Raw genomic sequence first — 55,161 nt, 5'->3', positions numbered from 1 at the left:
CCTTCGACGTGTCCCGGCCCGCCTGTCTCGTGCTTGACGTACGCATGCCCGAAATCAGCGGCTTCGACGTGCAAGCCGAACTCAATCGTCGTGGCGCGACCTTGCCGATCATCTTCGTAAGCGGTCACGGTGACATTCCAATGTCCGTGCGCGCGCTTCAGAGTGGCGCGATCGATTTCGTCGAGAAACCCTATAACTCGCAGCAAATGCTCGATCGCGTGCAGCGCGCGATGAAGCTCGCCACGCAACGCCACGCAAAAGATCAGCGGCAACGCGAACTGCGCGAGCGCGTCGAATCGCTGACCGCGCGCGAGAAGGAAGTCTTGCGCGGCGTGATCGAAGGCAAGGCGAGCAAGCGCATCGCCTCCGATCTGTCGATCAGCGTGAAGACCGTCGACGTGCATCGCGCGAGCATCAAGGACAAGCTCGGCGCGGCATCCATCGCCGCGCTGGTGCGCGACGTGCTCGAAGTATGGAGCCCGCCGGACGACGGGCGCGCATGACTCACGCTTCAGCGCATGTAGAGACCGCCGTTCACGTCCCAGCATGCGCCATTGGCGAAGTACGCATCGGGCGATGCGAGCAGCACGGCGACATCGGCGATGTATTCGGCCGAACCCAGACGCCCGACGGGAATGCCCGCTATCACTTTGTCCAGTTTGTCGGCGGGCACGCTCTCATGCACCACGGGCAAGTCGAGCGGCCCGGGCGAGATCGCATTGACGGTCACGCCGTGCGCCGCCAGATCGCGCGCGAATACCTTGGTCAACGTGATCGCGCCACCTTTCGCAGCCGCATAATGCGCGCCGGTCGCCGAGCCGCCGTTCTGTCCCGCGAGCGATGCGATATTGACGATGCGGCCCGCGCCGTGATCCGCGAAATAGCGGCCGAATACCTGACAGCCGAACAGCACGCTGCGCAGATTGACGTCGATGACCTGATCGAACTGTTCGGCGGTGATCTCCATCACGGGCACGACCTTCGATGCGCCCGCATTGTTGACGAGTACATCGATACGGCCCCAGCGTTCGTGCACTGCATCGCGCGCGTGTTCGAAATCCGCTTTCGACGTGACGTCGAGCTTCAGCGCAAACGCGCTGGACCGATCTTCGCTCAGCTCTTGCGCGAGTGCCTGCGTGGCTTCGATTGCGATATCGGCCAATGCGACTTTGTAACCAGCGGCATGGAAACGGCGGGCAACGACTGCGCCCAGGCCGCGCGCGGCGCCGGTGACGAGCGCGATTCTATTCGACATGTTCGAATTCCTTTATTGAGCAAACGCGGTTTCGAAATGCGCGGCCACTGCGCAAATCTTTTCATCTGCGCCTTTGCGTCCGACGATCTGCAAACCGGCTTTGAGCGATGAATCTGCAAGCGCAAGAGGAAGACTCAGCGCGGGATGGCCGCTGAGATTGAATGGCCTGATCAGCGACGACATCGCGATCACCGATGTGCCCGCGCGCGCCGCTTCGAGCGTGATCGGAAGCGCGGGCAACGTGGGAAGCACGAGCACGTCGACATCATCGAGCGCGCGATCCACTGCGGCCGTGAAGATGCGCCGCACGTGCTCCGCTGCATCGAGATCGGCTGCGGTCGTGTTCGATGCCGCGCGCAGTCGTGCTTCGAGATCCGCGCCGAGCTTGCCTGTTTCGACGAGATGACCGAACGCACGCCAAGTTTCTGCGTTGATGACCGCAAGACCGGCAGTGAATGCATCGCCGATCGATTCGAGCGTGACGCCGCGTGACGCGAATCCCGCGCGGCGCACGGCGTCGTCGACGGCCTTGCGGATGCTCGCATCTGCATCGACGGCAACGATGCCGACCCGCATCTTCGATGCATCCCGACGCGCACTGTTCACATCGAACGATGGATCGATCGCACCCATCGCATCGATGAGCACGCGCATCTCGCGCGCGAACGGGCCGACGCAATCGAGCGTAGTTTCGACGGGCGCCACGCCGCGACGCGACACGCGGCCAAACGTCGGCTTCAATCCGATCACGCCACAACATGCCGCGGGGCCGCGCACCGAGCCGCCGGTGTCGGTGCCGAGCGCGGCATCGACGAGCCCCAGTCCGACAGCGCATGCCGACCCGCTCGACGATCCACCGGGAATGCGCGTGGCGTCTTGTGGATTACGCGGCGTGCCAGTGAATTCGTTGATGCCAGTCATGCCGAAGGCGAGTTCGTGCATGTTCGCCTTGCCCTTGATACGCCAGCCCGCATCGAGCAGACGTTGAACCACGTCGGCATGTTCGGCGGCGGCGGGGCTATCGGCGAGTGCGCGGCTCGCGGCAGTGGTCGGATAGCCCGCGATATCGATGCTGTCCTTGATCGCAATCGTCGGGCCATCGACACGATCGCGCGCACGCAGATCGAATTTGTTGATGAATACGCTCATGCGTTCAACTCCTTGCGAGGGTTCACGCGCCACGGCGCGTCGAAAAGACGCTCGGTGCGGAAGTGTCGAATCAGCCATTGATCCTGCGCGTCGCGCGGCGATGGAACGAAATCGATCTCGAGCCGCGCGGCGATGAGTTCGGCCTTTTCATCCGCATAGCCCGACGCTTGCAACATGATCCATCGGCCTTTGGCGAACTCGCTTCGAACCTCGATATGCTCCGACGTCAGGAAATGCACATTGGTCGCGAAATGCGGCGCAGGCGGCAGATAGGCTTGCAGCATCTCGACGATCGCCGCGCGCCCTTGCATACGCCCGAACTTCTGCGCATATTGCGGGCCGATGCCTTCCCACACGGCGTCATCGGTGAAAAGCGCGGCAAGCGATTCTCCTTCGAGTGGTGCACAAGGCACATCGCATAACGCCATATAACGCGCGATGGTCTGGCGCACTGCATTGTGCGCTTCGAGCACGGCGACGCGTTCGAGCAGCGCTTCGATGGTCGTGTTCGTCATGGCGTCATGCGTGATTGGCCGTGGCGGGCGGAACGGTCAACGCACGTCCGACGCGCGCTTCGATCTTTCCATAGCGCCACAGGTTGTACGGGCCAACCGGCGTCGTGCGATAAAGATTGCACACGGCGGTGGCGGTATCGAAGTCCGCGACATCGGCCATGATGTAGAAGGTCCACGGCGCGCCATCGGACTGGCCGACGACGAGTCGATCATCGTCCATCACGCCCAGCACGCGCACGTTCTCCATGGCTTCGACGGCGGCAAGCATCTTGCCGTAGGCTTGCCATACTTCGCCGATCTGTTCGCGCGGCAAGTCGAAGAAGTTCTGGGTCACGCCGCAGCAGAACAGCACGCGCAGGGGCAGGTTTCGGTTATCGGTCATGAAGCGTTAGTCCTCTTGTGATTCGATGAAAGTGGATCAGAGATAGCCGGGAATCGGCGGCACGCCGACGAACACCGCGCCCGCGCCGTCGTAGTTGCCTTCGCCGAGGAAGGCGTGCTGCGTGACGACCATCGCATCGCGCATCAGGCGTTGCAGCGGATGCGTGCGATAGATCGCCATGGTGCCACCCAGCCGATAGGCGCGATTCACGACGTCCGCGCCTTCACGTGCGATCTGCGTCGCGGAAAGACGCAACAGACTGACCTGATCGGGCGTGACTTCATTGCCCGCGAGAATCGACTGCCAGACGCTATCGGTCGACTCATAAAAGAACGCACGCGCCGAGCGTAACTGCGCCTCCGCTTTGGCAAGCTCGATGCGGTAGTAGGCGCGATCGGCGAGTTGCGGCGCGCCGGTCGTCGTCTTGCGGCCGCCTGCCATGTGATTCGCAACGTCGAGCGCGGCGCGCGCCAGTCCCAGATTCACGACGGCGAGCACTTGCGCGGCATAAGCGATCGTCGGATAGCGATAGAGCGGTTCATCGACAGTCGATGCGCCGCCGCGCACGAAGGTCCAGTCTTCCGCCACGAACTGATCGGTAACGCGCAGGTCGTGACTGCCCGTGCCCTGCATGCCGACCACGTTCCAGTTCTCGACGATCTCAACCTGCGCGGGACGAAACACCGCGGTGCGCGGCTTGCCCGGTGCTTCGCCCGGCTTGCCCGTGCCGATGCCGACACCGAGCCAGTCCGCGCCCTTGCAGCCACTCGCGAACTTCCAGGTGCCGTTCACGCGATACCCGCCATTGGCAGGTTGCGCGGTCTGCACGGGGAACAGTCCGCCCGCGAAGACCTGATCGGGGCCGTCCGCATAGATCGCGGCCTGCGTCGCGAGGGGCAAAGCGGCGAGATAGAGATTGGCCGAACCGAAGCTCGCGACCCACGCGGCGGAGCCGTCGGCGACCGCGATGCGCTCGATCATCGCGAGAAATTCGCCGGGCGCGCGCGCGTCGCCGCCGAAGCGCTTCGGCGTCGCCGCGCGATAGATGCCGGCGCGCTTGAGCTTGGCGATGACATCGCGCGGTACGTGCGAGAGCCGGTCGAATTCTTCGCGACGCTGAACGATTTCGGCGATCACGTCGTCGAGCGTCAGGGCATCGTCCTGATTGCAAAGATCGTCGCGAATAGCGACGGCAGCCGCGGAAGCTGACATGGGGACGTCTCCTTGTTCGGTCGTATGACTCATAGGGATGGGCGAGCGCGCTTTCGAACTGCTCACATTGATGCCAGTCTAGAAACGCAAAAAAGCCAGGACAATTGGGATGACGTGCGCGTGATTCAGTGAAGCACCCTGGTTCTCTAAAGAAATCTTTAGGGGCGCGTGGCGCGCGCCGATGCTATGGTTAGCGTTGCAATCATGTTTTCCTCGCACCGCGACATGAACTTTCCCGTCGAAGACGATTTCCGCCGCCTGCTCGACGCATTGACGCAAAGCGTGCTTCTGCACGATGCGCAGACGAAGGCCATCGTGTGGGCGAATCGCGCCGCGTGCGCCGCGCTCGGCTTTTCGGTGGAAGAAATGCTGCCGCTCAAGGCGCACGACATGACGCGCGACGACATCAGATATCGCCGCGAAATCGCCGTGAACGCGATGGACCGCTCGATCACCGAAGGCCCGCAAAGCTATGAATGGTGTTATCGCTCGCGCGCGGGCGCCGACATGCTGTCCGAGGCAATCGCGACCTACGTGCCGCTCTCCGGGCGCGCAGTGGTCATGGTGCAGTTCCGCGATATCAGCGCGGAAGATGCGATGCGCCAGAAATTGCGGCGCTATGAAGCGCGCCTGCGCGAATACATGCAGGATCTGGGCGAAGGTGTTGCGGTGCTGACGCCGCGCGGCAAGGTGAGTTTCATCAGCGAATCGGGACGGCGCGTGCTGGGTGTCGCAAGCGATGCACCGCTCGGCGTCGCGCTGGACTATTGCACGAGAGCGGACCGAGACCGGCTGATCACGCAGTTGCGCAGCGCGACGCGCCAGCATTCGGCGCCCGCGCAACGCTATGCGATCACGCGCCGCGACGGCATGAAGCGCTGGTTGCGCATCACGTGCAGGCGCATCGATATCGAGGATGGCACGCTGGTGCATTTCCGCGATATCAGCGATGAAGTCGCGATCGAAGATGCGCGCCGCAACGAAGCGCGCATGCTGGAATATGCGGGCCGCAATAACGCGATGGGCGAAATGGCGATGGCGATCGCGCATGAGTTGAGCCAGCCGCTTGCGGCCGTGCGCAATTTCATCGAAGGCGCGATTCAGCGGCTCGCGCAGCCCGATTCGACCGAGAGCGCGATCTGGGGACTGCGCGCGGCCGATCGTCAGGCCGAGCATGCGGCGCATATCATCAAGAGCGTGCGCGAGTTCATCGTGAAGCGTGAACCCGTCGAAGCACAGGCCGATCTTCGCGACATACTCGCGGACGTTGCGTACTTCATTCAACTGCGCGCACGGGACGAGGGCGTGACGGTCAGGATCGAGCAATGGCCCGAGGCGTTGCCGATACGGTGTGAGCGCGTGCTTATCGGTCAGGTCATGCTCAATCTGGCGTTCAACGCGGTCGAGGCGTTGAGCGGGGCGAAGCCATCGACAGGCATCGTCACGCTTGCCACGGCGATGAACGGCGAGGCGGCCGAACTGCATGTGACCGACAACGGACCGGGCGTGCCCGACCATGCGCTCGAACGCCTCTTCGACGGTTTTTCTTCGTCGAAGGCGGGCGGCAATGGCATAGGCTTGTCGTTGTGCAAGAACATCGTGTCGCGTCACGAAGGGCGCATCTGGGCGCAACGCGCCACGAGCGGCGGTCTCGAATGTTGCTTCGCTTTGCCCTTGTCGCATGGCGCGTGATCGACGGGTAAGCACGCATCGGCGCGCATGCACCGATGCGTACGCGCTCATCAAAGCAGGAAGCCGATCGCGCTCAGCGCTTCGGTCGAATCGATCAGGCGAATGACCTTTTCGACGAGCTTCGGTTCGCCGCCCGCCATACTGATCTTGTGCGTGAGATCGGCGGCGAAGATCGTCGACACGCCGCGCTTGTACGCGACGATGACCTGCGCCGACTTCACTTCCACCACATCGGCGCTGTCGCTCGACAGCGTAAAGCGCGACACGGTGCGTACCGTGCGCGCCGCATCCGATGCGGACGCGGAATAGCCGGACGTCATGCGCTGCACGCGCAGTTCGCGCATGTGCTGATCGTCATAGGCGTAGTTCAGCGTGGCGGCGAAGTCGGTCGCTGCGGGATCGATCGGCACGACATAGAAGCCGGACGGCTCCCATAAGTCGAGCCATGCGCGATAGTCGCGGCGGTCCAGCAATTCGGCTTCGCGCCAGATGAATTCGATCGCCCGCGCGAACGTTTGTTGCGAGAAGAGTGCGTTGCGATCGTCCATCATGCTTTCTCCATCATTGCGGCCCATTGCCTGTAGGCTTCACGCATGCCGGTTTCATCCGTGGCGTGCGCGGTCTTTTCTCCGTTCGGTGCGGTCGTTTCACGGTTCAGGCCGCGGTTCACGAGAATCGGCACATCGGGACCGGCGTGCGAGCCGCGCTGCACGCGTTCCCACGCTTCGGCGTCGTCGGGGCTGCCGAAACCGAATGGACCCTGGAAATGCTCGTGAATGCGCAGGCGCACGCGATTCGCTTCTTCCGGTCCGCCGTCCATCGCGAGCGCGACGTGGCGAATCTCCGTTTCCTCGGCCGAGATCGGACGCAGCACGCGGAAGAACGCCATCGAGAGCGCGAGGTTCGGAAAGAGGTTCAGATTGAAGCCCACGCCCATCAGCGAGCGCACGATACGGCGTACTTCATCGGGCGTATGTTTCTCGGCGAGCGTGGCGGCCAGCTCGTTGAAACGTTCGGGCAAGGGCGCGCCGTCGTCCTTGTCGAGATCGACGATCTCGGGCACCAGCACCGCCAGGCTATGACCGTTGCCGAGCGAGCGGCAGAAGGCTTGGTCGCTCGTCATGAAGCTCGTGATGACCGCAGCGGTTTCATCGTCGATCGACTTCATCCACGACTTGTGCACGACGGGGAAGTGATAGAGATCGGTGGTGTTCTCGAGCTGGATTTTCCAGTTGCCCTTGAACTTGAACTTGTGCTCGCCGTTCGCCTTGATCGGATAACCCGCGCCCTGTTTCATGAACAGATCGATCCAAGGCTTCGCGCCGCCGAGAAAGTCTTCGAGCGGTTCGATCGTTTCGTCGAAGCTCGCAAAGATCAAACCCTGATAGATCCCGACGCGCAGTTTCTTCAGCGGCAAATCGCCTTTCTCGCAGACGCCTTCGTAACCGTCGCCGTAAGGCAATGCGCGCAGCGTGCCGTCGAGCGCATAAGACCAGCTGTGATAGGGGCACGTAAAGCCCTTCGCATTGCCCTTGTGTTCCTCGCACACGGTGGCGCCGCGATGGCGGCAGCGGTTCTGCAGCACGTGCACCGCGCCGGTCTTGTCGCGCACGACGATCACCGGCTGGCGGCCAATGGTCGTCGTGATGAAATCGCCGGGCTTCGGCAATTCGCTTTCATGCGCGACCCAGATCCACGTCTTATAGAAAATGCGTTCGAGCTCGGCTTCGAAGAGATCGGCATCGTAGTAGAGAGACGGCGCGATGCGGTCGGCCTGCGCGCGCTTGCCGAGCGCGCTGGTATCGATGATTTGGGTAGTCGGCGTACTCATCGTTCGGTGTGGGGTGAGGTTGATCGGCCAAGAGGACGGCAATGAAAATCGGCGCATCCTCTCGTTGACATCAGTCTCGCTTTGCGAGGATCATGCGTCAAATCGATTAAAAAACGGTTGGTCGATAAATGCCGCCGATATCTTGAGAGTGCCCCGATGACATCCCTCGACCATGTCGATCTCAATCTGCTGCGCGTGTTTCAGGCGATCGTGGAAGAACGCAGCCTCACCAAGGCCGGCGAACGGCTCGCGCTCTCGCAGCCCGCTGTGAGCTATTCGCTCGGCCGTCTGCGCACGCTTTTCGATGACACGCTCTTCATTCGCACGCGCGCGGGCATGCAGCCGACGCCGGTCGCGCTGGAACTCGCCGAGATCGTCGGACGCGCGCTCGATACGGTGCGTGAAGCATTGCGCTTCGCCGAGCGCTTCGATGCATCCACGAGCAATCGCACGTTTCGTCTTTCTCTTTCGGATGCGGGGGAAATGGCGTATCTGCCCGCGATCTGCCAGGCGCTGCATGAAACCGCGCCGCGCGTGAAGCTGCTGGTGGAGCCGCTGCCCGTGGAGGAGATGGAAGAGGCGTTGCGTTCGAGCCGGCTGGATTTTGCAATCGGCAATTTGCCGTCGCTTTTGCCGCGCACGCGGCACGCGCTGCTTTTCGAGGAAGCGTATGTGTGCATGACGAGAAAGCGCGATGGCTTGCCCGCCGGTGAAACCTTGAAACTCGATGAATTCCTTGCGGCGTCGCATGTGCAGGTGCGCTCACTCGAACATAGTCACCATGCGCTCGATGACGCCTTGCGCGCGCAAGGCGTCGGCCGCAATATCGCGCTCGCGTTGCCGCACTTCGTGGCGGTGCCCGGCGTGCTCGCGGTGACGGATCTGTTCGCGACATTGCCGGAGCGGCTCGCGCATATCCTCAATCGCAACGACGCGTTTCGCATCTATGCGTTGCCGGTTCAATTGCCCAAAGCCGCCGTGACGATGCACTGGCACGAGCACTTTCACGAAGACGAAGGCATCGCGTGGATGCGCGGCCTCATGACCGACATCCTCGCGGGTTTCGACAAGCTGTGAGTTCAGAGGTCGAGCACGAGCACCGGCGAGCGCGAACGGGACACGCAGCAGCAGATCACGCTGTTGCTTGCGCGTTCGGCCTTGCTCAGACAATGGTCGCGATGCTCGGGCTCGCCGCTCACGACATCGACCATGCAGGTGCCGCACACGCCTTCGCCGCATGACGTATCCACTTCGATGCCGATCGATGCGAGCGCGTCGACGATCGACGTCGAAGCATCGACGCGCACGGTCTGCCCGCTGCTGGCGAGCCGTACGTCGAACGTTTCGAGCGACGTTTCCGTCTGCGCCTGCGGTTCGGCCTTGAAGCGTTCGAGATGTATGGAGTCGGCAGGCAGGCGCTTCTTTGCCGTGTCCACCACGACATCCATGAAGGGCGCAGGACCACACGTGTAGACGTGCGCGTCCTTGCTCGCTTCGCGCAGACAGACTTCGAGTTCATCGGTAAGCCCTTCGCGTTCGATACCGAAATGCAGCTTGACGTGCTTGTCGAATGGCGCGCGCGCGAGGAGCGGGAGAAACGCCGCATGCGTATCGCTGCGCGCGAAATAATGCAGTGTGAAGGGCGCACCGATCGCGACCAGACGATAGGCCATCGAAAGCAGAGGCGTGATGCCGATGCCCGCGCCGACAAGAATATGCTCGCTCGCGCCTTCTTCGAGCTGGAACAGATTGCGCGGCGCGCCTATCGACAATTCGCAGCCGACGCTGACTTCGTCATGCAGCGAGCGTGAACCGCCGCGCGACTGTTCTTCTTTCTTGACCGCGAAGACATGCGAGTCGCGGCGCGCCGGATCACCGCACAGCGAGTATTGGCGCGTGATGCCCGAGGGGCTCGTTACGTCGATATGCGCGCCGGGCGTGTAAGCGTCGAACGGCCGGCCATCGAGACGCGAGATGCTGAATGACCGGACGCCGTGTGCTTCCTCGCGCAACGCGTCGACGCGAACTTTGAAGATTTGAGCTTGCATGATGCCTTTCCAGTGTTTTCGAAGGGACGATGCAATGAGCGTATCGTCCCTTGTCGGATAAGCAAAATAGATTAAAAAATGCGAGTCACATCAATTGGATGGATATCTTCATGCTGTCGTCGCTGTCGTCGCTGTCGTCGCTGTCGTCGCTGTCGTCGCTGTCGCGCCTGAGGGCAGGCTCGCGCGCGTGTCTGCCGCATCGAGCGTGAGGCGTGCTTCACGCGCTTCGCGTTCGAGACTCGACCGATACTGTTTGCAGCCGACGAAGAGCAGCACTGCCGCAAGCACGATCGCCACAGCATTGATGATCGCCATGGAATGGCCGACTGCGAGCGGCGAGCCGAATACTTTGTCCGTGATGACCGCGACGAGTGTCGTGCCCAGCCCGAGCCCGATCAGATTCGACACGAGCAGGAACATCGCGGAGACTTGCGCGCGCATCTGATTGGGCGCGAGCGCCTGCATGGCGGCGGCGGAAGTCGGAAGCGGGAACGATGCGAAGAACATCGCGGCGACGAGCCACGCCAGGGATGCGTTAAGGCTCGTCGTCTGCGTGAACGCGATCCCCGGCACGAGCATGCACGCAGCGCCGATCCAGGCCGCGCGCATGGGTGCATCGCCGCGGCCACGGCGCAGCAGCCAGTCGTTGAGCCAGCCGCCGCAGAAGACGCCTGTCGTATTGGCGACGAGCATCACGATGCCGAGCATATAGCCCGTTTCCACCGGCGTGAGGCCGAAGCGGCGCATATAGAACGCGGGTGTCCAGCTCATCAGGCAATAGAGGCCCATCGCATAGAAGGAAAAGCCGATGTAATGACAGAAGAACGTCTTCCGGTGGCTGGCGATGAAACGCAGCGCATCGCCCATTGCAACGCGTTTGACCTGGCCCGTGCCGTCTTGCGCGAGTCCTTTGCGCGCGGGATCGCGCACGGTGAGCATGAAGAGGAATGCGACCAGCAGACCCGGCAAGCCGACGATGAAGAACGTGACTTGCCACGCACGCAACTCGCCGATGATCGGCAAAGTGAAGACGCTCGCGTGCTTGAGCAGCGCGATCACATAACCGCCGACGAGAAACGCAATGCCGCCGCCGATGAACGAGCCGAGCGAATAAATGCCGATCGCGCGGCCCATTTTTTCCTTCGGAAAGAAATCCGCGAGCATCGAATAGGTTCCGGGCGAGAGCGCGGCCTCACCCACGCCGACGCTCATGCGTGAAACGAACATATGCACGAAGCTCTGGCTCAGCCCGCACGCCGCCGTCGCGATGCTCCACAGTGCGATGCCCGTCGCGATGATGCGCGGGCGCGCGAAACGGTCGGCGAGATAGGCGATCGGCATACCCATTACCGCATAGAACAGCGAGAACGCGAATCCATGCAGAAGACTGAATTGCGTATCGGTGAGCTGCAGGTCGCGCTTGATCGGCTCGATCATGAGTGCGAGCACCTGGCGGTCGATGAACGAGAAAACATAGGCCAGCATGCAGATCACGACGACATACCATTCATACGTATAGCGTTTGTTTCTGGGTTTCATGGTGCTTGGTGACTCCCTGGTTTCTGGACGTGCGCAGGCATCCGCGCGGCCCGGTGCCGCGCGAATGCGAGTCGAATACGGGATAGAAAAGGGGCGCGCGTTACTTGCCGCGCGTTTCGTGCGTGTACTTCAGCGTGACGACCGTGACGAGGGCGAGTCCGATCAGGAATACCGATACCGGCCAGTATGTGTGATAGTGCACGAGCAACGCCGTGGCGATCAGCGGAGACAATCCGCCCGCGAAGATCGACGCGACTTCATGGCCCAGCGCGACCCCCGAATAACGCACTTCGGTGCTGAACAGCTCGCCGACGAGCGAGGGCAGCGTGCCGATCATCGCGCCATGACACACGGCCGTGCCGAGCACGAGCGCGAGCCAGATGAGCGGGGTGGAATGCGTATTGAGCAGCCAGAAGAACGGAAACGCCATGAACGCGAGCGACACCGCGCCGATCATATATACCGGCTTGCGTCCGATGCGATCGGATAACTTGCCCCAGAGAAGCATCGCCGCCATTTCGACGACCATCGCGATCATCACGCCGGTGAGCATGGTCGAGTTGGCGATGCCCGCGAACTTGCCATAGACGAGCGAGAACGCGAGAAAGATATATGCACCGCCGTTTTCGGCGACACGCAATCCCATCGCCATGAGGATTTCTTTCGGATGACGCTTGATGACTTCGATCACCGGCATATGCGAAGTCTTGCCCGCTCGCTCCGCATTCGCGAAGTCACGGCTCTCCGGCAGGTTATGGCGGATATACACGCCGAGCGCGAAGATCAGGATGCTCGCGAGAAACGGCAGTCGCCAGCCCCATGAAATGAACTGATCGTGCGGTAATGCCTGCACGGCGAGAAATGCGCCCGAAGACAGCACGAAGCCGCCGCCCACGCCGAGCTGGCTCCATGCCGCGTAATAGCCGCGTTTCTCGGGCGGCGCGCTTTCGCTGATCATCAGAACGCCGCCGCCCCATTCGCCGCCCGAGGCTACGCCTTGCAGAAGGCGCAATCCGACGAGCGCGGCCGGCGCCCACAGTCCAACGTGATCGTAAGTCGGCAACAGGCCGATGCCGAAGGTCGCGAAGCCCATGATGAGCAGCGTCCATACGAGCGATGCGCGCCGTCCATAGCGATCGCCGATATGCCCGAACACGACGCCGCCGAGCGGACGCGCGACGAAGCCCATTGCGAACGCCGCAAATGCGCCGAGCGTGCCGACGAGCGGGTCCGCATTGGCCGGAAAGAAGAGCTGGCCGAACACGAGCGCGGCCGCCGTGCCGTAGACAAAGAAGTCGTACCACTCCATCGCGTTGCCCGCGACGGAGGCGACCACGATCCGGTTCAGCGCGCGGTCCTGGGTGACGGCCGCGCGGTCCGCGGAGGTCGAGGAGTGAACGGAAGACATGTGGGCTCGCTAGGAAGGAGTGGGGTGTCTGTCGATGCTTTCGAAAGGCTTCGCTTGGGAGGCAGTGTCGATGCGACAGATCACTGCGTCAAATTCGCCGAAAAGGGATGCGCCTATCAGTGCGGCAAATTTGAAATCGCATCAGCGCGCTTTATCGACGTTTCGACTTTTGACTGATTTGCCGTGCGGGATGGATGAACGCAGACTGTGTCGGAGGCCGGCGCGAGCGGGCGTTTGCGGCGAGATCTAATGTAATGTCTGAAGTTGATGCAGGCATTTTCACGCACAACGCATGCCCGCGCGTATTTTTCAATCGTGCATTCCTAGCATTGCGCGACAAACAACAAGCGAGAACAATCACAAAGCTTGACGCCAAAAAAGCGAATATTTATAAGCGATCGCATCAATGGCGACGCAAGTAGCAGGAGGAGGGCATGTACGCCAATTATCAAACCTTTGAGGATGCCGACCGCCACGCGCACGCGCTGACGGGCTGGGATCAACGCTATGACCAGGTTGGCGAAGGCGCTTTTCGCAGCACGGTGAAGCAGGTTTCGGTAGCGGGCGTACAGGTCTTTCAGGAATCGGCGAACGTTCGCATCGTTCAGCGCGGACAACTTCCCGCGGGTTTCGTCACGTTCGGGCTCGTGCTCGGCGGTGGCGCGCCATTCTCGTTTCAGGGCGTGAGAGTCGACGAGAACGCACTCGTCGTCGCGCCTGGTTCCAGAGAATTCCTTTTGCATTCGCCGCCCGATATGTCGATGCTGGGCGTCGCCGTCGAATCGAGTCTGCTGGCAGCGGCGGCGGATGCGGCGGGCGTCGATATCCAGGACGAACTCTTCAACCGCCATGTACTGAGCATCCCGGGCGCCGCTGGCGCACGCGCGGGAAAGCGCATCATCGCGGCGGTCGAAACGGTGCTGTCCGACTCCAATCCGTTTATTGGCGACGATGGCGCGCATCGTTTCACGCAGACGGTGACGGAAAGCCTTCTGGATCTGCTGACGTTTCATGTCCCCACACGTGAGGATCGCCTCACGTACGCATGCCGGGCCGACGTCGTGCGACGCGCGCATGATCTCGTGCTGGCAAGTCCTGAGCAGCCGATTTCGGTTCTGGATTTGTGTGAAAAGCTGCGCGTCAGCCGCCGTACCATTCAAAACAGCTTTCAATCCGTCGCGCAGATGAATCCGGTCAGTTATCTGCGGGCCGTGCGTCTTGCGCAAGTAAGGCGGCTTTTGACGACGACATCGCAAGGCGAAGTCCCGGTGCGTGAAGCCGCGATGCGTTGGGGATTTGCCAATCTCGGTCACTTCGCCAGCGATTACAAAAGCCTGTTCGGCGAGCTTCCCTCTCAAACGCAGCGCGCGCGATAGCGCGAGGCGCATTCCCTTTCCCTGAATACTTTCAAGCCGCATTGACGCGGCTGAACCGTCATATCGGCTCGATATGCGGGTTTGTACGCGTATCGGGCGCGTCTCTGTCGGCTCCCTTTCGAATGCTCCATTTCGGCACGTACGCGCTGCCGGTTACGAAGTGCTCTTTTTTATTGTCATCTTTAGAGTCCACTCGACGATAACTAAGGAGGAGCAGAGATGAAGCTGAGACGGCTGGCCGCCGCTATGGGGGCTGTATTGTATGGACTGCTTGCGTGTCAGTCGCACGCAGGCGCGGCCGAAAAGCCGGAAGAACTGACGGTGGCGAAGGTGCCGCCGTTCAACCCGCATCGCGTGTTCGTGGCCGACGTGGCGTTCTCGAGCATGACCGATGCGCGCGTGCACGTCTTCGATGGCGACACGAAGCGCTTCGTCGGCCAGATCGACGCCGGCTTCGCTCCGGGCTTCACGATCTCGCCCGATCACAAGACGGGCTATGTCGCGACGACGTATTTCGCCCGCGGCGGCCATGGCACGCGTACCGACGTGGTCGAGATCATCGACAACACCACGCTCGACGTAACCGGCGAAATCGTGATTCCGGCCAAGCACGCTCAGACCGTGCCGACGCCTTACCTCACGGTTCTTTCGGAAGATGGCAGCCGGCTTTATGTGTCCAACATCACGCCGTCGACTTCAGTCACGGTGATCGATACGGCCGCGAAGAAGGTCGTCGGCGAAATCGATATGGACGGCTGCGTGCTCGCCTATCCGAGCGGCAATGACCGCTTCTCCTCGCTGTGCGAAAGCGGCAAGGCGCTCACCGTCAAGCTCGATGCGACAGGCAAGGAAGCGAGCCGCAAGCTCTCGGACGCGTTCATCGACGTCGACAAGGATCCCGCGTTCATCAATGCCGTGCGCGACGGCAACACGTATCTGTTCACGACCTTCAACGGCAACGTCCGCACAGCCGATTTCTCGGGCGACGCGCCAGTATTCGGCACATCCTGGTCGCTGCTCAGCGATCAGGAGCGCAAGGCCGGCTGGCGTCCGGGCGGCCTGCAACAGACCGCGCTGCATGTGAAGAGCCATCGTCTGTACGTCGCGATGCACAAGGGCGCGGACGGCTCGCACAAGGATCCGGGCACGGAAATCTGGGTCTATGACACGCAGAGCAAAAAGCGCGTCGCTCGCTGGGATCTCGCCAAGCAGAAGATCGATCCGCTGCTCTCGATTCAGGTCAGCACCGACGACAAGCCGCTCTTCTACGGCCTCACGCCGACCTCCGATCTCGTCGTGCTGGATGCGGCGACCGGCAAGCGTCAGCATGTCGAAAAGCAACTCGGCTCGACGTCGACGCTGCTGCTCAATCCCTGAGGTGACGCGATGATCGATCCCGTCATTCTCATGGTGTGCATCGCGTCCGCGACGATCATCGCGCTCGCGAGCGCGTTGCCCAAGTGGCGCGAGCCGGCGCGCTTTCGCGCATCGCTCGAAGCGTTCGCGCTGCTGCCGTCGTTCGCGGTGAAGCCGTTGTCCCTCGTGTTTCCGGCACTGGAAACCGTGGGTGCGATCGGCTTGCTGTTCGCCGAAACGCGCATGGCCGCCGCAATCGTGCTGATCGCGTTGTTCACGCTGTTCGGCGCGGCGCTCGCATTCAACGTGCTGCGCGGCCATACCGATATCGATTGCGGCTGCTCGGGCTTCATCGCTGCCGCGCGGGCATCGGACCGCACGCCGAAGTCGATCGGCTGGTGGCACGTCGCGCGCGCCGCCATGCTCGCCGCGCTCGCCGCCGCCGCGCTCGTTCCCGCGACCGGCCGCGAGCTCATCGGCTTCGACTATCTGAGCGCAGGCGCCTGCACGCTCTTCGCCGTCGCCGCGTGGTTCACGCTCGACGTGCTGCTTGTCAATCTTCCCAAGCTCGATTCTCTGAGGAATTCATGATGCAAACCGCTTTGATGATTTCGGCCGCGCTTTCGTGGGCCGCTCTGCTCGCGCTCGGCGCGATCTGTCTCGCACTCGTTCGCCAAGTCGGCATTCTGTATGAACGCATGATGCCCGCGGGCGCACTTATGATCGACAAGGGCCCGGCAGTCGGCGCCATTGCACCGGTCTTCGAACTCGGCGATATCGCTGGCCGCGCCGTGAAGGTCGGCGGCCTGTCGAATTCGAAGCGCAACACGCTGGTCTTCTTCCTTTCGCCGTCGTGCCCCGTGTGCAAGAAGCTGCTGCCCTTGCTGCCGTCGATCCAGGCGCGCGAAGGCGCAACCGACATCGTGCTGGCAAGCGATGGCGATTTCGAAGAACACGCCGCCTTCTATCGCAAGGCCGGTCTTTCGCAATACCCGTATGTGCTGTCGCAAGAGCTCGGGCTCTCCTATCAGATTGGCAAGCTGCCTTATGCGGTCCTGCTCGACGAAGAGGGCAAGGTGCGCGCGAAGGGTCTCGTGAATACGCGTGAACATCTGGAAAGCCTGTTCGAAGCCAAGGAGCGCGGTGTCGCTTCGCTGCAGGAGTTTGTCCACGGCAAGCACGACGATCACGCGCATCACGACCATGAAGGCCAAGTCGGGCAGCACGCCTGAAGACGCCGATAAATCATTCATTCCTACAGGTGAGCGTCCATGAAATGGCTGGATTCATTCTTCGAACATAAGGCGCGCGGCGTTGCACAGCGCAGCTCGCGGCGCAGCGCAATGGCGAAGCTCGGCAAGGTATTGGTCGGGTCGGCGATGGTGCCGCTGCTGCCGGTGGACCGCACCGCGTATGCGACGGAACCGAAGAAGCCCGGTTCATCGGCAAGCGACGATCCGACGAGCTGCGACTACTGGAAGTATTGCGCGATCGACGGCTGGCTTTGCAGCTGCTGCGGCGGCACGTCGAGCAGCTGCCCACCGGGCACGACGCCTTCGCCGATCACGTGGATCGGCACCTGCCGCAATCCGCACGACGGGTCGGACTACATCGTGTCGTACAACGACTGCTGTGGCAAGACGACTTGCGGCCGCTGCTTCTGCAATCGCAACGAACGCGAGAAGCCGCTCTACAAGCTGTCGCTCAATAACGACATCAACTGGTGCATGGCGAACAGCAATTCGAATTACCACTGCTCGGTATCGGTTCTGTTGGGAGCGGCAACGCAATGAAGACGGCACGTGTATTGATGGCGGCAATCGCGGCCGGCGCGATGAGTCTCGGGACTCAGGCGTTCGCGCAAACGGTGCATTATCCCGGCGGCAAGTCGACCTTCGACGGCAAGTGCGCCGTGTGCCATCAGGCGGGCGGCAAGGGCATGGACGGCCTTGCGCCGCCGCTCGTCGAGTATCCGGGCAAGTACGCAGGTTCGCCCGATGGCCGCGCGCAACTCGGGCATACCGTGATGTACGGCATGTTCGGTCCGATCAAGGTCAAGGAGAAGAACTACAACTTCAAGATGCCGAGCTTCGCATCGCTCTCCGATGAAGAGATCGCCGACGTGCTGAACTATGTCGTGTTCGATCTGAACGCGCAGCATGGTTCGGCCAAGCCCTTCGACGTGGCCGAGGTCAAGGCCTGGCGCGCTGGGCCGCTCGACCAGACCACCGTGCATCAGCGGCGCGACGCGGTCGTGAAGGGTCTCGGGCTATGAAGCCGCGCGCGGTCATCGCCGCCGCGATGCTCGCCGCGCTGTGCACGGCGGGGGCATCGCAGGCGCAGGAATACGACGCGGCGCGCGCGCGTCAGGATTGGGTGCTCAACTGCATGGGATGCCATACCGCCAATGGTTCGGGCATACCCGGCAAGGTGCCGGCCTTGCGCGAATCGCTCGGTCATTTCGTCTCGTTGCCGGAGGGGCGTCAGTTCGTGATGCGCGTGCCCGGCGCGGCCAATTCCGCATTGAGCGATGCCGAACTCGCGAACGTCCTGAACTGGCTGCTCGCCACGATGAACGAGCGCTCCCGGCCTGCATCGTTCAAGCCGTATACAGCCGATGAAATCGCGGCGCATCGCCGTCCCGCGCTGACCGATGTCGCGCGCACCCGCACGAAGCTCGTGAAGGAATTGCAGGAGAACGGCGTGAACGCCGTCCCGGAACACTACTAGGAGACACAAGATGAATAACAACCAGCATCTTTCGATGCTCGATTCGACGCGCGCCTTTCTTGCGTCGGCGCAGAAGATGTTGATCGACGGCGCATGGGTGCAAAGCACCAGCGGCGCGACGCTCGACGTCATCAATCCCGCCGATGGCGAACTGCTCGCACGCGTGCCGAGCGCCGATGAAACCGATGTGGATCGCGCCGTGCTCGCCGCGCGCCGCGCCTTCGACGACTCCGCATGGTCGCGCATGAAGCCGACCGATCGCGAGCGCCTCTTGTTGCGCGTCGCCGATCTGATCGAAGCGAATGCGCGCGAGCTCGCGGAAATCGAATCACTCGACAACGGCAAGCCGGTCACGGTCGCGCAAGGGCTGGATGTGTCGATGGCCGCGCAATGCTTCCGCTATATGGCGGGCTGGGCGACGAAGATCGAAGGCAGCACGCTCGACGCATCGATCCCGTATAGCCCGTCGAATGCTTTCTTCGGCTATACGCGCAAGGAAGCGGTGGGTGTCGTCGGCGCAATCATTCCGTGGAATTTCCCGCTGCTGATGGCGTCGTGGAAACTCGCGCCCGCGCTCGCCACGGGTTGCACCGTCGTGCTCAAGCCGGCCGAAGACACGCCGCTCTCCGCATTGCGGCTTGCGATGCTGATCGAAGAGGCGGGCATCGAGAAGGGTGTCGTGAATGTCGTGACGGGCCTCGGCCGCACGGCGGGCGCGGCGCTCGCGCGCCATCCCGGCATCGACAAGATCGCCTTTACCGGTTCGACGCCGACAGGCAAGGCGATCGGCCATGCGGCGCTCGACAACATGACGCGCATGTCGCTCGAACTGGGCGGCAAGTCGCCGGTGATCGTGCTGCCCGATGTCGATATCGACAAGGCTGCGGAAGGCGTCGCCAATGCAATCTTCTTCAATTCGGGACAGGTGTGCACGGCGGGCTCGCGCGTCTATGTTCACGACAAGGTATTCGATCGCGTGATGGAACGCGTCGCCGCCATCGCGCAATCGCTGCCGATGGGACCGGGCCTCGATGCATCGACGCAGATCGGGCCGCTCATCTCGGCAAGGCAGATGGATCGCGTGCTCGGTTATATCGAGGCGGGACGCGACGAAGGCGCGCGCGCGATCGCGGGCGGTGCGCGCAAGGAAGGCGCGGGATTCTTCGTGAAGCCCACCGTGCTGGTCGATACCGATCATTCGATGAAGGTCGTGCGCGAGGAAATCTTCGGGCCGGTGCTCGTCGCGATGCCGTTCAACGATATCGACAACGTGGTCGCGAAGGCGAACGATACGCCGTACGGACTCGGCGCAAGCATCTGGTCGAACGATCTTTCGGCGATTCACAAGCTCGTGCCGCGCATCAAGGCGGGCACGGTCTGGGTCAACTGCCATTCGCTGCTCGACAACGCGATGCCTTTTGGCGGCTTCAAGCAATCGGGTTTCGGGCGCGAACTCGGACGCGCGGTGATCGACATGTACACCGAAACCAAGTCGGTGCTGATCAACTACGCGTGAGGACGCTCGCATGACAACCAAAACGATCGCGCGGCAGCTGGTGTCGACGGCGGCACTTGCGGTGTGCGCGAGCGCATCGGCGCAAAGCACGGTGACGCTGTACGGAACCGTCGATGCGGGGCTGACCTACACGACGAATCAGCAATTCACCAATGCCGACGGCAGCGTCGGCTCGGGGCATAACTTCGCGTTCTCGGGCGGCAATCTCGTGCCCTCGCGTTTCGGCTTGCTCGGCGTCGAAGATCTCGGCGGCGGACTGCAGGCGAAGTTCAATCTGGAAAACAGCTTCTATACGGGCACCGGCGGCTTTGTTCAGGGCGGAGCGCAATTCAACCGTCAGGCCTGGGTTGGGCTGGGTCACGAGCAATACGGCACCTTGTCGTTCGGGCGTCAGTACGATTCGTATTCGGATTTCCTCGGACTTTACGTGTCGAGCAACTCGTGGGCGACGCTGTACGGCTCGCACATCGGCGACGTCGACAACCTGAACGAAGCGTTCAACTTCAACAACTCGATCAAATACACGAGCCCGGACTGGAATGGTTTCTCGCTAGGCGGCACGTACAGTCTCGGCGGCGTGGCCGGTGATTTCAGTCAACGGCGCGGCTATTCGATCGCCGCGGCCTATACGCGATTGCCCGTTTCCATCAGTGCGGGTTATCTGAACCTGCACAATCCGCTCGATGCGGCTTTGGGCGGAACGAACGGCTATATCGGCGATTTCGCGTGCTCCAATCCGACTGCGCTCTACTGTCAGTTGCAGAACGCGGAGGCGTTGAAAGCATATGGCGCGGGTGCGTCGTATGCGATCGGACCGGCGACCATCGCGCTGACTTACACGCATAGTCGCCTGGAGCATAGCCTGTTCTTCGCGGACAGCGCCAATCCGCAAGGCCGCGATATCGCGTTCGATATCGGTGAAGTGAATCTGACCTACGCGGCCACGCCGTTCCTGCAACTCGGGCTCGCCTATATCTATAACAATGCGAAGCCGGATGGCTCTTCATCGACGCGCTTTCATCAGGTGAACCTCGGTGCGAACTACGCGCTGTCCAAGCGTACGGCGCTGTATGGCGTCGCGATCATGCAGAAGGCGGTAGGCGCGGGCCTCGGCATCGATCCGGCGACCGGTGGGCCGGCGAATTACGCGCAGATTCCCAATCTGCCGAATTCGAACAGCGATCGACAATTGTCTGTGACGCTCGGCATACGGCATAACTTCTAAAAAATAATTCCGAGGGCGTGTTTTGACCCGGCTGGGAGCTTTCCCCGCCGGGCTTTTTCGCTTGTTACATTGCTTCGTCGAATCAATCTTATGGATGCACTTCGCCATATATGATTGATTTGACCGATATAAGCGCGTCGTTTAATTTCGTTGCAGACACAACGAAACGGAGACGCAAGCCGTGCCATTCCCCTTCATCGGCATCGAAAAGATAGAAACGATGCTCGTCGACGTGCCGACGATTCGCCCGCACCGCCTGTCGGTCGCCACCATGAACTGCCAGACGCTCGTGATCGTGCGCGTGACCTGCACGGACGGCATCGTCGGATGCGGCGAAGGCACGACCATCGGCGGACTCGCTTATGGCGAGGAAAGCCCCGAGAGCATCAAGACCAACATCGATACGTATTTCGCGCCCTTGCTCAAGGGCATGGACGCGAGCCGCCCGGGCGCGGCGATGGCCAAAATGCGCGATTGCTTTCAAGGCAATCGCTTCGCGAAATGCGCGCTCGAAACCGCGCTCTTCGATGCACAGGCGCAGCGACTGAACGTGCCGCTGTCGGAGCTGTTCGGCGGACGCGTGATGGATCGCGTCGATGTCGCATGGACGCTTGCGAGCGGCGACACAGGCCGCGATATCGACGAGGCGGAGCAGATGCTCGACCGGCGCAGGCATCGCGTGTTCAAGCTGAAGATCGGCGCGCGCGCGTTGGCGGACGACGTCGCGCATGTGGTCGCGATCAAGCGGGCACTCGGCGATCGCGGCGAAGTCCGCGTGGACGTCAATCAGGCATGGAGCGAAAGCGACGCCGTATGGGCCGCCAGGCGTTTCGCGGATGCGGGCGTTGGCCTGATCGAACAGCCTGTCGCAGCCAACGATCACGCGGGACTCGCGCGCCTCACGAAGCTCGCGCACGTGCCCATCATGGCCGATGAAGCGCTGCACGGCCCAGGCGATGCCTTCGCGCTCGCCAGCACGCGTGCGGCGCATGTTTTCGCCGTGAAGATCGCGCAATCGGGCGGCTTGATGGGCGCGGCGAGCGTCGCAGCGATCGCGCGGGCCGCGCACATCGGTCTCTACGGCGGCACGATGCTCGAAGGCGCGATCGGCACGATGGCATCCGCGCAGTTATTCAGCACCTTCGGCGAGATGCGTTGGGGCACGGAGCTTTTCGGGCCGCTGCTGCTGACCGAAGACATTCTCATCGAACCGTTGCGCTATGAAAACTTCTCGCTTCATCTGCCACAAGGGCCGGGGCTTGGCATCGCGCTCGACTGGGAACGCATCGAACGTCTGCGTCGCGATTCGAAGCGCGGCGCGTTCGTCGCAATGCACTGATTACTGCAGCACCCCACACATACCGATTCACGGAGACATCGAAATGAACAGAGAAAGCATCGACGCCCTGCTGCAAAAGATCAACGACAGCGCCACGAACGACGGCAACGCGCGCACGCAAGCGATCGTGAACCGCATTGTGCGCGATCTTTTCTACACGATCGAAGACCTCGACGTGACACCGGGCGAGTTCTGGGCCGCGCTGAACTATCTCGGCGAAACGGGGCAGAGCGGCGAGTTCGGCTTGCTTGCAGCGGGCCTCGGTTTCGAGCATTTCCTCGATGCCCGTCTCGATGAAAAGGAAGCACAAGCCGGTCTCGAAGGCGGCACGCCGCGCACCATCGAAGGACCGCTCTATGTGGCAGGCGCGCCCGAGTCGGTCGGACACGCGCGTCTCGACGACGGCACGAGCCCCGGCGAAACGCTCGTGATGCGCGGGCGCGTGCTGACGAAAGACGGCAAGCCGCTTGCGAATGCGCTCGTCGAAGTGTGGCATGCCAATCATCTCGGCAATTACTCGTTCTTCGACAAGTCGCAGTCCGCATTCAATCTGCGCCGCTCGATCCGCACCGATAGCGAAGGCAATTACGCGTTCACCAGCGTCGTGCCGGTGGGCTATAGCGTGCCGCCCGGCGGCAAGACGCAGCAATTGCTCGATCAACTCGGACGGCATGGCCATCGGCCCGCGCATATTCACTTCTTCGTGTCGGCGCCCGGGTATCGCAAGCTGACGACGCAGATCAATATCGACGGCGATCCGTATCTGTGGGACGACTTCGCTTTCGCCACGCGCGATGGTCTCGTTCCCGAAGTGCAGAAAGCCGAAGGCGCGCAAGGCAAGCCGTATGGCGTGGAAGGGCGCTTCGCGCTGATCGATTTCGACTTCACGCTGTGCAGCGAACGCGACGATGTGCCGGGCACCGAAGTGCCGCGTATGCGCGCAGCGGTTTGATTAACTGATCGGAGCGAACATGCTGTTTCACGTCGAAATGACGGTCAATCTGCCGCACGATTTATCGTCCGTGCGCGCGGAAGAACTCAAGGCGCAGGAAAAGGAAATGGCGCAGCAATTGCAGCGCGAAGGCATATGGCGGCATCTGTGGCGCGTAGCGGGACGTTATGCGAACGTGAGCATCTTCGATGTCGAAAGTCCCGCGCATTTGCATGACGTGTTGAGTCGTTTGCCCTTGTTTCCGTATATGTCGATGGAAGTGACGGCGCTGTGCAGACATGCGTCGTCGGTGCGGGAAGGGGACGCATAGCCGCATTCGATCGCCTCGGGAGAAGCGATCGAATGCGCGATCTTCCGCTAAGCGCTCGCTTTGCGATAGTGCGCCACATGTAGCGCTTTCACACGCTCCGCAAATTCCTCGACGGGACCATCGACCACCGTATCCGCGATCACGTCCTGAATCGCCAACGCACGCACGCGGCCCGGTTGCGCGCCGAGTTCGGCGCGCCATCGCGTGAACTGTTGCGTCGATGCCGCATAGACGATGCGCCCGAGTCCGACCCACGCATGGGCCGCCGAACACATCGGGCAATGTTCGCCGGACGTGTACACGACCGCGTCCGCGCGCTCGGCCTCGGGCACGTTCTCCGCCGCCCATTTCGCAATTGCGAACTCCGGATGCCGCGTGTGATCGCCGCCGCTCACGCGATTGCGGTCTTCGAACAGCACGCGCCCATCTTTCGCGACTAGCATCGAGCCGAATGGTTCGTCGCCGTCATCGAGCGCTTCCTGCGCCAGTTCGATGCAACGGATCAGGTGCCGCTTGTCGGTATCGTCGATCATGCCGTGTCCTCCTTGTTTGACAGCCGGACCATGATGTTAGCGGACATCCGGTTTAACGGAAGGCCCGCATCTGCGCGGTCATGAACTGCAGCATCTTATTCGTCGCGACTGACAGCCTGCGCCCCGCGCGCGTCACGAGATGCGCTTCGGCATCGGCGAGAATCGGATGATTGATGTCGATCGCGAAGAGCTCGCCCGCTTCCATCTCGCTCGTCACCGCGAACGCGGGCAACACCGTGATGCCGAGCCCCGACTTCACGAACTGCTTGAGTATGGCGATGGAATTCGTCGTGACGACCGGATCGAGCCGCAGCTTCTCCGCGTATTCGACGGCCTGCAACATCTGCCGCGTGCCGTATGAAGCATGCGTCACCGCAAGCGGATAGTGCGCGAGTTCCTGCACGCTCATCGACTTGCGGTCCTTGCGCGGAAAGCTCGCGCCGACGATCGCCATCATCGGCTGACGCTTGATCGCGCGCGATACGAGCTTCGGTTCCTGGGGCGGGTTGTAGACGAGGCCGATTTCGCCTTCGTCCTCGGAAATCTTGCGGATCACGTCGTTGGTGCCGCCGAGATCGAGATTCACCTTGATGCCTGTGTATTGCTTGCAGAATTGCTGCATCGGCCCCGACAGAAGATCCGACACGAAGCCTTCGCCGAGCACGATGTTGACCTGACCCGTGCGCAGGCCGCGCAATTCCTCCAGACGCGAAAGCAGGTCGTCGCGATGCGCGAGCTGCTCGCGAAAGTATTCGATCACGCATTGTCCGGCCTCGGTCGTCTTGACGCCGCGCGCGTGCCGTTCAACGAGCGCCGCATCGAGTTCCTTTTCCAGCAGACCGATCTGCCGACTCACCGCCGACGGCGCGACGTTGAGGTAATCGGCCGCCGCGCGGATCGTGCCGCAGCGCACGGCCTCGAAAAAATAGACGATGCGGCTGTCGGTCAGATTGTCTGTCATGGCGTCGCAGTGTTCTAAAAATTAGAACACTTTCAATATTGGCGTTGATTGATTGTACGGCTTCGCCAGCGGAATATGACAGCCATGCAAAAACGCGCGACGCGTCCGGCAGACGGGCTGACCGAACCGCCTCGCGCACGAGAAGGAGAGTTCGCTGATGAAGACGGTGGGTGTGATCGGTCTCGGAAACATGGGGCGCGGCATGGCGCGCTCTGCGCAGCGCGGCGGCTATCGCGTGCTCGGCTTCGATGCCGCGCCGGGCGTCGCGGAAGGGTTGCAGGCGGATGGCATCGAGCCACGCGCGTCGATCGCGGCGATCGCGGGCGAAGCCGACGTGCTGATCCTGTCGCTGCCGACTTCCGCGATCGTCGAGGAAGTGGTGCTCGGGCAGGGTGGCGTGGCGTCGAGCGGCAGGCCCGGTCTGATCGTCGTCGATACGACTACCGCCGATCCGGCCAGCACGAAGAAGGTCGCCGCCGCCTTGGCGGAATGCAATATCGGCTTCGTGGACGGCCCCGTGAGCGGCGGCCCAAAAGGCGCCGCGACCGCCACCATGACCATGGTCCTCGGCGGCTCGGAAGCCGATGTCGCAGCGGTCGAGCCGATTCTCGCGGTGATCAGCGCGAAGCGCGTGCACGTCGGGCCGGTCGGCGCGGGGCACGTGACGAAGATCATCAACAACATGCTGACGGGCGTGCATCTGCTCGCGGCGAGCGAGGCCGTGCGCGCGGCGCAGGCATCGGGCGTCGATCCGGAAAAGCTCGTCGAGGCGCTCAACGGCGGCTCCGGGCGCAACAGCGCGACGCTCACCAACTACCCGACGTGGATCTTCAACGACAAGTTCGACTCCGGCTTCACGATGAAGCTCATGCGCAAGGACGTGCGCCTCGCGATGGCATTGCTCGACGGCGTGCACGCGAACGCGCCGATCGCGCAGGAAGCGGGGCGCTTGTGGGCGGCGAGCGAGGCGAGCATCGGCGATGCGGAGGATTTCAACCGCATCGTGCAGTTCATCGAATCGAAGTAAGGGGAACATCCGGACATGGAACACAACGCAGCAGAACAGCTTCTCGCGGCCTTCGCGCACTTCTTCCCGAGTGCGAAGACCATCGGCTCGTATGTCGGCGGTGAATTGATCGAAGGCGCGGGCGACGCCATCCAGCTTTACGACGCCGCCACGGGCAAGCCGAGCCTCGTTTACAGAGACGGCGGCGCTGCGGTCGTCGAACAGGCTGCGGGCGCGGCCACGCGCGCGCAGAAGCAATGGTGGGCGCTTACGCACGCGGCGCGCGGCCGGGTGATGTTCGAGATCGCGCGGGAAATCCGCAAGGAAGCGGAACAGATCGCGCGGCTGGAATCGCTCGGCTCGGGCAAGCCGATCCGCGATTGCCGCGGCGAAGTGGCGAAAGTCGCCGAGATGTTCGAGTACTACGGCGGCTGGGCCGACAAGTTTTATGGCGATGTCATTCCCGTGCCGACCTCGCATCTGAACTACACGCGCCGCGAACCAGCGGGCACCGTGCTGCAGATCACGCCGTGGAACGCGCCCGTGTTCACCTGCGGCTGGCAGGTCGCGCCCGCCATCTCGATGGGCAACGCGGTGCTGCTGAAGCCGTCGGAGCTGACGCCGTTCACGTCGCTCGTAGTCGGCTTGCTGGCCGAGCGCGGCGGTGCGCCGAAGGGTCTCATCAACGTGCTCGCGGGGCTCGGGCAGACGGTCGCGCAGTCGGCGATCGCACACAAGGCGGTGAAGAAGGTCGTGTTCGTCGGCTCGCCGGCGACGGGCGCGCGCATCGCCGAGGCCGCGGCCAAACGCGTGCTGCCGTGCGTGCTCGAACTCGGCGGCAAATCGGCCAACATCATCTTCGCCGATGCCGATCTCAAACGCGCTGCGCTGACCGCCCAGGCGGCGATTTTCGCGGGCGCGGGGCAAAGCTGCGTCGCGGGTTCGCGCCTGCTCGTGCAGCGTTCCGTTTATGACGAATTCGTCGCGATGGTCGCGGCGGGCGCGAAGAAGATCAAGGTAGGCGCGCCCCTCGACGACACGACCGAAGTCGGCCCGATCAATAATCGCAGGCAATATGATCACGTGATGTCGATGATCGAAAAGGGCGTCGCCGAGGGAGCGACATTGGCGGCAGGCACGGCCGCGCGTTCCGATGCAGGCTATTTCGTCGCGCCGACGGTGCTCGCGGGCGTTAGCAACGACATGGACGTGGCGCGCACGGAAATCTTCGGGCCGGTGGTCGCGGCGATTCCGTTCGACACTGAAGAGGAAGCCGTCGCGATTGCCAACGATACCGAGTTCGGTCTCGCAGGCGCGGTATGGACCAACGACGTCGCGCGCTCGCATCGCGTCGCGGGTCAGGTCGATGCGGGCACGTTCTGGGTGAACGGCTACAAGACGATCAACGTCGCGTCGCCGTTCGGCGGCTATGGGCTGTCCGGCTATGGACGATCCAGCGGCGTCGAGGCGCTTTACGAGTACACGCAGACCAAGAGCGTGTGGATCGAAACGGCGAAGGAGCCGGCAACCACGTTCGGCTATCTATGACCAAGGCGCCCGCGCGTTGCCGATGACGGCATCGCGCGGGCCATCGAGGGGAGCAGAGAATGCAAAGCACGTTGAGCGCGGATCGCGCGCAAGGAAGCGGCTTGAGAACCGCGAAGCTCTTTTTCTATGCGGCGATCATTCTGTTGATCGCGGAGTTCATCGGATCGTTCACGTTCAAGATCGGTCCGGGCAAGGTCGTCCTGCTGCCGATGATCTGGGCGCTCCTGCTCGGCGCCGCGCTCGGACTCATCTCCGAGCGCTGGCAAAGCCCGGCGCGGCTCGACGTGCGCAGCCAGTTCCACGCGGCGGCGATTCTCCAGCCCGCGCTGCTGCTGTTCGTCGCGAAGCTCGGGCTGATGGTCGGCAGTGCGCTGCCGAAGCTCGCAGCGGCCGGTTGGGCGCTCGCGTTTCAGGAACTGGGCCACTTCGTCGGCACGATCCTGCTCGGTCTGCCGCTCGCGCTGCTTCTCGGCATCAAGCGAGAGGCGATCGGCGCGACGTTTTCGGTCGGGCGTGAGCCGAGTCTTGCGATCATCGGCGAAAAATACGGCATGGATTCCGCCGAAGGGCGGGGCGTGCTCGCCGAATACCTGACGGGCACGGTGTTCGGCGCGGTGTTCATCGCGATCTTCGCGGGATTCGTCGCGAGCTTGCATATCTTTCATCCGCTCGCGCTCGCGATGGGTTCGGGCGTCGGCTCCGGCAGCATGATGGCGGCGGCGTCGGGCGCGATTGCCGCACAGCAGGACCCGGAGACGGCGAAATCCGTGCTGACGTTCGCGGCGGCGAGCAATCTGATCACGACCACCATCGGCACGTACTTCACGCTCTTCATCTCGCTGCCGATGGCGGTGTGGGGCTATCGGCTGCTGGAGCCGCTGATCGGCCGTACCAGCAAGGCATCGGACACGCGCGAGGCGGCGTCGTCGGCGCCGAAACTGGGCGACGTGAAGACCGAGGCGCCGCATCTCGGCTATGGCGGCAAGCTGCTCGCGTGGGGCGTGACGGCGCTCATGGCGCTCGTCGCCGACTGGATCACGCACGGCACGACGCCGCTGCAAGGTCTGCCGGGCATGGCGGTGATGGTGCTCGCGACGATCGTCGGCGATGCGATTGCGCGGGTGAGCGGCCGCAAGATTCCGGCGGTGTGCTGGGTGTCGATCGTGGCGATGTTCCTGACCTCGCCGTGGTGCCCGTGGGGCGCGCAGATCGCGACGGCGAGCGCGCAGAACGACTTCCTCGGAGTCACGACGCCGATGCTGACCTTCGCGGGACTCTCGATCGCCAAGGACATTCCGGCTTTCCGCAGGCTCGGCTGGCGCATCGTGCTGGTGTCGTTCGTGGCGAATGCGGGAACGTTCCTCGGCGCGGCGCTGGTGGCGCAGCTGTTTCACATCTGAGGACGGTTCGGGCGCGTCGAAACGCGCTACGGCGGCGGGCGGGGCGGTATAAAATCAAGAGGTATTCGTATCGCGCTTGCATGCGCCCGCCGCCATGGAAAGTCCTTCGGGCAAAGAAACCTCTCGCAAGCGGATGTCGCCCCGCATGCTCAACGTGCTGACGGCGCTCATCGGCATTGCCACGCTCGCGCTGGGCGTCGCCTGGCTGATCTATACGTGGATCGTCCATCTGGAGATCCCGTATTTCGCCATTCCGCTGGTGCTCACGGTGCCGGTGATCGTCGCGGTGGCGTTCCGTAATTGCTGGGACTGATGCGCAAAATGAAAAACGCACCGGGCGATGAAAATCGCTACGGTGCGTTTGAATGTCGCTGGTAGGCTCGATTGGACTCGAACCAACGACCCCCACCATGTCAAGGTGGTGCTCTAACCAGCTGAGCTACGAGCCTACGGAAGCCGCGGATTATAGAGGATGGTTTTGAATTGTGGGAGGTATTGGGTGGAATTTTTTTGGTTCGGAGATTGTGCGGGTGCGGGTGGTTGGGCGTGTGATGTTTGGCTCGTGTTTTTTCGGAGTTAACTATTTTACATAACATAAATTATCGATGTTTTTTGGCTGTTGTAGTGGCTCTATCCAAATGTCGCGTCTGCGTCAGAGAAAATGTCGCATTCATTCGGCACCCGCTGCCCGCGTCCGCTGCCACAGCCTCATCAGGATCACGTAGACCGCGATCGTCACGGCGAGATCCAAAGCAATCATTGAGTAGATATAAAGACCGTCGTAGTCGCGAATGCCCAGCCTATCCGCGATGTCGACCAGCGTGCCTTGTTGCTTCACGGTCAACGGGATCGGGTACGTGTGAACATACCGAAGCGCCAGCCAAAACAGCCCGGTGAAAAGCAGTATTTTCAACAAAACCTTTAGAAAATTACGGACAAGTGTCACCAATCGTCACCACTTCGATCCAGCCATAAGCCTGCAACTCGGGAACGCTTGTCCACACTTTCGGTGTGTGAAGGAGCGTTTGCCGAAGTCTTTGAAAGTCTTCGTTACGTTCCAACGTAATACAACCAAAAGAGACGCCAGAGCCTCCGACCGGATGCAGGCGGAAGTTACCGCGCTGCACGCCATTGACCCATGTCCAGTCATCGATTTGACCGTCGTCCCGATAAAGAGCGAACCATTGATCATGGTGCGTGGGATGCGCGTTCGCGCTGTTCCACATGTCTTTGCCCCAAGCATATAGCTGAGAGCCGATACCGCCCGCTGGCCGATCGACGATCCTGTACCGGCCGGAGGGAATCGGACCCTTGTCCGCTATTGCGGTGCAGCCTCCACGGTTGCGATAGAGTTTGTCTCCCGAGAAAGCCGGGAACGTCCCGACTCCAAACATTTCCAAGGTCAGCATTGGAGCGTTGTTGACCACGAACCTTCCCTGCACCGACATTGCGCTCCTCCGATTCTTCAATCGAAGAATGCAGCACGCACGGCCGCAGCGACAACACGGTTTATCTGAAAACGTCCGCGACCCACCCTCTCACACCCCCCACCTCAACCCCGCCGTGTGCACCGGACAATCCCAATACCGCATCATCTCGTCATCGAGCGCGCAAAGCGTGATCGACGCGCCCGCCATCTCCAGCGACGTCGTCAGCGCGCCCACCTGCGAACGCGCGACGCTCAACCCGCGCCCGTCGAGCCACGTGCGCGCAGCGTTATAGAGCAGATAAAGCTCCGACAACGGCGTGCCGCCCAGCCCATTGACGAGCAAAAGTAATCGCGCATCGGCGGCCGGCTTCAGATCGCCGACGATCGCCGCAAGCAGTTCATCCGCGATCGCGTTCGCGGTTTCGAACTTCGCGCGCCTGCGTCCCGGCTCGCCGTGAATGCCCACGCCGATTTCGATCTCATCGTCGCCGAGTGTGAAGGTCGGCTTGCCCGCGGCCGGCACCGTGCAACTCGAAAACGCCACGCCCATCGACGCAATCCGTTTCACCACACGTTCGCCGAACGCCCTGCACGCGTGCAGATCGGCGCCGGATTCCGCGAAGCCGCCCACGAGCTTCTCGACGATGACCGTGCCCGCGACGCCGCGCCGTCCCGTCGTGAAGCTGGAGTTCTCGACGGCGACATCGTCGTTGACGAGCACCGTCGCGTTCGGCATCTCGCACAGTTCCGACGCCATCTCGAAGTTCATCAGATCGCCCGAGTAATTCTTCACGATGAACAGGACGCCCGCGCCCGTGTCGGCGGCCTGTGCGGCGGCCAACATCTGATCGGGCGTCGGCGACGTGAAGACCTGCCCCGGACACGCGGCATCGAGCATGCCGTGCCCGACGAAGCCGCCGTGCAGCGGCTCGTGACCCGAACCGCCGCCCGAGATGATCGCGACCTTGCCCGGCTTGAGCGTCTTGCGCACGATGTAGAGCGGATCGAAGCTGACCGTGACGAGATCCGCATGCGCGGCGGCAAAACCCGCAAGGCTCTCGGTCAGGTAGCCATCGACGCGATTGATGAACTTCTTCATGTCCCCTGCTCCTTTTTTGTGTTCAGGCATCGTCCTGTGCGAGCCGCGCGCAGACCGCCGCGATCATGAGCTGGCTCGACCGCGCGCCCGGATCGATATGACCGCGCGAGCGCTCGCCGAGAAACGACGCGCGCCCTTTCGTCGCGAGCATGTCGCGCGTGGCGAGCATGCTGGCTTCGGCGACGCGCGGCAGTTCCTCGATAACATCCTTTCTGGATGCGTCCGCGGCGGCCATCGCGGTGAAGCGTTCGGCGACGGGAATCAGCACGTCCATCATCGTCTTGCTGCCGGTGCCGGTCTTGCCGCGCTGTCCCACGGCCTCGACGCCCGCCGCGAACGCGCGCGCGAACGGCGCCACGCCGGCTTCGTCGGACGAGGCTTTCGCCATGCCCGTGAGCATCGAAAAGAACAGCGGGCCGGACGAGCCGCCGACCGTCGACAGCACCTTGGTCGCCGCGAGCTTGAGCGCGGGCGCAAAGGCTTCGGCTTCGATGGCCGCGCGCATGGCGGTGAGCGCGTCCACGCCGCGCAGCAGATTGATGATGTGATCGCCATCGCCGATAGCCTGATCGAGCGATGCAATTTCGTCGGCATGCGCCTTGAGCGACGCGTGCGCCGCGTCGATGCACGCCATGACCGTCTTGCCGTCCATGCGCCGATTCTCCTTTCACGGGCCACCTGATCTGAAAGGATACAACGTCGCGGCGGGCCACGCAGACCGATCAGGTCCAGGGTACGTGCACGCGGTCCAGGTTTCGGTCGAGCTGATAGGCGGCGCTGATGAGCGCGAGATGCGTGAGCGCCTGCGGAAAATTGCCGAGCGCCTCGCCGCTGGTTGCGACTTCCTCGGAGAACAACCCGACATGATTCGCGTAGGCGAGCATTTTCTCGAACACGAGCCGCCCTTCGTCCACCCGCCCCGCCCGCGCGAGCGCCTCCGCATACCAGAACGAGCACGCGGAAAAACCGCCTTCCGAACCGGGCAAGCCGTCGAGCGTGGAGCCGCGCGTATAGCGGAAGATCAGCGGATCGACCCGCAAGTCGCGGCCGATCGCGTCGAGCGTGCCGATCCAGCGCGGATCCTTCGGGCCGATGAAGCGCACGAGCGGCATCATCAGCGTTGAAGCGTCGAGCGTAGCCGAGCCCGGCGTCTGCACGAAGCTCCTGATGTCGTCGTTCCAGAACTGCTCGTGGATATCGCGATGGATCTCGTCGCGCGTCGCGAACCATTTCGCGAGCGGCGCGGGCAGCGAGCGCTTTTCCGCAAGCCGCAGCGCGCGGTCCAGCGTCACCCAGCACATCAGGCGCGAGTGCAGGAGCGCGCGCGTGCCGTTGCGAAACTCCCAGATGCCGTGATCGGCCTCGCGCCAGTGCTCGACGACATAATCGACGGTGCGTGTCACGTGCCGCCAGCCATCGTAGGAAATGGCCGCGCCGTATTTGTTGTAGAGATAGACCGAATCTAGCAGCGCGCCGTAGACGTCGAGCTGGATCTGGTCGCGCGCCTCGTTGCCGACGACGACCTGCCCCGGCATATCGCCCACGAAGCTCTTCACGGCGGTTTCGGCGAGCGCATCGGTGCCGTCGACGGAATACATCACGCGCAACTGGCCGTGCGAGGCGCAATCGCGGCTGCGTTCGGCGATCCATTTCATGAAGCGTTCCGCCTCGCCGGTGTAGCCGAGGCGCAGGAGCGCGTACACGGAAAACGCGGCGTCGCGTATCCATGTAAAGCGATAATCCCAGCGACGCGAGCCATCCTGCGTTTCGGGCAGGCCGAAGGTCGGCGCCGCGACGATCGCGCCGAATTCCTCCGAGCTCAGGAGCTTCAATGTCAGCGCCGAGCGCAGCACGACTTCGCGATAACGTCCGCGATACGTCGAGCGCGACGACCATTCCTTCCAGTAATCGATGGTTTCGGCAAGGATCGCGTCGTGGTTCGTGGCGATGTCGTCGAGGCCGTTCGCGTCGCCGAGCACGAAGCAGGCGCAATCGCCTTCCGCGAAATCGAGCGTGGCGCGCGCGCCTTCTGCGTCGATCGCGAGCGGCACGCTTGCAAGCAGGCGCACGTGCGGAAAATCTCCCGCAGCGGTGAATTCAACGCCCTTTTCCACAGCACGTGCCGTGTGTTTCGCGCGCGCATAGTCGAAGCGCGGATCGCAGCGCACGTCGAGCGTCATGCGCCCGTACACGAGTCGCACGATGCGCAACACGCAATTCGGAACAGGCGACGGATTCGACGTGACCGGCATCAGATCGAGCAGTTCGCAGACGCCCTCGCCCGTCATGAAGCGCGTGAGCAGCACATTCGTTTCAGGCAGATACATCTGCTTGACGTTGGCGCCGGTCTCGCGCGGCGTGATCGAGAAAGCGCCGCCATGCTCGCGATCGAGCAGCCCGGCGAACAGCGTGGGCGAGTCGATGCGCGGAAAGCACATGAAGTCGATCGACCCGCAAAGCGACACGAGCGCGGCCGTGTTCATGTTGCCGATCATGCCGCGCGCATCGACGGGCAACGCGGCCGGCGGAACCTGCTGGGGATGATGTCCCATCGCGAATGTGCTCCCGACGCGCCTTGAATGGCATCGTCAGGCGGGCAGCAAGTCGTATTCCACCACCGACGTCAGCGGGCGGCCGTCTGCTCGCCCTGCGCGGTTTCCGGCGCTTTCGGTGCGTGGGCGAAGGGCGCTTCGCTCGCGACCCCGTCCTGCGCGGCGAGTGCGGATGGAGCCGGCACGGGCGCGTCCGCGTGACTCGACCTGCCGAAGCTCGCGATATACAGCACGGCCGCCACGGCGACGCCCACCAGCACGGCCGCCACCGCCACGCCCGACGACTTTCGTCTCATTTTGTCTCCCTTTCGGATACGATGACCCGGCTCGCCGCCCGGCCCCCGCGCCGATGGTAGCAGCGCAATGCACGCCGCCTGCGTGGGACGCCGCGCATTGCGACACAGGAACTCATCACCAAAAGGACAATTCATGCACGCCGCCACGGCATTCAATCTGGTGCTCGTCTCGCTGATCGCGATCATCGCGCTCGAAGTGCTCGCGAGGCGCTTGCGGCTGCCGCCCGCAGCCGCGCTGCTCGTCGGCGGCGTCGCGATGGCCTTCGTGCCGGGCCTGCCGCATCTCGAACTCGACCCGGAGCTCGTGCTCATCGTGTTCCTGCCGCCGCTTCTGATGTACGGCGCGTACTTCTTCGTCTGGGACGATTTCAAGCGCAACCTGAGCGGCATCCTGCTGCTCGCGATCGGCGCGGTGGCGTTCACGACCTTCGTCGTCGGCGTCGCGGTGCATCTCGTCGTGCCCGCGCTGCCGTGGGCCGCGTGCTTTGCGCTCGGCGCGGTCGTGTCGCCGCCCGACGCCGTCGCCGCGAAGGCCGTACTCGAGCGCGTCGCCTTGCCGCGCCGTCTGATGGTGCTGCTCGAAGGCGAAAGCCTGCTCAACGATGCAGCCGGCCTCGTGCTCTTTCGCTTCGCGCTCGTGGCGGCGATGAGCGGCGTGTTCAGCGCGCCGCGCGCCGTCGCGAGTTTCGCGGGGCTGGCCATCGGCGGGATCGTCGTCGGGATCGTGGCGGGGTTCATCGCCGTGAAGCTCATGCGCGCGCTCGAAGACGATTACCTCGTCATCACCGTGTCGATGCTCACGTCGTGGGTCAGCTATATCGCGGGCGAGGAGCTCGGCGTGTCGAGCGTCATCGCGACCGTCACGTGCGGGATGGTCGTCGGCTGGCATCAGCACGAAGTGTTCACGGCGGCGCAACGCATGCGCGGCACGGCGTTCTGGCAGGTCGTCGTGTTCGTGCTGGAAGCGCTCGTGTTCGTGCTGATCGGGCTGTCGCTGCGCGGCATCGCGCTGCGGCTCGGCGGCGTCGGCGATGCGTTCTCGCTGCTCGGGCCCGCGACCGCCGCGGTGATCGCCGTCGTGATCGCGTCGCGCTTCGTGTGGGTGTTCGGCGTCGAGGCGCTGAAGTGGATCGCGTGGCGCGTGACCGGCCGCAAGCGTGCGAGCGGCGAAGAAGCCGGCGCGGCCGTTCCCGACTGGCGCGCGGCGACCGTCGTGAGTTGGGCCGGCATGCGCGGCGTGGTGACGCTCGCGGTCGCGCTGTCCTTGCCCGAAGCGATGCCCGGCCGCGATCTCATCGTGTTCGCCGGCTTCGCGGTGATTCTCGTCACGGTGCTGTTGCAAGGCGCGACCATCGGCCCGCTGATCGCGATGCTTGGGTTGACGCGCGGGCACGAGCGCTCGTCGCGGCATCTCAGCGAGCCGCAGGCGTGGGCGCGCATGGAGACGGCGCAACTGGCCGCGATTCAGCCGCTCGTGCACGACGCGGACGGCAACGTGATCCATCCTCGCTTGCTGGAGCAGTACACGTATCGCGCGGGGCTCACCAGGCGCTTCGAGGACATGGAGACGTTTCCGACGGACGCGCGACACGCGCATTACGACGTCGTGCTCGCCGCGATCGCGGCCGGGCGCGCAGAGCTGCTTCGCATGCACCGCGCGGGACAGATTCACGACGAGCTTCTGCATTCGCTGGAGCACGATCTCGATCTTCAGGAGATCATCGCGCTCCATTCGCGCGGTTGAGCTTGGTTCAGGCTTCCGCTGGCGGTGTCTCGTCGGAGGATTCGTCGCACTGCATCCACGCATAGGCGGTGACGCTCGGGCGCGCGTTGTTCCTCAGGCGAATGCGCCACTCGCCCGCCGCCGCGCGACGCATGCCGCTGCGCGCCGCGGTCGGTGCAAGCGCGATGAGAATCATGTGCCCGTCGCCGCGCGCGCCACGGCCGAGGTGCACCACGGTGCAGATCGTTTCGCCGCCGCGCGTGTAAGCCCCGACGTCGCCGAGCGTGAACCACCCGCTCTGCGTCCCGCCGGGCGGCACGATCTGCACGTCGACGCTGGGCGTGGTGGCGTCGCTTGCGAACCAGATTTCCGCGAGGCTCGGCGATGAAGACTGCGCACGCACCGGCCAGCATAACTCCGATATCGTGTGCTCCGCGATCTTCAGCGCGCCACCGCAGCGCGACATGTCGACGTTGCCCGTGGGCAGCACGACAGAGCACGCGCCTGTGTCCATCAATTCGTCGAGCGCGCTTTCGATGAGCGAACTGCCATCCTGCCGCCATGCGGCATTGCCCGCGCTCACGCTGACGAGCGCGTGACACGCCGCGCCGCCGATCTCCTGCGCGCGCTGCACGATATAGCGGACCGCATCGAGCAGTTCGGCGTCGAGACAGGGACCGAAGGCGTGGCGCATCGTGCGGCAGCATCTCTTGAGTTGCACGCCGATCATCGGCAAGGGCGCGTGCTCGTGCGTGTCATGATCGTCGTGATCGCTGCCTGCGAAACTGTAGACGCGCGCACCGCCCGATGCTTGCGCTGTCTCGGCGGACAGCCGCGCATCGCTCAGCAGCGCGTCCATCTGATGTTTGAGCAGTTCGCTTCCGTAGCCGAGATCGGCGGCGGTATCGGCGGGATCGTTCTGGTTCCAGAAGCATAGAAAGCGCGTGCGCGCGCCGCTTGCGTCCTCCGCAAAACGCCGGTGCGTGAACGCGAGATCGTCGTCGCACAGGCCGACGACGGCGTTGCCGAGTCGCGCGTGCATCGGCGCGTGGTCGACCTGTGCACGGTCCATGTGCGCGTCGGCATGCGACGTGATCGCGAGTGCTTCGGTGAAGCGCTCGAATCTGCCGGCGAGATCGGTGGACAGGCGCGCGTAGAACTCGCGCGTCACATGCGCGGTGCAGAAGCGCGTCGCTTCGAGCGCGGGCGGCGGGTCGCGATATAGCGCCGACATCCAGATCCAGTCCTGCCAGCCGTTGCGTTCGATCGTCTGTGCAAATTGCCGCGCGGTGTCGCCGCCCTGCTTCATCTCGATGGCGATCGGAATACGGTCGGCCGGGATGCCGCCGAGGTCGCGATACTGCGTCGCGTTGGCCCACACGATGTATGGATCGATCCGCTCGATGGCTGCGAGCGCTTGCGGCGCGACGCGCTCGAAGCCATCGCCTGCCGTGCCGATCTCCCAATGCGGGCTCATTCTTCCCTCCTGTCGCCGAGGTTGCGAGGGAGCGAGTCCACGGTCAAAGTCCAGACCAATCGGACGCAGGCTCTTCTGTTTATTCCGACGACGATTGATTGCGGTGACCGCGGCGCGCAACCTTTCCTCTGCGGATGTTTCGGGAACCGAAAGGATTGAGCGGTTGCTATCGCATAACGTAGTCACTTACCGGGGGATACGCAAGGCGAATTCGTGTTTGAAAGCGTGGCGGCTTTCGTCAGTTTCTTCAACGCGATAGCGTGCGCGTCCCAGGCTTGTCCACAGGGTTGATCACAGAAACTGTGGATAAGCGAAGCGCGCACGCCGGCTCGAGGGTCAGCCGGAAACGCCGTCGAGACGCGCGCGGCTTTGAGTTTGCATATCCCTTTCGCGCTTGCCCTTGCCGCGACGCGAGAGCAGGTTCAACCCTTCGACGAATCCGGCAAAACCCATCGCCGCATAGATATAGCCCTTCGGTACGTGCGTTCCGAAACCTTCGGCGATCAGCGTCATCGCGATCACGAGCAGGAACGAGAGCGCGAGCGTGACGACCGTCGGATTACGTTCGATGAAGCGCGAGAGCGGCTGCGCGGCGAAGAGCATCGTCGCGACGGCGAAGATGACGGCGATGTACATGATCGGCAGATGCTCGGTCATGCCGACCGCCGTGATGATGCTGTCGACCGAGAACACGAGGTCGAGCAGCAGGATCTGGCCGATCGCGGACCACGCCGTGATGCTGACGACGCTCGACGCGATACCCGGCGCATCGTCGTGATCCTTTCTGACGTGATGATGCATTTCCTTGGTCGCCTTCCAGACGAGGAACAGGCCGCCCGCGAGCAGAATGAGATCGCGCCACGAGAAAGCGTGATCGAAAAGCGAGAACACCGGCGCGGTCAGTTGCGTGATCCACGCGACCGTGCCGAGCAGCGCGAGCCGCATGACGAGCGCGAGCATGATGCCGATACGCTGGGTACGCGCGCGTTGTGCGACGGGCAGTTTGTTGCTGAGAATGGAAATGAAGACGAGATTGTCGATGCCGAGCACGACTTCCATCACGATCAGCGTGACGAGTGCGGCCCATACGGCGGGATCGACGGCAAGCGAAAGGAGATATTCCATGAGCAGGGAGAGTTTTGATTGACTGGATGTATCGCGCCATCATCGTCCGATCTCTCGTCCGGAAAAATCAGCGATAATCGAAGCCATGCTTCGGTTTTTTCGAAGTAACCCGTTTTGCGAAAGAAGGCGAAGACGAGGTACGCATGCTCAACTATCGGCATCTGCATTACTTCTGGGTGGTCGTTAAGGAAGGCGGATTCGCGCGCGCGGCGGAACGGCTCGACATGGCCGTGCAGACCATCAGCGCGCAAGTGCGCGAACTCGAAAAAGCGCTCGGTCATCAACTGCTCAAACCCGCGGGACGCGGCGTCACGATGACCGAAGCGGGACAGGCGGCATTCGCGCGCGCCGAGGAAATCTTTCAGATCGGCCAGCTGATCCAGGACGAAGTGCGCGAAGCAGCGAGCGGCACGCTCGCGCGTCTCGCGGTGGGGCTGTCGGACGGCATCTCCAAGCTCGCGGCGCATGCACTGCTCGCGCCGGTGCTCGGCAATCCGTCGCTGCGCCTGCTCTGTCACGAAGGCGAAACCGATGAACTGCTCGGCGAGCTGGCGCTACATCGGCTCGATCTGGTGCTGGCGAGCCACGCCGCGCCGCACAATCAGAATCTGCGTCTCACGAGCGAGCGGCTGATCGCATCGCCGGTAGATTGGTACGGACCCGCTTCCCTCGTGCGCAAGAGCGCCATCGACCAGTTCCCGCGCAGTCTCGCATCGCTGCCCATGCTGCTGCCGACGGGCCATTCGTCGTTGCGCGCGCGGCTAGATCGCTGGCTGGAAACGCAAGGCATCGCGCCGCGTATCGTCGGCGAATTCGAGGATAGCGCGCTGATGGCCGTGTTCGGCGCGCGCGGTCTCGGCGTGTTTCCGCTAGCGGAATTCGGCGCGGGCGATGTGCCGCTGTTGCGCGGCCTGCGCTGGCTCGGCCGCTCGCCCGAGGTAAAGGAGGAAGTGCATGCGATCGTATCGCGGCGCGGGCGGCATCATCCGTTGACGCAGCAGCTTCTCGCGGTGGCTCATGACTGAACTTCGGTTTTTCCGAACTTGATGTTCCGTTGGTTCTGCTTTTTCGCACCACACGGACGCCTTACTCTGAATCCACGTTCAACAAGGAGGCGTCAATGAAAGTCCTGTTCAAGTCCCGCGACCCCGAAGCCATTGCGATGCACGAACTCGCGAAGGCGCGCAGCGAATTCGTGTTTCGCCGCCTCGCGTGGCTGATCTCGAAGGCGACTGTCAGCCTGTCCGACATCAACGGGCCGCGCGGCGGCGTCGACAAGCGCTGTCAGGTTGAGGTGCAACTGAATCGGGACAACAAGGTCGTGGCGACGTCGATTGCGCGCGACTGGCGCGGGGCGATCGATCTCGCGCTCGCTCGCGCCGTGCGCTCACTGGTGCGCAGGCGTCAGAACGTCAAGCCGACGCGCCGGGTGCGTGCGCGCGGATTTGCCTGGAATCTCGCCGAGGAGCCGGCGTTGCAGGAAGTGGTCGATCCGCGCGTGCGGGTCATGAGAAAGATGGCCGGCGCGTAAGCGGCGTGCGCGTGGCCTTCGACGGCCACGCGAATATCACGCGGTTGCGCGGATCAGGATCTGCGTGCGCGAGGCCCCACGCGATGCGATGGTTCTCTTCGGTGACGCTAGCAATCCGCCGATTCTCTTGATTTTCTAGAAGGACGCGCACGCCGCGTGTCTCACGCGCATCGTCGACTCCTGCTCGAAGCGCGTCCGATAGCGCTCGCGGATGTCGCCGACGGCTGTTTCGCTGGTTTGATCGTCGGGATGCACGAGGTTCAGCACGTAGGAGCTTTCGCGCACGATGGCGCCATCGGCCATGCGCCACTGTCCATATGCCTGCCAGACGGTGAAACCTTGCGCGAAACGCGGCGTGACTTCGACGCGCAGGAAGTCGTCCCATTCCTCGCGCGTGACGTCGCCCTTCGCGCGCCCGGTGCCGAAGTAGAGGCGTTCGTCGACGACGCGCTGCTCTCCCGGCGCGCACGTCTCTTTGGTCGGCGTCGCGCAAGCGGGGACGATCGCGGCGAGCGCGAGCAGCGAAATGGTTCGATATCCGAACATCGTCATCATGCAGCAAGTGCGGAAAACGATGTTATCGCAAACCCGCCGATGCCTTCAGCCCGACACCGCGACCTGCGGTCCGCGCGCGGCCATACGGCCGTCGAGTTCCGCCTTGCCGCATTCGATCGCGAAGTTCGCGGCGGCCTGCGCAGTCGGAAACGCGCGAAACGGTCCGATCGCACGGCGCAGGCCGCCCGGCCGCTCGATCAGCAGCGTCGCGACAAATTCACCGGCTGTGTGCCGGACGATGACCGAAAGCTCACAGCCTCGATATTCGATAGGAGTGGAGTCCACCGCTGACCTCGCTTGCTTGAATACATTGTCATGCGGTCAATCTACGCAAGGTCCGCGAAGCGCGTAACCCCGCGTGTGAGTGGCTGCGAACGCAGGCGAAACGAAAGTCTCGATCGTCGGCGGCCAGGACGTCGCGCAAACGTTTCACTTTCTCGGTCGATCGTCGAAATGAGATCCGTTTCGTGCAGCATTTTTCTTTAGCCGTTATCCTGCGACGAACACGCCCCGACGAACGATGCAGGAAGTTTCCGCGATCCGACCTCACGCGATGACATACTCCAAAAAAGCACGACATTGCCGAACCGCCGCCTGGGTGATCGCATGCGCCGCGCTCGGCATGGTCAGCAAGGCGTCTCACGCTCAGGAATTTTCCCTTCTCACCGGCCCGCTCAAAAGCAGCAGTCAGAACACGTACTCCTGGGAAGTCAACTATCGCGAAGGGCTCGGCCGTTACGCCGCCTGGAGTTTTTCGTGGCTGAACGAAGGCCATATTCCCGATCATCACCGCGACGGGCAGGCCTTCCAGCTCTGGGGCAGACTGCCGCTCCGGGACGACCGGCTGGAACTGTCGGCGGGTGCGGGGCCGTACCGCTATTTCGACACGAGTCAGGCGCAGGCGGGCGGCAACTATTCGAACACGCACGGCTGGGGTGGCATGTTCACGCTGCGCGCGGCGTATTACTTCGACAACCGCTGGATCGCGGAGATGAAGCTCAATCGCGTGCAGGCTTTCGGCGGCCCGGACACGACCGCGTTGCTGTTCGGCATCGGCTATCAGTTGGACGCGCCCGAGGGCCGCGGACCGCGCGCGCGCGCCGTGCCGCGCACGACGAACGTCACGAACAACGAAGTCACCGTGATGCTCGGCACGACGATCCTGAACAGTCCCGATTCTGAAACGAATCTGGCGGAGAGCATCGAGTATCGGCGCGGGCTGTGGCATTACGTCGATTTCACCGCGTCGTACCTGCATGAAGGCGGACACGTGCAGTCGCGTCGTGACGGTGTCGCTGCGCAGATCTGGGCGACGCGGGCGTTCTTCGACGACAGGCTCACGCTTGGCGTCGGGGCTGGGCCGTATCTGTCGATCACGCAGAACGACGACCTGCCGCAGAATCGCACCGGCGATGGTCGATTTTCGGGGCTGGTATCGGTGTCGGCGAGTTATCGGCTTACGAGTCGATGGCTCGCGCGGGTGACGTGGAATCGCATGGTCACGCGGTATGACCGCGACGCGGATATCATCGAGGCGGGGTTTGGTTTTCGCTTCTGACTCAGAACAGCTCCTTCTGCCCTGACATCAACGCGATGAAGTCATCGCGCAGAAACGGCAGGATGCCATCAGCAACCGGCTGAAGCTGCTTGCTCACATAATGCTCGTAGTCGATCGCCGCCTGACGCGCCTCCACCGGCTCGGGACCGGCGACGGTCATCACGTAGCTGATCCAGCCGCCATTCTGATATTGCAGCGGACGCCCGGCGCGCGCGTTGTATTCATCGGCGATGCGCGCGGCGCGAACATGTGGCGGCACATTACGCTGATAATCGCCGAGCGTGCGGCGCAAGCGCTTGCGATAGACCAGCAAGTCATCCATCTCGCCACGCCGCGTGCGCCCGACATAATCGCGCACGAAGTCCTCATACGCCCGGCCCTTGAACACGCGCATGTAAAGCTCCTGCTGGAAACGCTGCGCGAGCGGCGTCCAGTCGGTCCGCACGGTCTCGAGACCCTTGTAGATGATTTCCTCGCTGCCGTCCGCGCGCGCGGTCAGCCCTGCGTAGCGCTTCTTGCTGCCCTCTTCCGTGCCGCGGATCGTCGGCATGAGGAAGCGTTTGAAGTGCGTCTCGAATTGCAACTCGAGCGCGCTGTCGAGGCCGAATGTCTCGCGCAGATGCTCGCGCCAGTATTCGTTCACATGCGCGACCAGCGCTCGCCCGATCCGCGCCGCGTCCTCTTCGTCGCGCGCGCGCCGCAGCCAGACGAAAGTCGAATCCGTATCGCCATAGATGACGCTGTAGCCACGCGCCTCGATCAATTCGCGCGTGCGATGCATGATCTCGTGACCGCGCATCGTGATCGACGAAGCGAGACGCGGATCGAAGAAACGGCAGCCGCTCGACCCGAGCACGCCGTAAAACGAGTTCATGATGATCTTGAGCGCCTGCGACAGCGGCTTGTTGCGCTGGCGTTTCGCAGCCTCGCGCCCTTCCCACACCTGCGCGACGATCGCCGGCAGGCAATGCGTGTCGCGTGAAAAGCGCGCGCCGCGAAAACCGGGCACGGTGGCGGCGTCATCGGGCATGGCCATGCCTTGCGCGAGCCCGGCCGGATCGATCAGAAACGTGCGGATGATCGACGGATACAGGCTCTTGTAATCCAGCACGAGCACGGAATCGTAGAGGCCGGGGCGCGAGTCCATCACGAAACCGCCGGGACTCGCTTCCTCGGGCACGTCGCCGAGATTCGGCGCGACATAGCCCAGCCGATGCATCCGCGGCATGTACAGATGCGTGAACGCCGCGACCGAGCCGCCGCTGCGGTCGGCCTGCAAACCGGTCACGGTCGCGCGTTCGAGCAGAAACGGCAGCAACTCCGTTTTCTCGAAGACCTTCGTGACCAGTTCGCAATCGTTCAGGTTGTAGCGCGCGAGCGCGGGCTTGTCCTCCTGGAACCGGCGCTCGATTTCGTCCATGCGCGCGTACGGACTGTCGATCGCCTTGCCCTCGCCCAGCAGCGACTGCGCGACATATTCCAGACTGAACGACGGAAAATTCCACGTCGCCGAACGCAGCGCCTCGATGCCGTCGATGACGAGCCTGCCCGCGATCGACACAAAGAAGTGATTGCGCTTCATGCCGTGCTCGCGCCATTCGACCGCGCTGCCGTCGCGGCCCAGCGCGAGCGGCACGCCGTAGTCGTCGGCGTGTCGCTGAAGGATGCGCAAGTCGAATTGCACGACATTCCAGCCGATGATCGCGTCCGGATCGTACTGCGCGATCCATGCGTTGAAACGGCGCAGCATGTCGGCGCGGGTTTCGCAATAATCGAGCGCAAAATCGGTTTGCGCGGCATCGCCATTCGGCGGACCGAGCATATAAACCTGACGCGCGCCGCAGCCTTCGAGCGCGATCGAGTAAAGATCGCCCTTCACGCTCGTTTCGATATCGAGCGACACGACTCTCAGCGACGGCCGGTAATCCGGCGCGGGCTTCAACTCACTGGAAACGTCGCGCCCCGCGCCTTCGAACAGGACCGGCGCCGTGATGAAGCGTTCCATCAGATAGCGCTCGTGCGGACGGATATCGGCTTCGAAGACATTGACGCCCGCGCCGCGCAGATTCTTTTCGAGCGCGAGCAACTGGCGATACTGCGGGCAATAGAGTCCGAGCACCGGCTTCTGACGAAAATCCCTGAGCGGCAACTCGCGTAAATAAGCGTCCCGCACGCCGGCCACGACCGGCTCGGCCTTCGCGCGATCCTCCGCACGGATGAACGCGACGCTCGTCTGCAAGCCGATGCGGATTTTCCTCGGACCGTCGTCGGTGGCGAGCCAGAAATCGACCTCCGCACCGGCCGCGGTGTCGCGCCAGTGACGAGTCAGCAGAAAACCCTGTTGTGCGGAAGCCAAGCCGATACCTTCGAGAGCGCGTGCCATCGACGTATTTTACTTGGCGGCAAAACAAAACAGCCCGGCTCGCCAATCGGCGCCGGGCTGCAGCATTCGGAAAAGGATTCGGGAAAAAGACAAGCGAAGTAAAACGCGGTAGCGGCAAGCCGGTCGCCCACCATCCTTGCGGACGGTCCCCGGAGAACGGCCGCCGCCGCTACCGCCTAAGCAGCCTGTGCGACCAGGCCTGCCCGTTGCGGCTGTAACGCCGCTACGTTACCGAGTACCGTGTGCTCCGCATGCTCCGGCACTTCGTTCTTCGACATCACCACCTCCAGAGCGGCTTCTTGACTGGCCTGTTTCGCGGCCGCCGCTTTCTTGGTCTTCCCCGCGCGTGACGGCGGCTGGCAGGCCCCGCACACCACGTTGTTCTGCAAATCATGTTTGTGTGCGACAAACTTCCCGGTGCAGCGGCAGCACGGCGTCATCTGCAGCATGCCCGCGTCGAAGAAGCGCACAAGAGTCCAGGCCCGCGTAAGGTCGAGTACCGCCTCGGCGCCGCTATGATTGCAGTGCTCGAGATACAGCCGATACCCTTTGGTCAACGCATCGAGATGCGAACAGCCAGCTTCGTTCTTCAGGAACGTATAGGTGTTATAGAAAAGCGACGCGTGGATATTGGCCAGCCACGTCATGTACCAGTCGGCCGAGAAAGGCAGCATGCCCTTCGGCGGCGATACACCCTTCACTTCGCGATACAGACGGATCATGCGGTCGCGCGAGAGCGTCAGTTCGCTCTCCAGCACTTGCATGCGCGCGCCGAGCTCGATCAGCGCGATGGCGCGGAATACTTCCTGGGCGTCTTCAGTGAGGCTCTTCTTCAGCATGGCTCGCTCCGTCACCTTGGTCACCTTAAGCGAACTGTTCGGCCGGCTGGCCAGCCAGCAGGATTGCCGCGTGCGTCGGCGCGATGTCCGCATTCTTGGCGGGTTGCGTCAAGGCCGACAGCATCGTGTGATCGTTGAAGCGGAAAGCGCAAAGCAGGTTATCCGACGACGCGAGCTTGACGACCTGTGCGAGCGTCAGCCCCGACAGCAGATCGGCGAGTTCCGCCGAAAGACCGAGCCGGAACATGCCGATGGCGCGGTCCTCGCGCAACAGACGCTGCGCGAGCATGATGTACGACAAGTTGATTTCCCGGATCGATTCCAGCGTTTCGCGACCGTTCATGGTTGCAACTTCCAGTAAATCCCCGAATTTCCCGCCGGCTTTTTGCCGATATCTTTTTTGTGCCTCACCGGGCTTGTCCTGCCCCGGCTACGTACTGCGTAATCTTTGTTTCAGTGAGTTACATCTTGTAACAACCACCGTGAGACGAATTCTAAGTACGGTCTAAATCCAAAGCAAGAGCATCTCAATAATATTTTGTTGCAAACAACACTTTGGATCGGTAATTTTTTCGGTCTGTCAAATTCGGTCGCTTTTGCCATGCGATTTCTATTCTTCTGATGTTTTACGCGGCAAATCGGCGCGGCTTTGTTTTGATCGTAGTAATCGCGTGCCGCCAGCAATAACGGGGGATTGCGCGATCCGGTTGACACCCCGGACCGCTATTTTTGAGATGATTCATCAGACGAGAAATAGCCAAAAACAGCCATGCTGACCGCCTTTACCGATGGACGATCGATGGGGTAATAATTGCTTATGGCTTGTTACGTCGATGTTACGGGCTTTGTTACCCGAGTTTGTAACGCGGCTTGTTACCTTTGCGGTACGCCCTTTCGCCAGACGTCCCAATGTGTAACAACATCCTGTACGAATGGATTACCGGCCCTGTACAGGTTTTCGATGGCCGGCGTGAAGCCGCCCTGCGCCGCGTAGTTCAAAAGATTGTCGGCTGCGGATTGTCCCTTGTAGGGACGGTCGAAATCCGAGCCGGCACGCAACACGGCCACCCGCGACACATCCACCCGTTGCACGCTCGCCGCGCGCTTGAGCGCCTCGTAGGTCGCGTTGTCCTCCTGCTGCGTCGTGCAATAGACGCCGCGGCCATCGGTCAGGAGCCGCGTCCACGCGCGCGCCCGCTCGCCGATGTATTTACCCGACCACCACGTATCGCCCGCGAGCGTGTCGCACTGGATCACGCGCGGCGGCCGGTTCGCCGGCGCGTAATTGAACTTCGCGCGCGCGGCCCTGGCCTCGGCGCTGTCGGAGAGCGCGACGTTGCGCGAGAGCGCGAAAGCCGTGTCGGCGAGTGTCGCGTTCAGCGCGAACATCTCCGTGCGATAGTCGGGCGCCGGTTTCTCGTTGGGCCCTTTCGTGTTGATGCCGGTGAATCCGCTCGGCCAGCGGGCGGGCTTTTCGCGGGCGTCGAGTTCCCATTGCGGACCGAAATCGACGAGATACTTCGCCCATGCCGCCGAGCCGACCGTGCCCTGCGCCGGATCGATGCCCGCGATCCCGGCGATCAGGAAGTACGTGCCGCGCAAGTCGAAACGGTCGGAGAACGCGAGCGCCATCGTCGAAGCGGCCGCGTTGGTGTGGCCCATGCCCGTCGTGACGACGCACACGTCGTCGCGGTTGCAATGCACCTCGGGATAATCGGGCGACAGACCGGCCACCTTGACCGCGTCCCACGGGCCGAGCCTGTCGAGCCAGGGTTTGGCCTCGGGCGCGAACATCGTGACGATCATGACCTTGACCGCACGCGCCCCGCCCGCGCTGTCGGACGATTGCGGCGCGGAGGCGCATCCGGCGAAACCCGCCGCGACTGTCATCGCGACGACGGCGTTCCCGAGTTTCTTCGTTGTCTTGTTCGATTGCGATGCGGCGACTGTCATGGCAGGCGTGACCTCGTGAACGTTCGACCTTCGAAAGAAGATCGCGCCCGTCGACAGAACGAGGGGCGCGATCAGGCCGAACGATTATAGGATCACGACCCGCCCTGCGAGGCCCGTGGCGGCGGCGCATTCGACGCGACGCTCGCCGCGCCCGCCGCCTCGTTCGTCGGATGCTGCGCGGCCTTCGACGGCTCGCCGCGCTGATCCGCGCCGGCTTCGTCCGCATCCGGCACGGGCGCCTGATCGCCGCCGTTCACGATCACGAAGTTGCGCTGCGGATTCGCGATTTCGATGCCGCGCGCCGTGAACTCGTTAAGAATGCGCCGGTTGAACTCGCGCTGCACCGGCCAGCGCGCGCTGTCGCGGCATTGAATCTGGCCGGCGAGCGTGACGGTCGAGCCATCGACGGCATCGACGCCCCAGAAGCTGAAGTCGGAGAGAATGCCGTCGCGGAACGCTTCGTCATTGCGCAACGCCGCGCCGATTTCCTTCAGCGTGGAGATCGCGAGATCGACATCCTGGCCGAGCGCGATCGACACGCGCACCGCCGCGTTGCCGATGCCGCGATTCGTGTTGTTCACCGTCGACACCGAGCTGAACGGCACCGTGTAGAGCGAGCCGTCGCCGCCGCGCAGGCGCACCGTGCGGATCGACAGATATTCGACCGTGCCCGAGACGCCCGCGAGCGTCACCCAGTCGCCGACCTGCATCGCGTTTTCCATCAACAGGAAAATGCCGGTGATGAGATCCTGCACGAGCTTCTGCGAGCCGAAGCCGAGCGCCACGCCGAAGATGCTCGCGCTCGCGAGCAAAGGCGCGGTGTTCACGCCGATCTCCGAGAGCCCCGTCAGGACGACGACCATCGCGATCACGATGAACAGGCCCGTACGCATCATCGGCAGCAGCGTGCGCAGGCGCGCGGCGCGCACACGCTCGCCGCTCGCGGTCCATTGCTCGAGCCGCTGCTCGACGGCGATGTTGGCCGCCTCCCACACGAGCACGGCGAACAGGGCGGCGAACACGATCGTGACGAGCGCCGACGCGAGCCGGTTGCCGACCCCGCCCGACGTGAAGAAATGCACGATGTCGATGTGCCATACCTGCAGGAGCGCGATCACCGTGACGACCGAAATGAGCGCCTGCACGACACGCCGCAACACCGGGTAATAGCGATACGCGCGGCGGCGCAGGATCGACTGGCCGGCGAAATCGTCCTCGTCTTCGCGATGGAACAGGCGCCCGAGCGCGCCGAACGCGACGATCGCCACCACGCGCGCGGCGACGAGCACGAGCAGCGACAGCCCGCCCAGATGAAAGAGCGTCCGGTAGCCGTTCTGCACGTCGAGCGCCCACACGAACCAGAGCGCGAGCACGAAGAAGATCGCGACGCCCGCCCAGACATCGGCCACCCAGTTGCCGAAGAGCCTGAAGGAACGGTTCGCCCGCGAGCCGCCGCGAATGCGCTCGGCCACCGGCGTGCGGCATTCGAAGATCATGTACGCGATCATCACATGCACGACCAGCAGCACGGCCTTCGTAATCGCGATGCGCGCGTCGCCGGACAACCCGAGCGGCTCGGCTGCGTTGGCGAGCGCGAGGCCCGCGCCCGCGACGCACACGATGCGGCACACCCAGCGATGCGTGTACGTCGCGTAGACATCGCGCATCTGGATGAGACGCAGGCCGGGCGCACGCGGCGCGACGAAGAAGCCGCTCACGATGACGATCGCGCGGCACACGAGATAAACGTCGATGAGCGAGCCTGCGACGTGCGCTTCGAGCGTGTTGTCGTCGATGAAAACCGACATCAGCAGCGTCACGGCAGCGATGAACACGACCAGAGGAACGAGCGACAGCAAGCCATACAGCAGCGCGCTCGGCAGGCGTTGCAGCAGCGTCCAGTGACGCGCCGCATGACGCTGACCGCGCGCGCTGTCGACATTGCGCTCGGCGAGATGCAGCGCGGTTTCGTCGCCGCTTCGCTCGGCGGCGTCTTCCGCGCGCTCGGCGGCGCGTTGCTGGCGCACGAGGTCCGGGTCCTGCTCCTCCGCATCGGCGACGCCCCGCGCCGCGATCCGCGCGCGTGGCCGCCTGAGCAGCCGCGAGCACAGGAATTCGAGCAGCAGCGCGGGCAACAGCGACGCCAGCACGGTCCATGCGACGTGCCCGATGAGCGCGCGTCCGCCATCGGTCGATGTGCGGTCGCGCCACCACGACGTCACCGAGCCGAAATCGAGCAGCGCGACGGTCGAATGCCGCAGTCCTCCGCCGATCTGCACGAGCCAGTGCCCCGCCTGCCGCGACAGTTGCGATGCGAGACCGTTCGCGGTCAGCGAATGCGCGAGCACGCTGGACGCGCCCGATGCGGGCGTCGCGGCCGCCGTCGATGCGGGCTGCGGCGCGCTCGCGGGCGCGGCCAGCGCACCGGCTGCCGCAATGGCGCGCAGCGTGTCCGCGACCTGCGAGCGGCGCGCTGGATCGTTGAGCACCGAGAGGGCGTCGCGCGCCTGTTGCGGCGTCAGCGCGACGGCGGGCTGCGACGCGTGCTGCGCGGAATCGGCTGCGGCGAAGCAGGACTGCGAAAGGATAGGTAAGACGCTCGACACGACGACGAGCAGCACAGCAAGGAGCAATTTGCGCATATGTCGGATGAAGATCACGAAATGTCAGGGACTCGATGCGGACGACGCGCACGCCATATGCTAGCGCGATGCCGACAGCGCGGCAGAAACGGTCCCGGTAGCACGTGGCGCGCCAGCTCTGGTGTGCGCTGTGTGAATCAGAGCGTCGCCGGTTGATCGCGATCGCGCGCAATATCGGGTTCGAAAAACACCCAGCGCACTTGCGGAAACGCACGCTGCAGATCTTCTTCGATGACGTTGATCGCATCGATCATCGCGCGTCCGCTGGCGTAGTCGATCATCTCTGCCTGCACCGCGACGACCACGTGTTTGCCCCATTGCAGCGTGATGAGGCTGATGATGCGCGTGATCTCGGGACGCGCATTCAAGTGTGCATCGATTGCCTTGCGCACTTCGGGACTCGCGGATTCGCCGACGATCATCGACTTCACTTCGCGCGCGACGAGATACGCGACGATCATCAGCAGCACGCCCACGCCGATCGAACCCGCGGCATCGTAGGCCGGATTGCCGGTGAGCATCGTCATGAGCACGGCGGCGAACGCGATCGCGAGACCGAGCAGCGCCGCGACATCCTCGCCCGCGACGACCAGCAGTTCCGACTCACGCGTTTCGCGGAACCATCGCCATAAGGTCTTGTTTGGCGCGCCCTTGCGAATCTCGCGGATTGCGCCCGCGAGTGAGAACGCCTCCAGCACGACCGACACGCCGAGAATCACGAGCGCGACGAGCGGATTCGACAACGGTTCGTGATGCAGCAGCCGATGCGCGCCTTCATAAACCGAGAACGCTCCGCCGACGAAGAACAGCAGAAGCGCGACGATCAGCGCGTAGAAATAGATCTCGCGCCCCGAGCCGAGCGGATGCAGCGCGTTGGCGGGCTGCTGCGCGCGCTTCAGGCCGAACAGTAGCAGCAACTGATTGCCGCAATCGGCGGTGGAATGGATGGCTTCGGCGAACATCGCGCCGGAGCCGGTATAGGCCGCCGCGCCGAACTTGCAGACGGCAATGCCGAAGTTCGCGGCGAGCGCGTAGAAAATGGCTTTCGGGGATTCTTCCTTCATGCGCTTTTATCTTCGCTCAGATCACGTCGACGCGGCTCGGGCCATCCACCATTTCGCCGATGACCGCCGCATCGTCGAAGCCGTCGGCGCGGAAGATCGCGAGCACGTCGTTCACGGCTTGCGGCGCGCACGATACGAGCAGGCCGCCCGACGTCTGCGGATCGGTGAGCAAGGCGCGCGCCTCGTCGCCTTCGATGTTCAACGAGATATCGCTGCCGTAAGCGGCCCAGTTCCGTCCCGATGCGCCCGTGTAGATGCCCGCGCTGACGAACTCGCGCACCTGCGGCAGCCACGGCAGGTCCGCATAGCGGATGCGCGCCGTCAGCTTCGCGCCGCGCGCGAGTTCGAGCGCGTGGCCGAGCAGACCGAAGCCGGTGACATCGGTGAGCGCGTGCACGGCGTCCAGTTGCGCGAGTTCCACGCCGGGCCGGTTGAGCTTGGTCGTCGCGTCGATCATCGCTTTGTAACCCGCCGCGTCGAGCTTGTCCTTCTTCAGCGCCGCCGACAGCACGCCGACGCCGAGCGGCTTGCCGAGCACGAGCACATCGCCCGCGCGCGCGGCGGCGTTGCGCTTCACGCGCGACGGATGCACGATGCCGAGCGCCGCGAGCCCGTAGATCGGCTCGACGGAATCGATCGAATGGCCGCCCGCCACCGGAATGCCCGCTTGCGCGCACACTGCTTCCCCGCCCTTCAGAATCTGCGCGATCACTTCATGCGGCAGCACGTTGATCGGCATGCCGACGAGCGCGAGCGCGAGGATCGGCTTGCCGCCCATCGCGTAGACATCGGAGAGCGCGTTGGTCGCGGCGATGCGGCCGAAGTCGAACGGATCGTCGACGATCGGCATGAAGAAGTCCGTCGTCGCGACGATCGCCTGTTCGTCGTTGAGTTGGTAGACGGCGGCGTCGTCGGCGGTGTCGTTGCCGACGAGAAGATTCGGGAACGCGGGCAGCGGCGTCGCGCGTTTGAGCAGATCGGCGAGCACGCCGGGCGCGATCTTGCAGCCGCAGCCGCCGCCGTGGGAAAGGCTCGTGAGACGGGGGGAAGTCGTATCGTTCATCGTTTGAAAGTCAGTTTGAGGCGTTAGGGTAGCTCACACGACGCGCTTGTAGAGGCCCGGATAGTCGAGCACGAGGCCGCTTTCGTCGACGGTAATGTCCGCCGTGAAGCCCGTATCGAGCCCTTCGTAACGATAGCGATGATTCGGCTCGATGCACGTGTACGCCTGTTCGACCGCGCTCACGCTGAGTTCCGGCACGCGCACGTAGACGACGCGAATCACGCGCCGCTCGCCGCGCTCGAGTTGCAGCCGGCGGATTGGCAACGTGTTGGTGAAAGGCGTCGCGGTGATGTCCACGTCGATGCAGCCGCGCAGCAGTTCCTGCGGCTCGCCGTTCGCATCGCTCCATGCGTGCGCGTCGCCGTTGTCGCCATCTCTTCGATGCAGATCGAGCGTCGCGCCGCCCGCGAGCTTCAGCGCGAGACGCGTGACCTGCCAGCGCGCATCGCATTCGATCCGATACACGAGGCCGAAAGGATGCGACTCGTCTTCGCCCACCACCGCGCTTTCTGTCACGACGCCATCGCGCGTCTCGTTCAGAACGAGATGCTCGAGCCCCGTGCCGTCCTGTTGCGACCATCGCACCGCTTTCATCGCGCACCTCGTCGACGTGTGTTCATCCGCATCAAAGGATACAACGCCGCGCGCAATGCTTTCGATCGGCATTCGAAATGCGCTATTCGCTCGACGTCACAAAACTTCACACGGTATACTTCGCGCCATTCCTGCCCAGGCGTCCGTGTCTGCCCGAACGCCCCTTTTGCCATCGCCCATCGCATGAAGAAAACTCTTGCTCCCGCCTTGTTTGCGCTCGCGCTGTCGGCGTCGATGTTTCAGCTTGCTCAGGCACAGGAAACGCCGCAACTGCCCGAGGATTACGCGTATCTGACCAGGCTCCACGTGCCGGAGTCGGTGGCGCAATGTGTCGCGGCATTCGATCGCTGGGTGGAAGAAGCGCCGAAGTACGACACGCTCATCGTGCCCGACCGGCGCGTGCTCTCCGCGAAGATCGACGACGATACTCCGATCTTTAGTGTCGGCAATCCGATTCCGGTCGATCAGGTCATCGTGATGCGCGCGTTCGCGAAGGCGCGCGGCAAGGCGCAGTGGACGCGCGTGGACAGTCGCTGCGGCGTGAGAGATGGTCGCGTGGTCGGTGTTTCGCTCACGCCGAATATGAAGCCCAGGATCGTGCGTTGATGCTTGACGGTTGCCTCAACTTATAAAATAGCATTCCTTAACAAAAGCCCTTTCAACTCAATTCTTTGAAGCACGCCGCTGACCGGTACGCTCATCGAGCCACTTGACGACTTGCGGCCCGAACGTACGCGGCGCCTTCGCATGCATGCGGCCCGCAAGATCCGACAGCCGATCCGCCGCCAACGCCTCGCGCATGCGCTTCTCCGCGTTCTTCATAACAGCGTGAACGGCGCACACGCCGCTCGTCGCCCACGGCGGCGCGTCCTCGCCGAACACCGCGCAACGCGCGCGAATCTCGCGGCAATCGAACAGCGCCTTGTCGCCATCGATCGCATCGACGACATCGAGCACGCTGATCTCCTGCGACGGACGCGCAAGCGCAAAACCCCCGCGCGCGCCTTCGGTCGCAACGACGAGCCCCGCCTTGTGCAGCTTCGTGAAGAGCTTGGCGACATACTCCGCCGGCACGCCCTGCAATTCCGCGAGATCGCGCACGCTCGCCTCGCGCACGCCATGCGGCGGCTCCGCGAGATAGAGCATGCAGTGCAACGCGTACTCCACGCCCGTGCTGATATGGGACATATTCACTCCGACAAGATGAATCGTAGTTCAGGATAACGCGTCGCGCGCCCGCGTGCAACGGCCGCCGTGCTTTTACAGACGCCCATCGTAAATATTTCAGGTTACACGTTTGCTTACAAACGATCACGGCTTGTCATTTTGCGGTCCGCTACATTGGTCTCCATGGATTCACACGGAGAAACCCATGAAGAAACTAGCGATCCTTGCAGCGTTGGGCGTGGTGCTGAGCAGCGCGCTATCGGGCTGCATCGTCGTGCCGGGCGATGGCGGGTATCACCATCACCGGGATTACTACCGCTACTGAAGCCTTGCCGAAGCCACACTGAATCATCACGAAACTGCACCCTCGCGAATCGCGGTTTCGATCGAAAAGCAAACGACCAAGGAGCAAACCTCATGAACAAGACGAAGAAGAGCCTGCTGATCGCTTCCCTTGCCGCCGCACTGGGCATGGGCCTCGCAAACGTCGCTTCGGCGGAAGTGCATCACGCCCCGCCCCATCACGTGACCGTGGGCTGGCATGGCGAACGTTACTGGGATGGCCATCGTTACTGGCAACGTCAGGAATGGGAGCGCCATCATCATCCGGCGCCGCCTGCGCATCGCTATTATTGAACGGAGTAGCGCATGAGAAAAGCCGCAGCGAAATGAACCGCTGCGGCTTTTTTTACTTTCAAGTCGAGCATGAACGCGGAATCACCAGCTCTTCGGATCGCCGCCAAGCTCCTTGCAGGTGTCATAGGCGATCGCCTGCAGCTTCGCTTCGCCGATCTGCCCCGAAAGCGCATAGCCGACCCGATCCCACGC

General features: G+C 63.1%; 57 protein-coding genes and 1 tRNA gene (2 of these 58 cut by a window edge). 25 read left to right on the top strand and 33 right to left on the bottom strand.

Annotation, left to right across the window (positions count from 1 at the left end):
* Window positions 1-503: the 3' portion of a response regulator transcription factor gene (locus BTHE68_RS16970; RefSeq protein WP_162067468.1), read on the top strand. Its footprint begins 130 nt before the window's first position; only the last 503 of its 633 coding nucleotides appear in the window; its start codon lies off the left edge, out of view; its stop codon occupies window positions 501-503.
* Between the two features lie 8 nt (window positions 504-511).
* Here the strand turns inward: BTHE68_RS16970 and BTHE68_RS16965 are convergent, their stop codons facing one another.
* Genes BTHE68_RS16965 through BTHE68_RS16945 form a run of 5 tightly spaced genes read right to left on the bottom strand, consistent with a single transcriptional unit; the run spans window position 512 to window position 4,513 of the window.
* Entirely contained in the window at window positions 512-1,255 is a 744-nt protein-coding gene (locus BTHE68_RS16965; RefSeq protein WP_162067467.1) for an SDR family NAD(P)-dependent oxidoreductase, read from the bottom strand.
* A 12-nt stretch (window positions 1,256-1,267) separates the two neighbouring features.
* A complete protein-coding gene (locus tag BTHE68_RS16960; RefSeq protein ID WP_162067466.1) occupies window positions 1,268-2,404 on the bottom strand; it encodes an amidase in 1,137 nt (378 codons plus the stop codon).
* Window positions 2,401-2,919, bottom strand: coding sequence for a nuclear transport factor 2 family protein (locus BTHE68_RS16955; protein ID WP_162067465.1), 519 nt, complete (start codon window positions 2,917-2,919; stop codon window positions 2,401-2,403). The genes BTHE68_RS16960 and BTHE68_RS16955 overlap by 4 nt, the downstream gene beginning before the upstream one ends.
* 4 nt (window positions 2,920-2,923) lie before the next feature.
* Complete coding sequence (locus tag BTHE68_RS16950) at window positions 2,924-3,301, bottom strand: hypothetical protein (protein WP_162067464.1); 378 nt, start codon at window positions 3,299-3,301, stop codon at window positions 2,924-2,926.
* Between the two features lie 36 nt (window positions 3,302-3,337).
* Window positions 3,338-4,513 carry an acyl-CoA dehydrogenase family protein gene (locus BTHE68_RS16945; RefSeq protein ID WP_162067463.1) on the bottom strand — a complete coding sequence of 392 codons (1,176 nt, stop codon included), beginning with the start codon at window positions 4,511-4,513 and terminating at the stop codon, window positions 3,338-3,340.
* A gap of 225 nt (window positions 4,514-4,738) precedes the next feature.
* Here BTHE68_RS16945 and BTHE68_RS16940 point away from each other — a divergent pair, with 225 nt between their 5' ends.
* Entirely contained in the window at window positions 4,739-6,205 is a 1,467-nt protein-coding gene (locus BTHE68_RS16940) for an ATP-binding protein (RefSeq protein ID WP_162067462.1), read from the top strand.
* Window positions 6,206-6,255: 50 nt separating this feature from the next.
* Here the strand turns inward: BTHE68_RS16940 and BTHE68_RS16935 are convergent, their stop codons facing one another.
* On the bottom strand, window positions 6,256-6,756 hold the full coding sequence (locus BTHE68_RS16935) for an aromatic-ring-hydroxylating dioxygenase subunit beta (RefSeq protein WP_162067461.1): 501 nt from the start codon (window positions 6,754-6,756) through the stop codon (window positions 6,256-6,258).
* On the bottom strand, window positions 6,753-8,036 hold the full coding sequence (locus tag BTHE68_RS16930) for an aromatic ring-hydroxylating oxygenase subunit alpha (protein WP_162067460.1): 1,284 nt from the start codon (window positions 8,034-8,036) through the stop codon (window positions 6,753-6,755). The genes BTHE68_RS16935 and BTHE68_RS16930 overlap by 4 nt, the downstream gene beginning before the upstream one ends.
* Before the next feature lie 156 nt (window positions 8,037-8,192).
* Between BTHE68_RS16930 and BTHE68_RS16925 the strand changes: the two genes are divergently transcribed.
* The gene (locus BTHE68_RS16925; protein ID WP_162067459.1) at window positions 8,193-9,113 is read left to right on the top strand and encodes a LysR family transcriptional regulator; all 921 of its coding nucleotides are present in this window, start codon (window positions 8,193-8,195) and stop codon (window positions 9,111-9,113) included.
* A 2-nt stretch (window positions 9,114-9,115) separates the two neighbouring features.
* Here the strand turns inward: BTHE68_RS16925 and BTHE68_RS16920 are convergent, their stop codons facing one another.
* The 3 genes from BTHE68_RS16920 to BTHE68_RS16910 form a co-directional block, all read right to left on the bottom strand.
* Window positions 9,116-10,084 carry a PDR/VanB family oxidoreductase gene (locus BTHE68_RS16920; protein ID WP_162067458.1) on the bottom strand — a complete coding sequence of 323 codons (969 nt, stop codon included), beginning with the start codon at window positions 10,082-10,084 and terminating at the stop codon, window positions 9,116-9,118.
* A gap of 108 nt (window positions 10,085-10,192) precedes the next feature.
* Window positions 10,193-11,623 (bottom strand): spinster family MFS transporter, encoded by a 1,431-nt coding sequence (locus BTHE68_RS16915; RefSeq protein WP_162067457.1) that lies wholly within the window; start codon window positions 11,621-11,623, stop codon window positions 10,193-10,195.
* A 100-nt stretch (window positions 11,624-11,723) separates the two neighbouring features.
* Entirely contained in the window at window positions 11,724-13,031 is a 1,308-nt protein-coding gene (locus BTHE68_RS16910) for an MFS transporter (RefSeq protein ID WP_162067456.1), read from the bottom strand.
* A 434-nt stretch (window positions 13,032-13,465) separates the two neighbouring features.
* On the opposite strand from BTHE68_RS16910, the gene BTHE68_RS16905 reads away from it, so the two are divergent.
* The 12 genes from BTHE68_RS16905 to catC all read left to right on the top strand — a co-directional run bounded on the left by BTHE68_RS16905 (window position 13,466) and on the right by catC (window position 23,835).
* Window positions 13,466-14,407 (top strand): helix-turn-helix domain-containing protein, encoded by a 942-nt coding sequence (locus BTHE68_RS16905; RefSeq protein ID WP_162067455.1) that lies wholly within the window; start codon window positions 13,466-13,468, stop codon window positions 14,405-14,407.
* Between the two features lie 219 nt (window positions 14,408-14,626).
* A complete protein-coding gene (locus BTHE68_RS16900) occupies window positions 14,627-15,784 on the top strand; it encodes an amine dehydrogenase large subunit (RefSeq protein ID WP_162067454.1) in 1,158 nt (385 codons plus the stop codon).
* Window positions 15,785-15,793: 9 nt separating this feature from the next.
* Complete coding sequence (locus BTHE68_RS16895; protein WP_162067453.1) at window positions 15,794-16,354, top strand: MauE/DoxX family redox-associated membrane protein; 561 nt, start codon at window positions 15,794-15,796, stop codon at window positions 16,352-16,354.
* Complete coding sequence (gene mauD, locus BTHE68_RS16890; protein WP_061174789.1) at window positions 16,351-16,995, top strand: methylamine dehydrogenase accessory protein MauD; 645 nt, start codon at window positions 16,351-16,353, stop codon at window positions 16,993-16,995. The genes BTHE68_RS16895 and mauD overlap by 4 nt, the downstream gene beginning before the upstream one ends.
* Before the next feature lie 39 nt (window positions 16,996-17,034).
* Window positions 17,035-17,556, top strand: coding sequence for a methylamine dehydrogenase light chain (locus BTHE68_RS16885; protein ID WP_162067452.1), 522 nt, complete (start codon window positions 17,035-17,037; stop codon window positions 17,554-17,556).
* A complete protein-coding gene (locus BTHE68_RS16880) occupies window positions 17,553-18,038 on the top strand; it encodes a c-type cytochrome (RefSeq protein WP_162067451.1) in 486 nt (161 codons plus the stop codon). Before BTHE68_RS16885 ends, BTHE68_RS16880 begins: the two co-directional genes overlap by 4 nt.
* On the top strand, window positions 18,035-18,493 hold the full coding sequence (locus BTHE68_RS16875; protein WP_162067450.1) for a c-type cytochrome: 459 nt from the start codon (window positions 18,035-18,037) through the stop codon (window positions 18,491-18,493). Before BTHE68_RS16880 ends, BTHE68_RS16875 begins: the two co-directional genes overlap by 4 nt.
* Before the next feature lie 10 nt (window positions 18,494-18,503).
* Window positions 18,504-20,009, top strand: coding sequence for an aldehyde dehydrogenase family protein (locus tag BTHE68_RS16870; protein WP_162067449.1), 1,506 nt, complete (start codon window positions 18,504-18,506; stop codon window positions 20,007-20,009).
* Window positions 20,010-20,019: 10 nt separating this feature from the next.
* Window positions 20,020-21,234: a porin gene (locus BTHE68_RS16865; RefSeq protein WP_174258059.1), complete on the top strand. Its 1,215-nt coding sequence runs from the start codon at window positions 20,020-20,022 to the stop codon at window positions 21,232-21,234.
* Between the two features lie 220 nt (window positions 21,235-21,454).
* On the top strand, window positions 21,455-22,573 hold the full coding sequence (locus BTHE68_RS16860) for a muconate/chloromuconate family cycloisomerase (protein WP_162068232.1): 1,119 nt from the start codon (window positions 21,455-21,457) through the stop codon (window positions 22,571-22,573).
* Window positions 22,574-22,616: 43 nt separating this feature from the next.
* The gene (catA, locus tag BTHE68_RS16855) at window positions 22,617-23,525 is read left to right on the top strand and encodes a catechol 1,2-dioxygenase (protein WP_162067448.1); all 909 of its coding nucleotides are present in this window, start codon (window positions 22,617-22,619) and stop codon (window positions 23,523-23,525) included.
* Between the two features lie 19 nt (window positions 23,526-23,544).
* Entirely contained in the window at window positions 23,545-23,835 is a 291-nt protein-coding gene (gene catC, locus BTHE68_RS16850) for a muconolactone Delta-isomerase (RefSeq protein ID WP_162067447.1), read from the top strand.
* A gap of 47 nt (window positions 23,836-23,882) precedes the next feature.
* Here the strand turns inward: catC and BTHE68_RS16845 are convergent, their stop codons facing one another.
* A complete protein-coding gene (locus tag BTHE68_RS16845) occupies window positions 23,883-24,368 on the bottom strand; it encodes a nucleoside deaminase (protein WP_162067446.1) in 486 nt (161 codons plus the stop codon).
* Between the two features lie 52 nt (window positions 24,369-24,420).
* The gene (locus tag BTHE68_RS16840) at window positions 24,421-25,329 is read right to left on the bottom strand and encodes a LysR family transcriptional regulator (protein WP_061174780.1); all 909 of its coding nucleotides are present in this window, start codon (window positions 25,327-25,329) and stop codon (window positions 24,421-24,423) included.
* 157 nt (window positions 25,330-25,486) lie between these two features.
* Between BTHE68_RS16840 and BTHE68_RS16835 the strand changes: the two genes are divergently transcribed.
* The 4 genes from BTHE68_RS16835 to BTHE68_RS16820 all read left to right on the top strand — a co-directional run bounded on the left by BTHE68_RS16835 (window position 25,487) and on the right by BTHE68_RS16820 (window position 29,596).
* Entirely contained in the window at window positions 25,487-26,356 is an 870-nt protein-coding gene (locus BTHE68_RS16835) for an NAD(P)-dependent oxidoreductase (protein ID WP_162067445.1), read from the top strand.
* 15 nt (window positions 26,357-26,371) lie between these two features.
* Window positions 26,372-27,883, top strand: coding sequence for an aldehyde dehydrogenase family protein (locus tag BTHE68_RS16830; protein ID WP_162067444.1), 1,512 nt, complete (start codon window positions 26,372-26,374; stop codon window positions 27,881-27,883).
* Between the two features lie 59 nt (window positions 27,884-27,942).
* The gene (locus BTHE68_RS16825; protein ID WP_162067443.1) at window positions 27,943-29,283 is read left to right on the top strand and encodes a DUF3100 domain-containing protein; all 1,341 of its coding nucleotides are present in this window, start codon (window positions 27,943-27,945) and stop codon (window positions 29,281-29,283) included.
* Between the two features lie 145 nt (window positions 29,284-29,428).
* Window positions 29,429-29,596, top strand: a complete 168-nt coding sequence (locus BTHE68_RS16820) for a hypothetical protein (protein WP_311394672.1) — start codon at window positions 29,429-29,431, stop codon at window positions 29,594-29,596.
* A gap of 59 nt (window positions 29,597-29,655) precedes the next feature.
* Here the strand turns inward: BTHE68_RS16820 and BTHE68_RS16815 are convergent.
* The 7 genes from BTHE68_RS16815 to BTHE68_RS16785 form a co-directional block, all read right to left on the bottom strand.
* Window positions 29,656-29,732: transfer RNA gene (locus BTHE68_RS16815), tRNA-Val, on the bottom strand.
* A 221-nt stretch (window positions 29,733-29,953) separates the two neighbouring features.
* On the bottom strand, window positions 29,954-30,229 hold the full coding sequence (locus BTHE68_RS16810) for a hypothetical protein (RefSeq protein WP_174258058.1): 276 nt from the start codon (window positions 30,227-30,229) through the stop codon (window positions 29,954-29,956).
* Window positions 30,213-30,731, bottom strand: coding sequence for a DUF2778 domain-containing protein (locus BTHE68_RS16805; RefSeq protein ID WP_162067441.1), 519 nt, complete (start codon window positions 30,729-30,731; stop codon window positions 30,213-30,215). The genes BTHE68_RS16810 and BTHE68_RS16805 overlap by 17 nt, the downstream gene beginning before the upstream one ends.
* Window positions 30,732-30,821: 90 nt before the next feature.
* Window positions 30,822-31,811 carry a dihydroxyacetone kinase subunit DhaK gene (gene dhaK / locus BTHE68_RS16800; protein WP_162067440.1) on the bottom strand — a complete coding sequence of 330 codons (990 nt, stop codon included), beginning with the start codon at window positions 31,809-31,811 and terminating at the stop codon, window positions 30,822-30,824.
* A gap of 22 nt (window positions 31,812-31,833) precedes the next feature.
* Window positions 31,834-32,463 carry a dihydroxyacetone kinase subunit DhaL gene (dhaL, locus tag BTHE68_RS16795; RefSeq protein WP_162067439.1) on the bottom strand — a complete coding sequence of 210 codons (630 nt, stop codon included), beginning with the start codon at window positions 32,461-32,463 and terminating at the stop codon, window positions 31,834-31,836.
* Window positions 32,464-32,533: 70 nt separating this feature from the next.
* Window positions 32,534-34,363, bottom strand: a complete 1,830-nt coding sequence (locus tag BTHE68_RS16790; RefSeq protein WP_162067438.1) for a glycoside hydrolase family 15 protein — start codon at window positions 34,361-34,363, stop codon at window positions 32,534-32,536.
* A 71-nt stretch (window positions 34,364-34,434) separates the two neighbouring features.
* Window positions 34,435-34,659: a hypothetical protein gene (locus tag BTHE68_RS16785; RefSeq protein WP_162067437.1), complete on the bottom strand. Its 225-nt coding sequence runs from the start codon at window positions 34,657-34,659 to the stop codon at window positions 34,435-34,437.
* Window positions 34,660-34,792: 133 nt separating this feature from the next.
* On the opposite strand from BTHE68_RS16785, the gene BTHE68_RS16780 reads away from it, so the two are divergent.
* Entirely contained in the window at window positions 34,793-36,403 is a 1,611-nt protein-coding gene (locus BTHE68_RS16780; RefSeq protein ID WP_162067436.1) for a Na+/H+ antiporter, read from the top strand.
* 7 nt (window positions 36,404-36,410) lie between these two features.
* Here the strand turns inward: BTHE68_RS16780 and BTHE68_RS16775 are convergent, their stop codons facing one another.
* Window positions 36,411-37,859 carry a hypothetical protein gene (locus BTHE68_RS16775; RefSeq protein ID WP_162067435.1) on the bottom strand — a complete coding sequence of 483 codons (1,449 nt, stop codon included), beginning with the start codon at window positions 37,857-37,859 and terminating at the stop codon, window positions 36,411-36,413.
* A 336-nt stretch (window positions 37,860-38,195) separates the two neighbouring features.
* Complete coding sequence (locus BTHE68_RS16770) at window positions 38,196-38,984, bottom strand: TerC family protein (RefSeq protein ID WP_162067434.1); 789 nt, start codon at window positions 38,982-38,984, stop codon at window positions 38,196-38,198.
* 143 nt (window positions 38,985-39,127) lie between these two features.
* On the opposite strand from BTHE68_RS16770, the gene BTHE68_RS16765 reads away from it, so the two are divergent.
* Window positions 39,128-40,009, top strand: coding sequence for a LysR family transcriptional regulator (locus BTHE68_RS16765; RefSeq protein ID WP_162067433.1), 882 nt, complete (start codon window positions 39,128-39,130; stop codon window positions 40,007-40,009).
* Between the two features lie 95 nt (window positions 40,010-40,104).
* The gene (locus tag BTHE68_RS16760; RefSeq protein WP_162067432.1) at window positions 40,105-40,515 is read left to right on the top strand and encodes an HPF/RaiA family ribosome-associated protein; all 411 of its coding nucleotides are present in this window, start codon (window positions 40,105-40,107) and stop codon (window positions 40,513-40,515) included.
* Window positions 40,516-40,650: 135 nt separating this feature from the next.
* On the opposite strand, the gene BTHE68_RS16755 is transcribed toward BTHE68_RS16760, so the two are convergent.
* Together BTHE68_RS16755 and BTHE68_RS16750 are read right to left on the bottom strand one after the other, a co-directional pair.
* Window positions 40,651-41,070, bottom strand: a complete 420-nt coding sequence (locus BTHE68_RS16755) for a DUF3574 domain-containing protein (protein ID WP_232078013.1) — start codon at window positions 41,068-41,070, stop codon at window positions 40,651-40,653.
* 45 nt (window positions 41,071-41,115) lie between these two features.
* Window positions 41,116-41,355: a hypothetical protein gene (locus BTHE68_RS16750; protein ID WP_162067431.1), complete on the bottom strand. Its 240-nt coding sequence runs from the start codon at window positions 41,353-41,355 to the stop codon at window positions 41,116-41,118.
* Window positions 41,356-41,623: 268 nt separating this feature from the next.
* Between BTHE68_RS16750 and BTHE68_RS16745 the strand changes: the two genes are divergently transcribed.
* Complete coding sequence (locus tag BTHE68_RS16745; RefSeq protein ID WP_162067430.1) at window positions 41,624-42,628, top strand: hypothetical protein; 1,005 nt, start codon at window positions 41,624-41,626, stop codon at window positions 42,626-42,628.
* Between the two features lies 1 nt (window position 42,629).
* Here the strand turns inward: BTHE68_RS16745 and BTHE68_RS16740 are convergent, their stop codons facing one another.
* The 8 genes from BTHE68_RS16740 to BTHE68_RS16705 form a co-directional block, all read right to left on the bottom strand.
* Complete coding sequence (locus tag BTHE68_RS16740) at window positions 42,630-45,011, bottom strand: DNA polymerase II (protein ID WP_232078012.1); 2,382 nt, start codon at window positions 45,009-45,011, stop codon at window positions 42,630-42,632.
* Window positions 45,012-45,187: 176 nt separating this feature from the next.
* Window positions 45,188-45,850: a flagellar transcriptional regulator FlhC gene (gene flhC / locus BTHE68_RS16735; protein WP_061174763.1), complete on the bottom strand. Its 663-nt coding sequence runs from the start codon at window positions 45,848-45,850 to the stop codon at window positions 45,188-45,190.
* Between the two features lie 25 nt (window positions 45,851-45,875).
* On the bottom strand, window positions 45,876-46,193 hold the full coding sequence (gene flhD, locus BTHE68_RS16730; RefSeq protein ID WP_014250878.1) for a flagellar transcriptional regulator FlhD: 318 nt from the start codon (window positions 46,191-46,193) through the stop codon (window positions 45,876-45,878).
* A 530-nt stretch (window positions 46,194-46,723) separates the two neighbouring features.
* Entirely contained in the window at window positions 46,724-47,740 is a 1,017-nt protein-coding gene (locus tag BTHE68_RS16725; RefSeq protein WP_502710598.1) for a purine-nucleoside phosphorylase, read from the bottom strand.
* Window positions 47,741-47,895: 155 nt separating this feature from the next.
* Window positions 47,896-50,445, bottom strand: a complete 2,550-nt coding sequence (locus BTHE68_RS16720; RefSeq protein WP_162067428.1) for a mechanosensitive ion channel family protein — start codon at window positions 50,443-50,445, stop codon at window positions 47,896-47,898.
* 137 nt (window positions 50,446-50,582) lie between these two features.
* Complete coding sequence (locus BTHE68_RS16715; protein WP_162067427.1) at window positions 50,583-51,509, bottom strand: cation diffusion facilitator family transporter; 927 nt, start codon at window positions 51,507-51,509, stop codon at window positions 50,583-50,585.
* Window positions 51,510-51,525: 16 nt separating this feature from the next.
* Window positions 51,526-52,572 (bottom strand): selenide, water dikinase SelD, encoded by a 1,047-nt coding sequence (selD, locus tag BTHE68_RS16710; protein ID WP_162067426.1) that lies wholly within the window; start codon window positions 52,570-52,572, stop codon window positions 51,526-51,528.
* Window positions 52,573-52,605: 33 nt separating this feature from the next.
* Window positions 52,606-53,166 (bottom strand): putative glycolipid-binding domain-containing protein, encoded by a 561-nt coding sequence (locus BTHE68_RS16705; RefSeq protein WP_162067425.1) that lies wholly within the window; start codon window positions 53,164-53,166, stop codon window positions 52,606-52,608.
* 183 nt (window positions 53,167-53,349) lie between these two features.
* On the opposite strand from BTHE68_RS16705, the gene BTHE68_RS16700 reads away from it, so the two are divergent.
* Entirely contained in the window at window positions 53,350-53,772 is a 423-nt protein-coding gene (locus BTHE68_RS16700; RefSeq protein WP_162067424.1) for a BspC domain-containing protein, read from the top strand.
* Between the two features lie 57 nt (window positions 53,773-53,829).
* On the opposite strand, the gene BTHE68_RS16695 is transcribed toward BTHE68_RS16700, so the two are convergent.
* Complete coding sequence (locus BTHE68_RS16695; RefSeq protein WP_162067423.1) at window positions 53,830-54,354, bottom strand: RrF2 family transcriptional regulator; 525 nt, start codon at window positions 54,352-54,354, stop codon at window positions 53,830-53,832.
* A 396-nt stretch (window positions 54,355-54,750) separates the two neighbouring features.
* Here BTHE68_RS16695 and BTHE68_RS16690 point away from each other — a divergent pair, with 396 nt between their 5' ends.
* Entirely contained in the window at window positions 54,751-54,969 is a 219-nt protein-coding gene (locus BTHE68_RS16690; RefSeq protein WP_162067422.1) for a hypothetical protein, read from the top strand.
* 81 nt (window positions 54,970-55,050) lie between these two features.
* On the opposite strand, the gene BTHE68_RS16685 is transcribed toward BTHE68_RS16690, so the two are convergent.
* Window positions 55,051-55,161, bottom strand: the end of a protein-coding gene (locus BTHE68_RS16685) for an anti-sigma factor family protein (RefSeq protein WP_162067421.1). 681 nt of this gene lie beyond the right edge of the window; the window shows 111 of its 792 coding nt (coding positions 682-792); the start codon falls outside the window, past its right edge — the gene reads right to left on this strand; its stop codon occupies window positions 55,051-55,053.

The sequence above is a fragment of the Burkholderia sp. THE68 genome (assembly GCF_009938265.1).
Lineage (GTDB): Bacteria > Pseudomonadota > Gammaproteobacteria > Burkholderiales > Burkholderiaceae > Caballeronia.
The sequence above is the reverse complement of the archived record's forward strand: the minus strand, read 5'-3'. Positions and strand labels throughout refer to the sequence as shown.

Coding starts and splice junctions, on each gene's coding strand:
- BTHE68_RS16965 (WP_162067467.1), bottom strand. CDS start 1,255: ATGTCGAATAGAATCGCGCTCGTCACCGGCGCCGCGCGCGGCCTGGGC.
- BTHE68_RS16960 (WP_162067466.1), bottom strand. CDS start 2,404: ATGAGCGTATTCATCAACAAATTCGATCTGCGTGCGCGCGATCGTGTC.
- BTHE68_RS16955 (WP_162067465.1), bottom strand. CDS start 2,919: ATGACGAACACGACCATCGAAGCGCTGCTCGAACGCGTCGCCGTGCTC.
- BTHE68_RS16950 (WP_162067464.1), bottom strand. CDS start 3,301: ATGACCGATAACCGAAACCTGCCCCTGCGCGTGCTGTTCTGCTGCGGC.
- BTHE68_RS16945 (WP_162067463.1), bottom strand. CDS start 4,513: ATGTCAGCTTCCGCGGCTGCCGTCGCTATTCGCGACGATCTTTGCAAT.
- BTHE68_RS16940 (WP_162067462.1), top strand. CDS start 4,739: ATGAACTTTCCCGTCGAAGACGATTTCCGCCGCCTGCTCGACGCATTG.
- BTHE68_RS16935 (WP_162067461.1), bottom strand. CDS start 6,756: ATGATGGACGATCGCAACGCACTCTTCTCGCAACAAACGTTCGCGCGG.
- BTHE68_RS16930 (WP_162067460.1), bottom strand. CDS start 8,036: ATGAGTACGCCGACTACCCAAATCATCGATACCAGCGCGCTCGGCAAG.
- BTHE68_RS16925 (WP_162067459.1), top strand. CDS start 8,193: ATGACATCCCTCGACCATGTCGATCTCAATCTGCTGCGCGTGTTTCAG.
- BTHE68_RS16920 (WP_162067458.1), bottom strand. CDS start 10,084: ATGCAAGCTCAAATCTTCAAAGTTCGCGTCGACGCGTTGCGCGAGGAA.
- BTHE68_RS16915 (WP_162067457.1), bottom strand. CDS start 11,623: ATGAAACCCAGAAACAAACGCTATACGTATGAATGGTATGTCGTCGTG.
- BTHE68_RS16910 (WP_162067456.1), bottom strand. CDS start 13,031: ATGTCTTCCGTTCACTCCTCGACCTCCGCGGACCGCGCGGCCGTCACC.
- BTHE68_RS16905 (WP_162067455.1), top strand. CDS start 13,466: ATGTACGCCAATTATCAAACCTTTGAGGATGCCGACCGCCACGCGCAC.
- BTHE68_RS16900 (WP_162067454.1), top strand. CDS start 14,627: ATGAAGCTGAGACGGCTGGCCGCCGCTATGGGGGCTGTATTGTATGGA.
- BTHE68_RS16895 (WP_162067453.1), top strand. CDS start 15,794: ATGATCGATCCCGTCATTCTCATGGTGTGCATCGCGTCCGCGACGATC.
- mauD (WP_061174789.1), top strand. CDS start 16,351: ATGATGCAAACCGCTTTGATGATTTCGGCCGCGCTTTCGTGGGCCGCT.
- BTHE68_RS16885 (WP_162067452.1), top strand. CDS start 17,035: ATGAAATGGCTGGATTCATTCTTCGAACATAAGGCGCGCGGCGTTGCA.
- BTHE68_RS16880 (WP_162067451.1), top strand. CDS start 17,553: ATGAAGACGGCACGTGTATTGATGGCGGCAATCGCGGCCGGCGCGATG.
- BTHE68_RS16875 (WP_162067450.1), top strand. CDS start 18,035: ATGAAGCCGCGCGCGGTCATCGCCGCCGCGATGCTCGCCGCGCTGTGC.
- BTHE68_RS16870 (WP_162067449.1), top strand. CDS start 18,504: ATGAATAACAACCAGCATCTTTCGATGCTCGATTCGACGCGCGCCTTT.
- BTHE68_RS16865 (WP_174258059.1), top strand. CDS start 20,020: ATGACAACCAAAACGATCGCGCGGCAGCTGGTGTCGACGGCGGCACTT.
- BTHE68_RS16860 (WP_162068232.1), top strand. CDS start 21,455: ATGCTCGTCGACGTGCCGACGATTCGCCCGCACCGCCTGTCGGTCGCC.
- catA (WP_162067448.1), top strand. CDS start 22,617: ATGAACAGAGAAAGCATCGACGCCCTGCTGCAAAAGATCAACGACAGC.
- catC (WP_162067447.1), top strand. CDS start 23,545: ATGCTGTTTCACGTCGAAATGACGGTCAATCTGCCGCACGATTTATCG.
- BTHE68_RS16845 (WP_162067446.1), bottom strand. CDS start 24,368: ATGATCGACGATACCGACAAGCGGCACCTGATCCGTTGCATCGAACTG.
- BTHE68_RS16840 (WP_061174780.1), bottom strand. CDS start 25,329: ATGACAGACAATCTGACCGACAGCCGCATCGTCTATTTTTTCGAGGCC.
- BTHE68_RS16835 (WP_162067445.1), top strand. CDS start 25,487: ATGAAGACGGTGGGTGTGATCGGTCTCGGAAACATGGGGCGCGGCATG.
- BTHE68_RS16830 (WP_162067444.1), top strand. CDS start 26,372: ATGGAACACAACGCAGCAGAACAGCTTCTCGCGGCCTTCGCGCACTTC.
- BTHE68_RS16825 (WP_162067443.1), top strand. CDS start 27,943: ATGCAAAGCACGTTGAGCGCGGATCGCGCGCAAGGAAGCGGCTTGAGA.
- BTHE68_RS16820 (WP_311394672.1), top strand. CDS start 29,429: ATGCTCAACGTGCTGACGGCGCTCATCGGCATTGCCACGCTCGCGCTG.
- BTHE68_RS16805 (WP_162067441.1), bottom strand. CDS start 30,731: ATGTCGGTGCAGGGAAGGTTCGTGGTCAACAACGCTCCAATGCTGACC.
- dhaK (WP_162067440.1), bottom strand. CDS start 31,811: ATGAAGAAGTTCATCAATCGCGTCGATGGCTACCTGACCGAGAGCCTT.
- dhaL (WP_162067439.1), bottom strand. CDS start 32,463: ATGGACGGCAAGACGGTCATGGCGTGCATCGACGCGGCGCACGCGTCG.
- BTHE68_RS16790 (WP_162067438.1), bottom strand. CDS start 34,363: ATGGGACATCATCCCCAGCAGGTTCCGCCGGCCGCGTTGCCCGTCGAT.
- BTHE68_RS16785 (WP_162067437.1), bottom strand. CDS start 34,659: ATGAGACGAAAGTCGTCGGGCGTGGCGGTGGCGGCCGTGCTGGTGGGC.
- BTHE68_RS16780 (WP_162067436.1), top strand. CDS start 34,793: ATGCACGCCGCCACGGCATTCAATCTGGTGCTCGTCTCGCTGATCGCG.
- BTHE68_RS16775 (WP_162067435.1), bottom strand. CDS start 37,859: ATGAGCCCGCATTGGGAGATCGGCACGGCAGGCGATGGCTTCGAGCGC.
- BTHE68_RS16770 (WP_162067434.1), bottom strand. CDS start 38,984: ATGGAATATCTCCTTTCGCTTGCCGTCGATCCCGCCGTATGGGCCGCA.
- BTHE68_RS16765 (WP_162067433.1), top strand. CDS start 39,128: ATGCTCAACTATCGGCATCTGCATTACTTCTGGGTGGTCGTTAAGGAA.
- BTHE68_RS16760 (WP_162067432.1), top strand. CDS start 40,105: ATGAAAGTCCTGTTCAAGTCCCGCGACCCCGAAGCCATTGCGATGCAC.
- BTHE68_RS16755 (WP_232078013.1), bottom strand. CDS start 41,070: ATGATGACGATGTTCGGATATCGAACCATTTCGCTGCTCGCGCTCGCC.
- BTHE68_RS16745 (WP_162067430.1), top strand. CDS start 41,624: ATGACATACTCCAAAAAAGCACGACATTGCCGAACCGCCGCCTGGGTG.
- BTHE68_RS16740 (WP_232078012.1), bottom strand. CDS start 45,011: ATGGCACGCGCTCTCGAAGGTATCGGCTTGGCTTCCGCACAACAGGGT.
- flhC (WP_061174763.1), bottom strand. CDS start 45,850: ATGCTGAAGAAGAGCCTCACTGAAGACGCCCAGGAAGTATTCCGCGCC.
- flhD (WP_014250878.1), bottom strand. CDS start 46,193: ATGAACGGTCGCGAAACGCTGGAATCGATCCGGGAAATCAACTTGTCG.
- BTHE68_RS16725 (WP_502710598.1), bottom strand. CDS start 47,740: ATGACAGTCGCGGCGGGTTTCGCCGGATGCGCCTCCGCGCCGCAATCG.
- BTHE68_RS16720 (WP_162067428.1), bottom strand. CDS start 50,445: ATGCGCAAATTGCTCCTTGCTGTGCTGCTCGTCGTCGTGTCGAGCGTC.
- BTHE68_RS16715 (WP_162067427.1), bottom strand. CDS start 51,509: ATGAAGGAAGAATCCCCGAAAGCCATTTTCTACGCGCTCGCCGCGAAC.
- selD (WP_162067426.1), bottom strand. CDS start 52,572: ATGAACGATACGACTTCCCCCCGTCTCACGAGCCTTTCCCACGGCGGC.
- BTHE68_RS16705 (WP_162067425.1), bottom strand. CDS start 53,166: ATGAAAGCGGTGCGATGGTCGCAACAGGACGGCACGGGGCTCGAGCAT.
- BTHE68_RS16700 (WP_162067424.1), top strand. CDS start 53,350: ATGAAGAAAACTCTTGCTCCCGCCTTGTTTGCGCTCGCGCTGTCGGCG.
- BTHE68_RS16695 (WP_162067423.1), bottom strand. CDS start 54,354: ATGTCCCATATCAGCACGGGCGTGGAGTACGCGTTGCACTGCATGCTC.
- BTHE68_RS16690 (WP_162067422.1), top strand. CDS start 54,751: ATGAACAAGACGAAGAAGAGCCTGCTGATCGCTTCCCTTGCCGCCGCA.